This window comes from Paenibacillus sp. TC-CSREp1 (genome assembly GCF_050171015.1).
Taxonomy (GTDB): Bacteria; Bacillota; Bacilli; order Paenibacillales; family Paenibacillaceae; genus Paenibacillus; species Paenibacillus silvae.
This window is the reverse complement of the sequence record NZ_JBNOKM010000015.1, coordinates 173,015-219,484: the sequence shown is the minus strand read 5'-3', so window position 1 is coordinate 219,484 and position 46,470 is coordinate 173,015. Positions and strand designations below refer to the sequence as shown.

Annotated in this window: 38 protein-coding genes and 8 tRNA genes (1 of these 46 running past the window's edge); 35 read left to right on the top strand and 11 right to left on the bottom strand. The window is 49.1% G+C overall.

The window, feature by feature from the left end; genetic code table 11:
• The first annotated feature begins 169 nt into the window (after window positions 1–169).
• From ACQSGY_RS22900 to ACQSGY_RS22860, 9 genes are all read left to right on the top strand, one after another.
• Window positions 170–245 (top strand) — tRNA-His (locus ACQSGY_RS22900).
• Window positions 246–256: 11 nt separating this feature from the next.
• Window positions 257–331, top strand: a tRNA-Gln gene (locus ACQSGY_RS22895).
• Between the two features lie 8 nt (window positions 332–339).
• A tRNA-Lys gene (locus ACQSGY_RS22890) sits at window positions 340–412 on the top strand.
• A 12-nt stretch (window positions 413–424) separates the two neighbouring features.
• Window positions 425–512 (top strand) — tRNA-Leu (locus ACQSGY_RS22885).
• A 7-nt stretch (window positions 513–519) separates the two neighbouring features.
• Window positions 520–594, top strand: a tRNA-Gly gene (locus tag ACQSGY_RS22880).
• 6 nt (window positions 595–600) lie between these two features.
• Window positions 601–677, top strand: a tRNA-Arg gene (locus tag ACQSGY_RS22875).
• Between the two features lie 16 nt (window positions 678–693).
• Window positions 694–767, top strand: a tRNA-Pro gene (locus ACQSGY_RS22870).
• A gap of 13 nt (window positions 768–780) precedes the next feature.
• Window positions 781–851, top strand: a tRNA-Gly gene (locus ACQSGY_RS22865).
• A gap of 150 nt (window positions 852–1,001) precedes the next feature.
• A complete protein-coding gene (locus ACQSGY_RS22860) occupies window positions 1,002–1,436 on the top strand; it encodes a hypothetical protein (protein ID WP_427180950.1) in 435 nt (144 codons plus the stop codon).
• Between the two features lie 136 nt (window positions 1,437–1,572).
• Here ACQSGY_RS22860 and ACQSGY_RS22855 read toward each other — a convergent pair whose 3' ends face one another.
• Window positions 1,573–2,439, bottom strand: coding sequence for a hypothetical protein (locus ACQSGY_RS22855; protein WP_427180948.1), 867 nt, complete (start codon window positions 2,437–2,439; stop codon window positions 1,573–1,575).
• Between the two features lie 132 nt (window positions 2,440–2,571).
• Complete coding sequence (locus ACQSGY_RS22850) at window positions 2,572–3,495, bottom strand: LysR family transcriptional regulator (protein ID WP_427180946.1); 924 nt, start codon at window positions 3,493–3,495, stop codon at window positions 2,572–2,574.
• A gap of 246 nt (window positions 3,496–3,741) precedes the next feature.
• Here ACQSGY_RS22850 and ACQSGY_RS22845 point away from each other — a divergent pair, with 246 nt between their 5' ends.
• The 4 genes from ACQSGY_RS22845 to ACQSGY_RS22830 all read left to right on the top strand — a co-directional run bounded on the left by ACQSGY_RS22845 (window position 3,742) and on the right by ACQSGY_RS22830 (window position 9,325).
• Entirely contained in the window at window positions 3,742–4,803 is a 1,062-nt protein-coding gene (locus tag ACQSGY_RS22845; RefSeq protein WP_427180945.1) for an ABC transporter ATP-binding protein, read from the top strand.
• Window positions 4,804–4,936: 133 nt separating this feature from the next.
• On the top strand, window positions 4,937–6,010 hold the full coding sequence (locus ACQSGY_RS22840) for an ABC transporter substrate-binding protein (RefSeq protein WP_427180944.1): 1,074 nt from the start codon (window positions 4,937–4,939) through the stop codon (window positions 6,008–6,010).
• Window positions 6,011–6,305: 295 nt separating this feature from the next.
• Window positions 6,306–7,976 (top strand): ABC transporter permease, encoded by a 1,671-nt coding sequence (locus ACQSGY_RS22835; protein ID WP_427180974.1) that lies wholly within the window; start codon window positions 6,306–6,308, stop codon window positions 7,974–7,976.
• On the top strand, window positions 7,973–9,325 hold the full coding sequence (locus ACQSGY_RS22830; protein ID WP_427180942.1) for an MBL fold metallo-hydrolase: 1,353 nt from the start codon (window positions 7,973–7,975) through the stop codon (window positions 9,323–9,325). The genes ACQSGY_RS22835 and ACQSGY_RS22830 overlap by 4 nt, the downstream gene beginning before the upstream one ends.
• A gap of 107 nt (window positions 9,326–9,432) precedes the next feature.
• On the opposite strand, the gene ACQSGY_RS22825 is transcribed toward ACQSGY_RS22830, so the two are convergent.
• Entirely contained in the window at window positions 9,433–10,812 is a 1,380-nt protein-coding gene (locus tag ACQSGY_RS22825) for a sugar phosphate nucleotidyltransferase (RefSeq protein WP_427180940.1), read from the bottom strand.
• A 17-nt stretch (window positions 10,813–10,829) separates the two neighbouring features.
• Complete coding sequence (locus ACQSGY_RS22820) at window positions 10,830–11,639, bottom strand: DUF6492 family protein (protein WP_427180938.1); 810 nt, start codon at window positions 11,637–11,639, stop codon at window positions 10,830–10,832.
• Window positions 11,640–11,792: 153 nt separating this feature from the next.
• Between ACQSGY_RS22820 and ACQSGY_RS22815 the strand changes: the two genes are divergently transcribed.
• On the top strand, window positions 11,793–12,611 hold the full coding sequence (locus tag ACQSGY_RS22815) for a YheC/YheD family protein (protein ID WP_427180937.1): 819 nt from the start codon (window positions 11,793–11,795) through the stop codon (window positions 12,609–12,611).
• 130 nt (window positions 12,612–12,741) lie between these two features.
• On the opposite strand, the gene ACQSGY_RS22810 is transcribed toward ACQSGY_RS22815, so the two are convergent.
• Window positions 12,742–13,416, bottom strand: a complete 675-nt coding sequence (locus ACQSGY_RS22810) for a class I SAM-dependent methyltransferase (protein WP_145406368.1) — start codon at window positions 13,414–13,416, stop codon at window positions 12,742–12,744.
• Between the two features lie 333 nt (window positions 13,417–13,749).
• Between ACQSGY_RS22810 and ACQSGY_RS22805 the strand changes: the two genes are divergently transcribed.
• Together ACQSGY_RS22805 and ACQSGY_RS22800 are read left to right on the top strand one after the other, a co-directional pair.
• Window positions 13,750–14,994, top strand: a complete 1,245-nt coding sequence (locus ACQSGY_RS22805; protein ID WP_427180935.1) for an anhydro-N-acetylmuramic acid kinase — start codon at window positions 13,750–13,752, stop codon at window positions 14,992–14,994.
• Between the two features lie 111 nt (window positions 14,995–15,105).
• Window positions 15,106–15,945, top strand: a complete 840-nt coding sequence (locus ACQSGY_RS22800; RefSeq protein WP_427180972.1) for a MurR/RpiR family transcriptional regulator — start codon at window positions 15,106–15,108, stop codon at window positions 15,943–15,945.
• 193 nt (window positions 15,946–16,138) lie between these two features.
• Here ACQSGY_RS22800 and murQ read toward each other — a convergent pair whose 3' ends face one another.
• Both murQ and ACQSGY_RS22790 read right to left on the bottom strand, forming a co-directional pair.
• Window positions 16,139–17,044, bottom strand: coding sequence for an N-acetylmuramic acid 6-phosphate etherase (murQ, locus tag ACQSGY_RS22795; protein WP_427180933.1), 906 nt, complete (start codon window positions 17,042–17,044; stop codon window positions 16,139–16,141).
• Between the two features lie 22 nt (window positions 17,045–17,066).
• The gene (locus ACQSGY_RS22790) at window positions 17,067–18,074 is read right to left on the bottom strand and encodes an N-acetylglucosamine kinase (RefSeq protein ID WP_427180932.1); all 1,008 of its coding nucleotides are present in this window, start codon (window positions 18,072–18,074) and stop codon (window positions 17,067–17,069) included.
• A 308-nt stretch (window positions 18,075–18,382) separates the two neighbouring features.
• Here ACQSGY_RS22790 and ACQSGY_RS22785 point away from each other — a divergent pair, with 308 nt between their 5' ends.
• From ACQSGY_RS22785 to nagZ, 8 genes are all read left to right on the top strand, one after another.
• Window positions 18,383–19,735 (top strand): ABC transporter substrate-binding protein, encoded by a 1,353-nt coding sequence (locus ACQSGY_RS22785; protein ID WP_427180930.1) that lies wholly within the window; start codon window positions 18,383–18,385, stop codon window positions 19,733–19,735.
• 43 nt (window positions 19,736–19,778) lie between these two features.
• Entirely contained in the window at window positions 19,779–20,699 is a 921-nt protein-coding gene (locus tag ACQSGY_RS22780; protein ID WP_427180928.1) for a carbohydrate ABC transporter permease, read from the top strand.
• Between the two features lie 68 nt (window positions 20,700–20,767).
• The gene (locus ACQSGY_RS22775; protein ID WP_427180926.1) at window positions 20,768–21,601 is read left to right on the top strand and encodes a carbohydrate ABC transporter permease; all 834 of its coding nucleotides are present in this window, start codon (window positions 20,768–20,770) and stop codon (window positions 21,599–21,601) included.
• 14 nt (window positions 21,602–21,615) lie between these two features.
• Window positions 21,616–21,831, top strand: coding sequence for a hypothetical protein (locus ACQSGY_RS22770; RefSeq protein ID WP_427180925.1), 216 nt, complete (start codon window positions 21,616–21,618; stop codon window positions 21,829–21,831).
• A gap of 68 nt (window positions 21,832–21,899) precedes the next feature.
• Window positions 21,900–23,033: an ABC transporter ATP-binding protein gene (locus ACQSGY_RS22765; protein ID WP_427180923.1), complete on the top strand. Its 1,134-nt coding sequence runs from the start codon at window positions 21,900–21,902 to the stop codon at window positions 23,031–23,033.
• Window positions 23,017–23,730, top strand: coding sequence for a hypothetical protein (locus tag ACQSGY_RS22760; protein WP_111272988.1), 714 nt, complete (start codon window positions 23,017–23,019; stop codon window positions 23,728–23,730). The genes ACQSGY_RS22765 and ACQSGY_RS22760 overlap by 17 nt, the downstream gene beginning before the upstream one ends.
• Window positions 23,727–24,896 carry an exo-beta-N-acetylmuramidase NamZ family protein gene (locus tag ACQSGY_RS22755; protein WP_427180921.1) on the top strand — a complete coding sequence of 390 codons (1,170 nt, stop codon included), beginning with the start codon at window positions 23,727–23,729 and terminating at the stop codon, window positions 24,894–24,896. The genes ACQSGY_RS22760 and ACQSGY_RS22755 overlap by 4 nt, the downstream gene beginning before the upstream one ends.
• A gap of 159 nt (window positions 24,897–25,055) precedes the next feature.
• Complete coding sequence (nagZ, locus tag ACQSGY_RS22750; RefSeq protein ID WP_427180919.1) at window positions 25,056–26,942, top strand: beta-N-acetylhexosaminidase; 1,887 nt, start codon at window positions 25,056–25,058, stop codon at window positions 26,940–26,942.
• Between the two features lie 797 nt (window positions 26,943–27,739).
• Here nagZ and ACQSGY_RS22745 read toward each other — a convergent pair.
• Entirely contained in the window at window positions 27,740–29,137 is a 1,398-nt protein-coding gene (locus tag ACQSGY_RS22745; protein ID WP_427180917.1) for a serine hydrolase, read from the bottom strand.
• Between the two features lie 252 nt (window positions 29,138–29,389).
• Here ACQSGY_RS22745 and ACQSGY_RS22740 point away from each other — a divergent pair, with 252 nt between their 5' ends.
• Together ACQSGY_RS22740 and ACQSGY_RS22735 are read left to right on the top strand one after the other, a co-directional pair.
• The gene (locus ACQSGY_RS22740) at window positions 29,390–31,393 is read left to right on the top strand and encodes a methyl-accepting chemotaxis protein (RefSeq protein ID WP_427180916.1); all 2,004 of its coding nucleotides are present in this window, start codon (window positions 29,390–29,392) and stop codon (window positions 31,391–31,393) included.
• Window positions 31,394–31,803: 410 nt separating this feature from the next.
• Window positions 31,804–32,265, top strand: coding sequence for a hypothetical protein (locus tag ACQSGY_RS22735; protein ID WP_427180914.1), 462 nt, complete (start codon window positions 31,804–31,806; stop codon window positions 32,263–32,265).
• A gap of 122 nt (window positions 32,266–32,387) precedes the next feature.
• On the opposite strand, the gene ACQSGY_RS22730 is transcribed toward ACQSGY_RS22735, so the two are convergent.
• Window positions 32,388–33,134, bottom strand: a complete 747-nt coding sequence (locus tag ACQSGY_RS22730; protein ID WP_427180911.1) for a phosphodiester glycosidase family protein — start codon at window positions 33,132–33,134, stop codon at window positions 32,388–32,390.
• A gap of 619 nt (window positions 33,135–33,753) precedes the next feature.
• On the opposite strand from ACQSGY_RS22730, the gene ACQSGY_RS22725 reads away from it, so the two are divergent.
• Entirely contained in the window at window positions 33,754–35,010 is a 1,257-nt protein-coding gene (locus ACQSGY_RS22725; RefSeq protein ID WP_427180970.1) for a DUF2087 domain-containing protein, read from the top strand.
• A 196-nt stretch (window positions 35,011–35,206) separates the two neighbouring features.
• Here ACQSGY_RS22725 and ACQSGY_RS22720 read toward each other — a convergent pair whose 3' ends face one another.
• The gene (locus tag ACQSGY_RS22720) at window positions 35,207–37,207 is read right to left on the bottom strand and encodes a methyl-accepting chemotaxis protein (RefSeq protein ID WP_427180910.1); all 2,001 of its coding nucleotides are present in this window, start codon (window positions 37,205–37,207) and stop codon (window positions 35,207–35,209) included.
• 248 nt (window positions 37,208–37,455) lie between these two features.
• On the opposite strand from ACQSGY_RS22720, the gene ACQSGY_RS22715 reads away from it, so the two are divergent.
• The 7 genes from ACQSGY_RS22715 to ACQSGY_RS22685 all read left to right on the top strand — a co-directional run bounded on the left by ACQSGY_RS22715 (window position 37,456) and on the right by ACQSGY_RS22685 (window position 45,485).
• The gene (locus ACQSGY_RS22715) at window positions 37,456–38,130 is read left to right on the top strand and encodes an AzlC family ABC transporter permease (RefSeq protein WP_427180968.1); all 675 of its coding nucleotides are present in this window, start codon (window positions 37,456–37,458) and stop codon (window positions 38,128–38,130) included.
• Window positions 38,121–38,450 (top strand): AzlD domain-containing protein, encoded by a 330-nt coding sequence (locus ACQSGY_RS22710; protein ID WP_184190885.1) that lies wholly within the window; start codon window positions 38,121–38,123, stop codon window positions 38,448–38,450. Before ACQSGY_RS22715 ends, ACQSGY_RS22710 begins: the two co-directional genes overlap by 10 nt.
• A 103-nt stretch (window positions 38,451–38,553) precedes the next feature.
• On the top strand, window positions 38,554–39,210 hold the full coding sequence (locus tag ACQSGY_RS22705) for an SGNH/GDSL hydrolase family protein (protein WP_427180966.1): 657 nt from the start codon (window positions 38,554–38,556) through the stop codon (window positions 39,208–39,210).
• A 62-nt stretch (window positions 39,211–39,272) separates the two neighbouring features.
• A complete protein-coding gene (locus ACQSGY_RS22700; RefSeq protein WP_427180908.1) occupies window positions 39,273–41,636 on the top strand; it encodes a heparinase II/III domain-containing protein in 2,364 nt (787 codons plus the stop codon).
• Complete coding sequence (locus ACQSGY_RS22695; RefSeq protein WP_427180907.1) at window positions 41,629–43,596, top strand: glycosyl hydrolase; 1,968 nt, start codon at window positions 41,629–41,631, stop codon at window positions 43,594–43,596. Before ACQSGY_RS22700 ends, ACQSGY_RS22695 begins: the two co-directional genes overlap by 8 nt.
• 238 nt (window positions 43,597–43,834) lie before the next feature.
• Window positions 43,835–44,971 (top strand): glycoside hydrolase family 88 protein, encoded by a 1,137-nt coding sequence (locus ACQSGY_RS22690; protein ID WP_427180906.1) that lies wholly within the window; start codon window positions 43,835–43,837, stop codon window positions 44,969–44,971.
• Between the two features lie 25 nt (window positions 44,972–44,996).
• Complete coding sequence (locus ACQSGY_RS22685; RefSeq protein ID WP_427180904.1) at window positions 44,997–45,485, top strand: NUDIX hydrolase; 489 nt, start codon at window positions 44,997–44,999, stop codon at window positions 45,483–45,485.
• Window positions 45,486–45,583: 98 nt separating this feature from the next.
• Here ACQSGY_RS22685 and ACQSGY_RS22680 read toward each other — a convergent pair whose 3' ends face one another.
• Window positions 45,584–46,189, bottom strand: coding sequence for a hypothetical protein (locus ACQSGY_RS22680; RefSeq protein ID WP_427180902.1), 606 nt, complete (start codon window positions 46,187–46,189; stop codon window positions 45,584–45,586).
• 259 nt (window positions 46,190–46,448) lie between these two features.
• Here ACQSGY_RS22680 and ACQSGY_RS22675 point away from each other — a divergent pair, with 259 nt between their 5' ends.
• Window positions 46,449–46,470, top strand: the 5' end (the start) of a protein-coding gene (locus tag ACQSGY_RS22675) for an Ig-like domain-containing protein (protein ID WP_427180901.1). Its footprint extends 2,351 nt past the window's final position; only the first 22 of its 2,373 coding nucleotides appear in the window; the start codon lies at window positions 46,449–46,451; its stop codon lies beyond the right edge, outside the window.

Genomic DNA, 46,470 nt, shown 5'->3' with positions numbered 1-46,470 from the left:
CCGGTGTAGCTCAACTGGTAGAGCAACTGACTTGTAATCAGTAGGTTGGGGGTTCAAGTCCTCTCGCCGGCACCATTTTAGTATTTTGCAAATCAAGGCTTGTAGAGTGTATAATATATACTTTGATGGAAATACTGAAATACTCATGCATTATTCGTTTTACTTTATGGCGATCGTGGCGAAGTGGTTAACGCACCGGTTTGTGGATCCGGCATTCGGGGGTTCAATTCCCCTCGATCGCCCCATAGTTTCTTATTGGGGATTAGCCAAGCGGTAAGGCAACGGACTTTGACTCCGTCATGCATAGGTTCAAATCCTATATCCCCAGCCATTTACTATGAGTCATTAGCTCAGCTGGTAGAGCACCTGACTTTTAATCAGGGTGTCGAAGGTTCGAATCCTTCATGACTCACTTTCATATTTTGCGGTCGTGGCGGAATTGGCAGACGCGCACGGTTCAGGTCCGTGTGGGCTAACCCCCCGTGGAGGTTCGAGTCCTCTCGACCGCACCATATATTTGCGGAAGTGGCTCAGCGGTAGAGCATCGCCTTGCCAAGGCGAGGGTCGCGGGTTCGATTCCCGTCTTCCGCTCCAAATTTTGCGCCCTTAGCTCAGCTGGATAGAGCGTTTGACTACGAATCAAAAGGCCGGGAGTTCGAATCTCTCAGGGCGCGCCATTATTTCCTTTCATATCGGGATGTAGCTCAGCTTGGTAGAGCACCTGGTTTGGGACCAGGGGGTCGCATGTTCAAATCGTGTCATCCCGATTTTTTGTTTTATGCGGGTGTAGTTCAATGGTAGAACTTTAGCCTTCCAAGCTAATAGCGTGGGTTCGATTCCCATCACCCGCTTTTAAGAAAAGAGAGTTCTTGCATATTGCAAGAACTCTTTTTTAGTTATTAATGAATATCAAGAGGCTTAAAAGGAGGAAGTGAACTATATGGATGAGATATTATGGTAATATATTCTTAATAATTAAGAAAGATACAGGAGGGTGTTAAATGGGTCCTATTATATTTTTTGTCATTCTAATTATCTCTTTAATTATTTTTGGGAGTGGACAAAAGAGAAGATCGAACAGACTAAAGAAAGAATTTGGTGCAGCATTACACTCAGTCGGAATTCATCAATCAGGTCTACCTCAGGTTCCGGAGGGTAAGAAAGTGGATATACTACTAGGTAACGGAAACTTGTATATCAAAGCAGATGAGCAAATATATGAGCTTTCGCTTCGCAAAGTGAGTGGTGTACATCATCCAGACCAACAAGAAATAATGAAATTTCAAAGCTTCCTGATTATTGGATATAATATGAACGGCAGATATCGAAGAATAAAATTAGGTTTTTTTAAGTCTGCAGTCGCTAAAGCATTTCTATGGGAAATAGAAAGACAGATTTTTACTAATAACTCAAGTGATGGAGTTATCCGATTGTAATTCGTCACCGATTAATTAGTTTAACATGGAAGAAACATACATAGTCGGATAAACGTTTTAAACATTGAAAGCTCCCCCTGTCTGTCTCTGAACGGGCAGGAGGAGCTTTCGTTTTCTAATTAATAGCTTGTTAATTTTAATACCGTTCCAGAATGGTTTGTGTTTTCAAGCCATCGGCTGGGATCAGCCAGTTCTTGTTCTGGAGCAACTGCATCAACTGGCTGCGCAGACCAGATACAGCGGAGGTGTCAGCTGTCTTGAATGAAACCTCAACGACATTCTCGGTGCCTGTACCTGCTGCATTACGGATAGGCCAGATTTCAAGGGTAAGCTCCTGACCATTCCATGTACCTTCGTACCGCTGGAAGGTAATTGGACCGTAGGCGCGAGCCTGTGTCAGCTGTTGTTTGCCCCAGTTGGAGGCAGACCAGTTTTTTAATTTACCGGGGAGCTTGTCCAGCAGCAGGTTCAAAGCATCCTTTTCGGAAGGCAGCTGTATTCCTGATGTTTTGGTATCTACTTTTTTCGTATTGGAGAAGCTCAGGGTTTGTTTGCCATATCCCCAGTCAATCTCGGCCTCATAGTTGTCATCCGATTGATCGAAGCCCTCCTGGTTCGCAAGCGTCAGCGCTGCATTAATATCTCCGTTAACGACAGGGTAACGTTTTTTGTAAGTTAGCTCGTAGTTGTTTTTGTCGTCCTTTTTGCGAAAACGAACATTCCATCCTGCTGCATCCAGTCCGAGAGCATTCGTGTCAAAGTACTCCACATTGATGCTTCGTGCTGTAGCGTTCAGACCAAGGGTCTGGATAACTTCGCTGCGGGGTGTGCCATCGTTGTTTAATACAACCTCCGGCTTCGCCAGGAACTTCACTTCATAAGCCGGAACAGCATTGGCAGCAGCCGAAGCCGGCGGCGCCTCCAGAAATGTCAGTCCACTTCCCAGGGTGACGATGCTCAGCATCAACGAGGCGGTTACTTTTTTCCACTTTTTCAAAACCATTCACTCTCCTAATCTAGATTAACGTACAGACCCCACTTTACCTTCCGATGATCTGAGTGCGATTAACGGGGAGTGCACATTACGTTAACCCTGCATAGATTTCATGAATGGACAGTTACAGTTTATATAGGTTCACCCGATAGGCTCTTGCTGAAAAGGCAGGGCTCTCATACCGGCCACCTCATGCAGCACCTCTTTGAAACGATTCACCTGAACAGAGGGGAGGCGATCCTTGTTGTGTACCATATAGATGTGGCGTGGTGCCTGCTCTCCCGGGAGGGGAAGCACCCGAATCATGCCTTGCCGCTCCTCCCACTGCACTGCCATCCGTGACATAAAGGAGATATGGCCGCCGATTAACACAAGCTGTTTAATAGCTTCGAGAGAATCCACTTCTACTGTACTCCTTAGCCTGACCTCGTGCTGCGCCAGCCAGTGGTTGGTTAGCCTGCGGGTACTGGATTCATCGCCGTGTAATGCAAAAGGAATTAATGCGATATCTTCAGGTTCTACAGAATTTCTATGTGCTAGTCCATGCTGCGGCGAGCAGATGAGCACAAGATCATCTTTGCACAGTGTTTCTGCGTGAAGAACAGGCCCAACAAACGGCTCAGACGAGATGATCCCCAGATCCAGCTGATGCTGAATGACCATCTGTCGGATCACCGGAGCCGGCTTGACAGACAGCACAATTCGAATGCCGGGAAACTCCTGGGAAAACGTATGAAGCATGGCGGGCAGCAGATACGTAGCTGGAACATAACTTGCTCCAATATGAAGCGTGCCCCGGTACAGGCTGTCGTATTCCTTGACGACGCGGCGAGCCTCCTGGGTCAGGGCGTTGATTTTGACACAATAATGAAGCAAGGCTTGTCCGGCTTCGGTCAGGAATGTTTTTCCACTGCGGGATTCGAATAACCGGACCCCCATCTCTTCCTCCAGCGACTTCATATGAAAAGTAACAGTAGGCTGCTTGATGCCCAGGATCTCGGCCACACTTGTCATATGATGATGTTTGTCGATCAGCTCGACAATTTGCAATTTGATCAGGTTCAAGCTCTCCACACTCCTTAGTTCTTCAGCTTCCCGGTACTTGTAATAATCGACTGCTTTCGAAGAAAAATCGTACTGTGTCTATCTATAGATTTAATCTATGAACATCAACAGAATTCATCTAAAAAGTTAATTCCCATTTTACAAACATGACAAACAACTCGCGAAAGCGGACGTTAGACTGAGAACAGTGCAAGAGAGACGCACATGAGATAAGTACAAGAGACTAGAGGACAGGCAGGGATGCTTATGAAGCTGGAGTTAACGGGGATTCAAAAATCATTTCATCAAATGCCTGCACTACTGCCCACCAATCTGACGCTTGAACACGGAAAATTCACCACTTTGCTTGGCCCTTCGGGCTGTGGCAAAACGACACTGCTTCGCATGATTGCCGGGCTGGAACAGCCGGATGCGGGGGAGATTCGTGCGGATGGGGAGTACATCTACTCTGCGGCAAAGCGGATCGATACGCCGACACACAAGCGTAATCTGGGCATGGTGTTTCAGGATTTTGCATTATGGCCGCATATGACGGTATATGAAAATGTAGCCTTCGGCCTGAAGGCTGGTAAACAGAAGTCCGATCTGCGGCAAAAGGTGAATGAAGCGCTCGGCATGGTTCGCCTGCAAGGCATGGAGGAGCGGTATCCACATCAGCTGTCGGGTGGACAGCAGCAGAGGGTTGCTTTTGCCAGAGCAGTCGCTGTGAAGCCGGGTGTTATTCTGTTTGATGAGCCGCTGAGTGCACTGGATGCCGTGCTTCGGGAAGAGATGCGAATTGAGATGATGTCACTGGTGCGCGATATGGGATTGACTGCCTTGTATGTGACACATGATCAGATTGAAGCGATGTCGATGTCGGATGAGATTGTGGTGATGCAGAAGGGACGGATTTTGCAAAAAGGTACCCCGGAAACGATCTACTCCGCGCCGAGTGATGCTTTTGTCGCATCGTTTATCGGAAAGTCCAACTGGCTCACGCCTGATGAATCCATGGTTCGGCCGGAACATGTAACCTGGAACAAAACAGGCCATGGCGATCTGGGCTATTCCGGAGTTGTACTCAGCGTTAGCTATGTAGGCGAACGTTACGAGGTGCGTGTGCAAATAGAAGGATTGGGTATGTGGACGGCATATGCGAACCAAAGAGTACGCGTCGGGGAAAGTGTGCAGCTCTATGTATCGCCAGAACGAATCTGCCGGATGTATGATCAGCAGCAGCCTGGTCGTTCAAAGCCGGATCAACCTCATGATATGAATCAGGGTCCGGGTGCAAAACAGCGAGAAGTGATTGCCGCCGCCAACTAAAACGAAAGGGTGCGATCACAGCTAATTAACGGGTGAATTGGCCTAATGAATATAAAATGAGCTCGACTCACTTGGAGCTTGTTCTAAAATTTTTAAGCGAACTGAATAACAAACTAAAGGAGATGGCATAAACATGTTCGGTATGAAATCACGTAAAAAGAGTGCAACACTTCTATTAACAGCCATAATGAGTCTTAGCCTGTTTGGATGCAGCACAGGGAACAACACGACGGGAAACGCGGCGCAGCCTGCGGGGGAAGGAAATGCAGCAGCGGCAGCGGAATCGAAGGCTAAAGCAGGAGGCAAGCTGGTATTGTATAGTGCAGGCCCTCAGAAGCTGGCGGACAATATCGTGAACGGGTTTACAGCCAAAACTGGTATTGAGGTGGAGATGTTCCAGGGCACGACAGGCAAAATACTGGCTCGTATGGAAGCAGAGAAAGCAAATCCGGTTGCAGACGTTGTTATTCTTGCATCTCTGCCTTCGGCACAGGCGCTCAAAGCAGATGGACTCACCCTTCCCTACCCGGAAGCAGCGAATGCGGACAAGCTGAACAAGGATTGGTCCGATGCAGAAGGTAACTATTTTAGCAGCAGTGCATCGGCACTGGGCATCGTATATAACAGCAAACTGGTCACTACACCACCCAAGAGCTGGGCTGATCTGGCAACATCGGCATGGAAGGATGCCGTGAACATTCCAGATCCGACATTGTCAGGCTCCGCGCTCGACTTCATTACAGGTTACCTGAGTGCCAATGGTGAAAAGGGATGGGATCTGCTGAACGCCTATAAAGCAAACGGTGTAGCCATGGCTGGAGCGAATCAGGAAGCGCTTGACCCGGTGATTACGGGTGCGAAAAGCATCGTAGCAGCAGGTGTAGACTACATGGCCTATTCCGCCAAAGCCAAAGGCGAACCGCTGGATATCGTCTACCCCGAAGAAGGTACAGTGATTAGCCCAAGACCGGCAGCGATTCTGAAATCCAGTTCTAATGTAGAAAATGCCAAAGCGTTTATCGATTACCTGTTGTCGGATGAAGCACAGAAGCTGGTAACAGACGCATATCTGATCCCGGGGCGTGAGGATATTGAGGCCACGAATCGTGCCAATGTGAAGGATATTCCACAATTGAAAGTGGATTGGGCCTGGATGAGCGAGCATGGGGATGAGATCGCAGCACGTTTCTCCGAAACTTTTAAATAAGTGAACGTATGAGTGATAATAAGCTGACTAGTGAGATTTACAAAGAAACGGAGAGGACAGAAAAAACCTGGAGAAGCGAAGCGTTCGCCTTTATCACCGGATTTTCCCTTTAATAAAGGGAATCAAAAAATCTGGGGATAACAGCGATTGGAAGGTTATTCTGTCATCGGAGTGTGAGTGTAAATCATCTTTATTCAGCTTATGGAAGAACAAATACAGAAACGGTAGGCAACAGGTGATTCTGCTGTCTTGAAGTGGAAAGTCATGTGAGGTGAGCGTAGTGAAACCTGTTGTAATGGATAACAACCGGATATATCGGAGATTGGGTGTTATTCTGGCTCTCTTTCTTCTGACGATTAGCATAGGGGTGCCGTTGTTACTCATCTTCTGGCAAAGTGTGTACCCGAACGGGCAATGGGATTGGATGGCTCCAATCCGTACGATTACAGGGCATCATCTGTCCGGTGTGCTGTTGAACTCTGTTTGGCTTGGCATCTGCGTAGTAGCGGTCACAACGCTGCTCGCAATGCCACTCGCCTGGATGATGTCCAAAACCCGGATGGGCGAGCATCGCTGGGTCGATGTTATTCTGATGATTCCGTTCATGACCCCGCCGTATATCGGCTCGATGGGCTGGATTCTGTTTATGCAAAAAGGGGGATACCTCCAGCAATGGGTTCCCTCATCCGCGAACTGGAGTGAGCTGTTCTTTAGCTTCTGGGGTATGGTAATGATCATGAGTCTGCACCTGTTCCCCTTTCTGTATTTGCTGCTGCGGGATGCGTTGATCCGCATCGGCGGCAATCTGGAAGAAGCGGGAGCCGTGCATGGTGCACATGCAGGATATCGGTTCAGACGTATTATTTTACCCCTGCTGCTGTCGTCTTACGGGATGGGCATCATGCTTGTTTTTGTTAAAACGATTGCGGAATTCGGCACACCTGCGACCTTTGGACGCAAAATTGGTTATTATGTCATGACTTCTGAAATTCACAAATATATCTCCAGCTGGCCGATTGATTTCGGGAAGGCTACTTCGCTGGCATCGGTGCTGCTGTCGGTCTGTCTGGTCATGTGGTACATGCAGTCCGCGATCAGCCGCAAGTTCACGTATCGTCTGGTGGGCGGCAAAGGGCAGCGTTCGAAGCGTTATTCCTTGCGCGGCTGGGCAGGCTGGGTATGTGGTGCATATCTCGCTGTTCTGCTGATTCTGTCAATCGGCGTCCCGTATTTCTCCATTATTGCCGCTTCTACGATGAAGCTGCGGGGAGCCGGGCTTGGGCTGGACAATCTGACACTGGAGCATTACCGCGAGCTGTTATCCTGGGATTCAGTGAGCATGAAGGCCATCGGGAACAGTCTGGGACTGTCTCTGGCGGCATCGACAGTAGCGGTGATCATTGGCACGGGTTTTGCGCTGGCGATTGGCAAGTCATCTTCATTCATGCAGCGGGTGATTGACCTGTTTAGTCTGTTGCCCAATACCGTGCCGGGTATTGTTATGGTCGTTGGTCTGATTCTGTTCTGGAACTCGCCATGGATGCCCGTGACGCTGTACAACACGTATGGTATGGTGGTGCTCACTTATGTTGTGCTGTTCCTGCCGTACACTGTGCAGTATGTAAAATCAAGCTTTACCCAGATCGACAGCACGCTGTTTCAGGCGGGTCAGGTGTTTGGCGGTAGGCCGCTGTACATTTTGCGGCGTATCCTTGTTCCGCTGATCCTGCCCGGCATGCTGGCAGGCTGGATGATGACGTTTACGATTGCGACGAGGGAGCTCGTCGGCTCGCTCCTGATTCTTCCGCCGTCGATGCAGACGTCGGCGACGTATATTTTTGCCCAGTTTGAACAGGGTCAGGTGTCGCTTGGGATGGCCATGGCTGTCGTGACCGTAGGTATGACGGTGCTGATGCTGCTGGGGATTGAAGGTTTGAATTCGAAGAGAAAGTGGAATGCATCATGATCAAACTGAACGTATGGGGCGGTGCGGGCGAGCACGGACGTTCCGCCTATTTACTTAGCGGGAGTCGCTATCGGCTGCTGCTGGATTGTGGTGTGAAAAAAGAGGGCAGCGGAGAGTATCCGCTCATTGAACCGGACGTTGTGCCACAGCTGGATGCGGTGCTGCTGTCTCATGCTCATGAGGATCATTCCGTGGCAATTCCGTTGCTCTATAAGCTGGGTTATCAAGGCGAAGTATGGACCACACGCAAGACTCAAGAGCAGTTGACAACGTATTTTCGAGCGTGGAGAAGCCATATGGAACGTGCAGGTCATATACTGCCTTATGATGAGTCCGATGAGCAGTGTATTCGTTATCGATTTCTGGAGGATGAGGCGGAACGTGGATGCTGGTTTGAATTGTTCCCGGGTTTATCTGCAATATGGGGCCGCAGCGGGCATCTGGCTGGCTCGGTCTGGTTCGGACTGCAGATGGAAGGCAAGCGCATACTGTACTCTGGCGACTACACTTCGGAGTCTATGGTGCTGCAGGCGGACGATGTAGCTATAAGTTTCGGACAGGCAGATCGGGAGCCAATTCCTTCCCTGCCCTCAGCACAGCTTGATCTGGCAATCATAGATGCTGCTTATGGCACGGACCGGGACACACAGGCAGACAAGCTGCGGCAGCTGGAGCAGGTCATTTCCAAGACACTTCGCTGCGGCGGCAAGGTGCTTCTGCCTGTGCCAGCAGTAGGCCGAGGACAGGAGATGATTCTTTGGGCGCGGCAGCACTTTTCCGATGTACCGCTGGTTGTGGAGCAGAAGCTTGTAGAAGGCATGAAGCAGCTGCAAAGGGCCTCTGACTGGCTTAAAGAGCAGGGGGAGCGAGTAATAGGAGGCATGCCTGCTGAGAAAATTTCAGAGTTTCTAGGTGGAGAAGGCTGGAATAAGGTGGGCACTGCTGAAGAGCGCTCGAAATGGCTGAAGACATACGGAGCCTCGTTATGGTTTATCCCGGATGGCATGATGCAGTCCTCGCTCGCACGCTGGTATCACGGAGAGTGGACATCTGATGCGAAAAATCTGATTCTGCTTACTGGACATACGGCTGGAGGTACATTTGCCCATCAGCTGCTTGAAAACCCGCAGCAGTATGGTATGTGCAGCGTCAGGAAAGTTCGCTACAAGGTGCATCAGGGATGGCAGGATGTAGAGTATATGTTAAACCGGGTATCTGCAAGGCATAACGTGCTTGTGCATACGGATCTGGCCGAGACAGAACGGCTGAGCCAACGTCTGCTGGGTGGACTTTTTCGGCCAAAAGCAGACATTGATCTGCTGTCTCCTGGCGATGAATTAATCTTTTGAAGAATAGCTTGAAAAGGAAGAGGTCCTTGCCTGAACGCAAGAACCTCTTTTTTATATTCGCGGGTTTCACTTTGTTGCTCCCGAGCCACAGTCAGAATTTTGGATGATTACTGTTTGGTTTCGTGCGAACCTGCACGTTCTACAATTATATTCCAATCTTCATTCTCAAAAAGGATGTTGTTTTCATCCTCGGGTTCGCCGATCCGCACTTCAAGGATGACCATTCGGGTTTCAGCGAGAATAGAATAGACGCTCTCCGAGGTGATCGTGAATTGATTGCCGATTGTCACCTGGGTGACCTGTCCGTTGATAAGCAAGTGACCGCTGCCTGCAAGTACCGTCCACGCTCTACATCCTGCCCGGTGCCAGCGCAGCCCCATATGTTTGCCCGGTAGAACCGTTGTGTTCAATGTGGTTACGGTTGTATTTTCATCTTCTGTCGAGCTCTCTATGACACGATAACTGCCCCAGGTTGCTTCACCATACATCGGTTTTAGTGGCAAGCTGCCTAATCGCGCTTTAATTTCATTTGAATTATTTTTGTTGGCAATGAGAATGCCGTCTGGACTTGCGACAGCGATAATACCTGGCACATCAATGATTTGCATGGGGTAGGGAAGCTCATTAATAATATAGGAATCGAAGGAAGATTCCGAGATTCCACCACGTCCGAATACATGGGAATCTAACTGGGCGCAGAGCGTATCCCAGCTTCCAATATCCTGCCATACTCCCTTATAAGGCAGGACTACGGCCCGCTGGGCCTTTTCTGCAACATGCTTGTCAAAACTTCGTTCAGGCAGCACTTCATACAGGGATGACAATTGATCATAATGAACCGGAAGTCCCATTTTTTCAATTTGGGATATCATAAATTCGACGGTGAACGCGTATACTCCGCAGTTCCATAGTGCCCCACGTTGCAGTAGAGTTTCAGCAATGGCGGCTTCGGGTTTTTCTATAAATTGTGTTACTGGCGCATAAGAATTACGTTCTTCCCCACCCGGCAGGATGTATCCATACTGTTCTGAAGCATGTGTAGGCCTTGTCCCAATTAAAGCGATATCGGCTTGAGACTGTTTCAATATGTCCGGCAGTAATTGAAAGCTGCTGAAAAAATCCTCACCTGCGAACACATCGGCAGGGGCGATACAGATCACATCGTCATTTTTAGCCATTCGGAAGGATTGCAGATATAACGTCGCTAAGGCTGCGGCAGTAAAAGTACCTCGCTTATAAGGTTCCCCGATGACTGGTATTTTGCCTTGAGTATGTCGAGCCGTAATGTTTGCCTGATCCTGGTGTGAAATAATGAGCGTTGAATCCGTCAAGCATGAACTTTCAAGCTGGCGGCATACTCTGCTGATCATGGATTCCCTACCTCCAGCGGGTGATGGAAGTATATCCACGAACAGCTTGGAGCGGAGCTCATTGGATAACGGCCAGAGCCTTTTGCCAGAGCCGCCGCACAGCAGTACGATATGCATGGGCTTCCTCCTTAAGCTCAGGGAGCTTTACTATAGATTTTGCGTTTATGAAAGGAAAGAGAACGATATTTAAGAGCAAGATTACGGATTTGTTGCTCTTTTAGCGAAGATGCATTCATATTCAGACTTTTATTCATCGAACTTCTAAGGACCATGCTGCCGGGGTTTTTCGTATACATAAAGTTGGCATACGTTTCATACTCGGAGAAACCAAACTGCTTCTTCTTATTGATACTGGAGATGATCGCTTTGTACCATGGCAGCTTATGAATCGCCTCAATTTTCTGTTTTAGGGCAGAGAGTTTCGATTTATCAAACAGCATATAATGGGTGACAAAAGAGCGGGGACGCGGAGCTTTCATGCCTAGCAACTTCTGGTAGGTATTGAAATATTCCGGCTGGCTCCAATCACGGCAGTAAAATACCGTTTTGCCTTCTACAATAAATGAATGAGGTTTAATCAGTACGGTGTCCGCATCCATGACTAGAAAGTACTTTGCCTTCACAATGGAATCCCCGTTCATTTTGAGCAGCTGCTGATATAACCAGCCTGATCGATTCCAACGGGAGGACTGGTAGTGTATCTCGTTTTTGGTTATAGGCAGGACGGATCGCTCGTTAACAAAAATGCAGTTTTTACGGGAGCAAAGCTTTTTGATTTTGGTGCTGACCGGAGAAACAATATATATGCTTCCGATGGGATGCTTTACGTAACGGCGAATGTTATCAATGACGAGGGGAAGGGTAGCCAGATCTTTCTCGATCGCTGGTATAAGAACATCAATCTTGGGCGCAGCATTCAACTGCATTCCACGCTGAACGGACATCTTCTCAACTCCTTGCACATATCGTTATGACTTCTTTCATGGTATGTGTGCAAAAGTGTTTTGGTCAGGGCATGTGCTAATATACATTTTTTACGAATAGGGGCTTTTGTAGAGGGTTCCTCTATCGGTATGACATATAATGCATGCAGGATCTTGATCAAACAAACAGCAGGCTTTGATGCGGTTGCTGAAGGGAGAGCTTATGACATGGGTGTTGATAAATTGCAGCCATTAAGAAGCAAGTGGTTAAAAACAAAATTGATTATTAATAATGAATCTATTAAACCGTTTATCCCCGACACACAGAAATATAACAAAACGAATCTGAAATCCATGATCAGCAAGTATGGAATGGTCTATGTTAAACCCGAGAGAGGTACTTTCGGGATGGGTGTCATTAAGGCCGAGATGCAAGATCATCAACATTTTGTCTATCAGCATGATCAAAAACGTCTGACTTTTAACAGCTTTGAATCGTTTTATACCAGTCTGACACGTTTGGTGAATAAAAGAAGCTATCTGATTCAGAGAGGAATCCATCTTCTTAAGCACAATAAAAGACGTTTTGACATCAGAGTCATGATACAGCTAAGCCCGACCAAGCAATGGGAAGCTACCGGAATCATCGGCCGACTGGGTCATCCAAAGAAAATCGTAACCAATTATCATAGTGGTGGTACACCAATGGATGTTCATAAGCTGCTAAACTCTCATGCATCCACAAAACGCAGGAATGAACTGATTCAGGAGATGAATGAACTTAGCCTGCGCATAGCTCGTCATATGAAGAAAAAGTACTCGTATCTTAATCAAATTGGTGTGGATATCGGACTGGATCACAGTCTAAAACCCTGGATTATTGAGGTGAATGTCAAACCTGACCCATTCATATTCAATCAATTAAAGGACAAGACAATGTATCGCAAAGTCATACGATATCATCGCCATGCTGCGAAAAAACTAACCAAATAACAGACGGATTTTTCATGAGAAATTGTCTGGAGATGGTTACCGGCTCAAGAGTCGCCAATGTGGCGACTTTTGCATAAGCGTACAACCTGAAGACCGGATTACGAGCATAGGCTGCGTAATCCGGTCTTTGTTATTTTTGTGCGAAAAACACCGCGAAGTCCAAATATTTATACATACAGTCCGCTACACTGAATCCGGCTTCTTCTAACCAAACCAATTGATCCTCCAGTGTGGCGTTGATATCCACTTTGCGTCTTTCAATGGAAGCGGAGATGGCTTCATCTGACAGACCACTCCCATAAATCGCCTCCAACCAGCGCTGACGGTAATAGGTGTCCGTATCAGGGGTTCTTCCCTGAACCTGGTCTGCGTTGATGAAGTGTCCACCAGGTTCCAACAGCTTATATACAGTGCCAAATACGTGTTTTTTGTCAGCGTGGGTCAGATGGTGAATGGAGAGGGAGGAAATAATCATATCGTAGGAACTGGTGAAATTGTACTTCGAGTAGTCCCCAACCACATACTGCACTTGATTAACTCCATCAAATCTTCGACGTGCCCCTTCAAGCATTTGATCACTAATGTCGATCAGGGTTAATCGCGCGTTTGGATACTTTTGCAGTACCATTCCGGAGAGCAATCCCGTTCCGGCACCCAGATCAAGAATACGTGGAGAATCAAGCGGGCTTTCCATTAGATCCAGAGTCATTCCGTAAAAATCATCAAAACAAGGGATAAGCTGCTTTCGCTGCAAATCATAATCCTGCGCCACTCTATCAAACAGCTGCTTTACTGATAATTCCATTTACGCATCACTCCTTGAGGTTTCTCCATATTTTACAAAATGATCGACATCAAAGGAAATATCAATTATGGATAAGTTCATAGGTTGGAACTATGGGCCCCAAGCGTCTGTCATGGATAATAACGTGTATGCGTATAAGCGGCTGTAATACTTATAAGGCTTCGGGAGGTAGTGGATTAAATGTGACGCATTTTGAGCTAGGATGATGTATATGGGTTTGTAATTAAATTTCACATTTAAATTGACTTGTGAAATTTTATATCATATACTGGGTGAAATATGAGCAGGACGGGGCAGGAAAAGCATCCGGTCCAGGGGAGGCTGGAAAACAACATGGCTGTACGCAGGGAGATTGGCAGTTATCCGATGTGGGAGGCATATCGTTCTAAACGGGAGCATCTGGTGATTGGGCTGATGTCGGGCACATCACTGGACGGAACGGATGCAGCACTGGTACATATACAGACAGATGAGCACGGAGCGATGCAGCGACTGGAACTCGTTGATTTTATCTGTACGCCGTATACGAATGAGTTTAGAGAGGTTCTGATTCGTCTCTGCTCCCCGGATACAGCACGTGTGGATGAACTGACGACAGCTCATTTCGGTGTATCGGAATGGTATGCACATAGTGTGCAGCAGCTGCTGCAATCAGCTGGAATCTCAAGCCGTCAGGTCGATATGATCAGCATGCATGGACAGACAATCTGGCATGCGCCTGTGCCTGTTGCTTTTCCAAGCCCGCCCGGTACAGGAAATTTGAATGTAAGCTCTACATTGCAGATCGGGGAATGTGCTGTAGTGAGAGAGCGCACCGGTCTGCCTGTCATTGGCAACCTGCGTGCCAGAGATATGGCGGCAGGCGGGGAAGGAGCACCACTTACACCTTATGCGGATGCGTTGATGTTCCGCAGTCCTGCCGAGGGACGGCTGGTGCAAAATATCGGTGGGATTGGTAATGTGACTGTACTCCCGGCAGGGTCATCGGCGGTGGAGGTGTCGGCTTTTGACACGGGTCCAGGGAATATGGTGATGGATGCACTGGTTCGGCATGCTACGGAGGGAAGGCAGCATTATGATCCGAATGGAAGCATGGCTGCCAAGGGAACCGTGAACTCCGAGCTGGCTGAATACTGTCTGAATGATGAATACTTTCGGCGGCAGCCTCCCAAGAGTACCGGGCGTGAAGTCTATGGTGTGGAGTATGCCAAGCGGCTTATGGAATATGGAGTAGCGCGTTCCCTGTCGCTGGAAGATATGCTGGCTACAGCAACCTGGCTCACAGCAGAGACCATTGTGCGTGCCGTGGAGGATTTTGTACTGCCCAAGACACACATCTCGGCAATGCTCACCTGCGGTGGCGGTACATCCAATGAAACGCTAATGAAGATGCTCCGGCAAAGACTGCCTGAAGCGATACGTCTGGAGCGAACAGCGGATCATGGTGTTCCTGATGATGCCAGAGAAGCAATGGGGTTTGCGCTGCTGGGGCATGAGGCCCTGATGGGCAGAGTGAATACACTTCCAGGTGTGACAGGGGCAGCACATGGGGTCATATCGGGACATCTGACTCTGTAGTGACAACTGAATTGCCGATGAGCACTTGATTTCAGATTAGACGCAGCCATTAATATAGGATAAAATGCATGTACAAAGATACAGTACGGAAAGGAGGAGCGGATGGAAGGCATGAAAGGTGGACTTGTACGTTTACGCGCATTACTGGATGATCTGACTCCGTCGGAACGAAAGATTGGGGCTTACATCCTTGAACACCCCCAAGAGACGGTGCAGTCCTCTGTTGCACAGCTGTCTGAACGAAGCGGGGGCAGTCCGGCAGCGATCATCCGTCTGTGCAAATCACTCGGTGTAGCGGGTTTTCAGGAGCTGAAGCTCAAGATCGCGGGCGATTTACAGACAACCGAGCAATATCAATATACGGAGATTCGCCCTCAGGACTCCATGGAGAGTATTATCCAGCATGTGTCTTCGAACAATATTCAGTCGGTCAAGGACACGGTTCATATTCTGGATCCAAGGCTTGTGGAGCAGGCAGTAAATCTGCTGCATGACGCCAAAAGAATTTTTTTCTACGGCATTGGGGCGTCCAATCTGATTGCGCTGGATGCACATTACAAGTTCATGCGGATTAACCGTACGAGCTTTTCGTTCGCCGATCCACATATGCAGATCTCATCTGCAACGACGCTGCGGGAGGACGATGCAGTGGTATGTATCTCGTATTCAGGTGAGACCTCCAATGTAATCTCCTGCCTGAAGCATGCTCGTGAAGGCGGCGCAGCAACAATCAGCATTACCAAATGGGGCAATAACACGCTTAGCAGTCTTGCCGATGTTCCTCTGATGATTACGTCCACAGAAAGTGATATTCGCAGCGGAGCTACCTCTTCACGTATTGCCCAGCTGAACGTCATCGACATTCTGTACCTGGCTATCGCGAGCCGGGATTATAATCAGTCGGTGCAATATTTGGAGAAAAGCAGACAGGCTATTCTTGAGCACAAATGAACGATACGCTCGTTATATGAAAATAGTAAACATGAGAATCCCTTGCAGAGATAAGCATCAGGGATTTTTTTGATGGGGAGCGCAGGTTTACGGTGAAAAATAAAATAAGAGAAGCCTTGCCTGTTGGCATGACTTCTCTCATCCTGTAACAGCTTGTCGGCGTAAGGAAAGCACGCCTGTATGCACTAAACCATCAGCCTGAGCCTGTGATGGCATGGCGTACAAAACCATCCGCATGCTCCAGCCGACGTGCGGCCTCAGCTGCATCGACATCAGCCATCAGCATCACGATGGCTGTTTTGACATGCCCGTTTGCGGCAGCGAAGGCCTGTTCAATGTCATTTTCCTTCGCGCCAGTTGCGAGCTGAATCATGCGTTTGGCGCGGTGTACCAGCTTTTCATTGGACGGATTCAGATCAACCATGAAATTGCGATATACCTTGCCCAGACGGATCATCGCTGTTGTTGTCAGCATGTTCAGAATCATTTTCTGGGCGGTCCCGGCTTTCATACGGGTAGAACCCATTACCACTTCCGGCCCCATGACGGCTTCAATGCTTACATCTGCCAGTGTGCTCATGGGAGTATCTGTATTATTGCTTATTCCAATTACCCCCGCACCGATCTGACGGGCGTATCTCATGGCTCCGAGTACATAGGGAGTACGCCCACTCGCAGCAATGCCGACAACAATATCATTTGCGCTCAGTCCGTGTTCCGCCAGATCGGTTCCCCCGGCTTCCTCACTGTCTTCCGCACCTTCGACCGGATCTTTGACCGCCCGAAATCCACCGGCAATAATGCCCTGCACCATGGAAGGCGGAGTGCCATAGGTAGGCGGGCATTCTGAGGCATCCAGTATACCCAGTCTGCCGCTTGTGCCTGCACCTACATAGAACAATCTTCCCCCGTTCTGAAAACGGGCTACAATCTGATCCGCTGCTTGAGCAATGACTGGAATCAGCGGCTGAATCAGCTCGCCAATCTGGCGATCCTCCCGATTGATCAATTCCATAATCTCTACTGAAGGCAGCTGATCAATATGATCTGTCTGCGGGTTAGGCTGTTCCGTCACTAATGAGTTAAGCGTATGATTCATCCGTAAGCCCTCCTTATCTTGTTTAACCTGATTCAGCCAAGCGAAATTTCTGTCTTGCCAATTGTGCTGCACCTACTGCCGGAGCAGGGGCATCTTCCAGGCAGACCACCTGCTGTGAATCGTATATGTCATTAAGCTGTTGTACAAACGTATCTCGAAACAGGGATGAATAGCGGAATATCGATCCGGAGAGTGCCATAGGAGCAGTGTAGAAAGAAACACATTGCCGGATGAGCGCTAGGGCTGTATTGGCCAGCTGGCGAGCCTCATCCATAAGAAGAGTACGAGCAGCCTCGTCCCCCGCAGAGGCGGCTTCTATCGCTAGACGAGCCATAGATGCTGTGCTGGATTTGGTCCATCCAGGTTGATAGACGAGCTGTTTCAGGTCGGTCACATGCTTCACATGCAGTTCCTGCTGTATTAGTGAGGTCAGCGCCGTTGGAGGAAGAATCCCATCATGGCTCTGCATGACAGCTTGCAGTGTCCGCTGCCCGATTCGATAGCCGCTCCCTTCGTCTCCGAGCAGATGTCCCCACCCGCCTGCTCTGTGCACCATACCTTCCGGCGTAATGCCGTATACGATGGAGCCCGTGCCAGATATGGCGAGTAGACCATGCGGTTGACCAAGAGCAGCCATCAGTGCAATCTCTCCCTCTGTAACCACCCAGACTACACAAGCAGTGGTGCTGCCAGCCGCCTTTTTCTTCTTCATCATATAGTCATGAACGTGAGCAGTGATCCATTGTCGCTCCTGATCCTCGGCGATACCTGACATCCCAAGACATATAGATTCACAATGCGACAAAAGCTCCATACGGGATGAAAATAGAAGATCCAGGATACGAAGCAGCTCGGCCATGGCTTCCTGAGGCGGCACACTGTGCGGGTTCGTTGCCCTGCCGCTGGCCGATGCCAGAAGGTCCCCATGTTCAGAAATGATTGCTGCATCAGTTTTGGTACCGCCTCCATCAATTCCTGCGTATACTCGCAACGTGCTCACCTCGTTAGGACTTTTTTTGTTTTTTTTCATAGTATAGAGGTTGAATGTGAAAAAGTAAAATTAAATTTTATTATAAAAATTATTATTGAATTTTTATTTCACAGCTCATATAATGAATTCAATCAACAAATTTGGAAGGATTCAATACGATTGATGTCATTTAAATTGACGTCAACGTTGCATTTAACAAGATTAGACTTTGACGAGCGAACAGGTCGATCTTCGAGGGGGTGCAGGTCACGGGTTTCGTGCTTAACTGAATCATTAGAGAGAGTTATTTTTGAGGAATCGTTATGAGCGGCATGGAAAGAAGACGACACGCAAAGGAGATGAAGGGTATGAAGAGGAAGGGTCTTGTTTTGGCAATGGTGTTAATGATGGTTTGGATCACAGCTTGCGGTAACAAAGGCGGGGCGGCAACGAATGATCCTGATGCCAATGACACAGTAACGGTGTGGACATACCCGGTTCATGGAACATACGAGGATGATCTGAAGGACTTGATCGCCGACTTCAACAAGGAACACCCCAATATTACTGTGAAAACGGAAATGCTCTCCTGGGCTGAAGGCCCCAAAAAATTCGATGTCGCTTTGAACGCGGGTAATCCACCCGATCTCTACTTCCATAGTGTGGACGGTACCTACGTGAATACAGGGCTGGCACTGGAGCTGGACAGTTATCTGACCCCTGAGATCAAGGATGACTACATGCCTGGCACGCTGGAGCTTGGACAGATTCAAGGCAAACAGTACGGTCTGCCTCTCTATCAGTTCCAATGGGCCTGGGGCGGTAATAAACGCATTCTGGAGGAAGCGGGCATCGACTGGCAGGCGATTCAGAAAAACGGCTGGACCTGGTCAGAGTTTAACGAAGCGGCTGCCAAGCTGACCAAAACACTGGATAACGGAAGTAAACAGTATGCGCTGGTGACAGACGGTACGTCCCTGGATTTTATCGAAATGTTATCCCGTAACAATGGCATGATTGATGTTCTGGATGATAGCGGAAAGTTTCAGTGGAATGATGGACGCATTCTGGACACGCTCGCTTTTATCAAAAACCTGATGGATCAGGGTTACATGCCGAAGGAAACGGCGGCTCTTGCACCAGCCAAACGTACAGACATGTTCTACGCAGGTGAAACGGCAATCATTTCGAAGGCCATTCCTTATTACGATGTCATGATTCAGAACCGCAACAAAGATATTGATGCAGGCAAGGTGCAGGGAGAAAAGATTGATTTTGTACTGCTGCCTGTGCCGCACAATGACAATCAGCCTGCGGCAACCACGATGGGCGGCGAAGGTTATGTAGCCTTCAAGCAGAAGAAGGATAAGGGCGAGCAGCATGCCAAAAATACGTTTCTCGTCATGGAGGCGCTGAGCGGAGCCAAAGCGGGTAACTCGGCTAACGAGCTGGCACTTCCTTTTGTAAGACAATCTCAAGCTGATCTGTTCAAAGGCAAGGAGCTGGGGCAGCAGTTCAATCTGGATGCAGCCAAAGAGATGGCAAAGCACATTGCCATGCCGGTGGTGCTCAAGCTGGACATCGACAAGGCTTCACAGCAGAAGCAGTTCAAGGAGCAAGTGGTGAAACCTAACATTCAGGCACTGTTCTCAGGTGAGAAGACACCGGAGCAGATTGCGGAGGACTTCAAAAGCAAAGGTCAGCAAATGTTTGGGCAATAATTAACTTCGCAGTGACACATTGATTCGGAGAGGAGGATTCGCCATGCAGACCGCCCTTGCGCCGGAGCCTGCACCCCGGCATTCCCGGGTTGTCCGGTTCTGGCGAGATTACGGGTGGGCGTATTTGTTTATTTTGGCGCCTGTCCTGCTGTTTCTCATTTTTACACTGTATCCCGTATTGACGGCACTGGTCATGAGCTTTCAGAAATACAACATTATGAATTCCACCTGGGTGGGACTCGATAATTACGAACGTCTGGTGAAGGACGAAACCTTCTGGAAGTCGATCAAAAATACAGTCATTTTCACCGTTGGAACGGTACCCGTCAACATCCTGATTACATTTGTGCTTTCGTATTTCATCTTCCAGATGAAAAGCAAATGGCAAACGTTCTTTAAAGCCACCTTGTATCTGCCCGCGGTAGCGTCGGGTGTAACCATCTCGATCGTGTGGCTTGCGATCTTTGATCCTACGGATTCGGGTTTGCTTAACCGTTTCCTCGGTTTCTTCGGACTTGATCCGGTGATCTGGCTTGGTCAGTCGGGTACAGCCCTCTTTTCACTCATTCTGATGAACTGGCTTGGATCGCACGGTGCGGGCATTATTCTGTATCTGGCTGCGATGGGAGGCATACCGAAGTCGCTGTATGAGGCCGCGGATATCGACCATGCGAGCGGATGGACACAGTTCAGTAAAATTACGTGGCCCCTCCTGAAGCCAACTACACTCTATTTGCTTGTAACTGGGGTGATTACGTCCTTCCAGGTATTTATCTCCGTATATCTGATGACCCAGGGCGGACCAAACTTTGCAACGACAACCATTGCGTATCTGATCTATGAAACGGCCTTCAAGTTCTATGAATTCGGACTGGCTTCGGCGCAATCCTTTGTGCTGGCGGTCATTATTATTGTCATCTCCGTCATTCAATTCAAGTATTTCTCCAGTGATATCGAGTATTAAAGATGAAGTGAAAAAGTATTACCTGTTAAATATGGCTTTCATTAGGCATCCGGGGGTGAATTCAACGTATGAAATCAACACGAAAAACGATGCTGCTCGTGATCGCATCCGTTCTGCTGGCCATTTGGGCACTGATCACCATTATTCCGATGTACTGGATGCTGGTCGGGTCCGTGCAGGATACAACGATGTCGGCTTCGTTTAAACCACAGATGATTCCAGAGCAGCTCTCCATGTCGCCATATGAACGTTTTTTTGCCAAAACAGATGCATGGCGCTGGCTCTATAACTCGCTGCTGGTCTCGGTTATTTTGACAGTGACCAATGTATTCTTTGCTTCGCTGGCAGGATATGCATTCGCCAAATTGAAATTTCCGGGCAGTCAGGCCGTATTCTGGGTGCTGCTGGGTACGATGATGATTCCTGCACAGGTCACGCTGATTCCGTTATACATTCTGATGGTCAACGTATTTGACCTTGGCGACACGTATATTGCGATTATTTTGCCGGCAGCGGTCAGTGTAGGCAATATCTTTCTGATGAAGCAGTTCATGTCCACCTTGCCGACTTCGCTCATTCACGCGGCCCGAATCGATGCGTGCAGTGAGTTCGGTATCTTCTGGAAGGTGATTCTGCCGATGGCTAAGCCAGGCATTGCGGTGCTGGCGATTTTCACTTTTGTCGCCTCGTGGAACGAATTTTTCTGGCCTTTCCTGATTACTAATTCGAATGAGATGCGTACGGTGCAGGTTGGTCTGGCCTCGTTTGTCTTTGCCGAATCCACCGACTTCGGTGCGATGATGGCAGGAGCAACGATTGGCGCGTTGCCAATGATTATTCTGTTTTTCTCACTTCAGCGTTACTTCCTGCAAGGAATTACGATTGGTGCGGTAAAGGGGTAATTGGATATGCGAATGTGGAACGTGGAAAAATGCCTGCCGATCGTACATTAGACGTACAGCTATATCCGTTGAACTATTCATTTACACGTGAACGGAGAGGACAGAAAAAACCTGAAAAAGCGGAGCGGTCGCCTTTATCACCGGATTTTTCCCTTTGGAAAGGGGAATCCAAAAAATCTGGGGATAACAGCGATTGGAAGGTTGTTCTGTCATCGGAGTGGATGGTGTAAAATCTTTAGTTTAACTTTATAGCGCAGGCTGTTCAGGGACATTGACAATGTAAAAGGGGGATCAACCTATGGCACGCGTGGAGTTTCGCCAAGTGCGCAAAGAGTTCAAAGACGACCATAAAGGAACGTTCACGGCAGTCGCCGGTTCGGACTTCGTTATAGAGGACAAGGAATTTGTTGTGTTTGTCGGTCCTTCGGGCTGCGGTAAAACGACCTCACTGCGCATGATCGCAGGGCTTGAAAAGCAAACCAGTGGTGATATCGTCATCGGGGATCGCATTGTGAATGATCTGCATCCCAAGGATCGGGATATCGCCATGGTCTTTCAGGATTATGCGTTGTATCCGCATATGACCATTCGGGAAAATCTGTCCTTTGGACTGAAAAATCTGAAGAAACCGAAGTCGTATATTGATGAGCAGGTAAGAAATGCGGCATCGATTCTGGGGCTGGAGGCTATGCTGGAACGCAAGCCGCGTGAATTGTCCGGGGGGCAGCGCCAGCGTGTCGCTGTAGGCCGGGCCATTGTTCGTGATCCGCAGGTATTTCTGTTCGATGAGCCGCTCTCGAACCTGGATGCCAAGCTGCGTGTACAGATGCGGGTAGAGCTGGGCGAGCTGCATAAGAGGCTGGGCGCAACGATTGTGTATGTTACACATGACCAGGTCGAAGCGATGACGCTTGGGGAGCGGATTGTGGTGATGAATCATGGAGACATCCAGCAGGTTGCATCACCAAAGGAGCTGTATGCCAGCCCGCGTAATATGTTTGTAGCCGGATTCATCGGCTCGCCCGCCATGAACTTTATTGATGCACATATTGAAGGCACACAAGTCAAGGTGGAGGGTGCATCCTTCACGCTGTCAGAGGAAGTCTTGCAGCGGTTAAGCGCATATCAGGGCAAACGGGTTATTCTCGGACTGCGTCCTGAACATATTTTTGGCGATGATGTAGCACCCAATATTCCGCAGGACCATATGCTTCAGGCACGAGTGCAGGTCGTGGAGCATCTTGGGTCAGAGAACCTGATTTACTTCCATCTGGGAAGCCGGACGGTAACAGCGAAGGTTCATCCGGAGACCCACGCTTACGTGGGCATGGACAAAACGTTTGTGCTGGATATGCGCAAAGCCCACTTTTTTGACCCGGAGACCGAGATGGCGATTGGACGAGAGGAGGATACCCATGCGCAAACTGAGTGAAGTGCTGGTCAAATCAGGGGTGGAGATCTATCGCGATATTATTCCGGTGGCATTGTACAGCGTGGGCAGCTCCGTGCTGCTTGTTCCCATTCTTATGTTTGCTCCAATCCCGGTGGCTGTGCTGCTGCTGGCTGTCATCTACATGCCGCTCCTGTTTGGTGTCTGTTATGCGGTGCATCATCGGCTGGAGCGGAAAGAGCGCCGGAACGGACTGCGCGATATGTGGGAAGGCACGCTCAAGGGGCTGCTGCCTGGTGGTGTGACGGGTCTTCTGTTTGCACTGCTTGGTTTCATCCTCTGGTCAACCTGGTGGTACTATGGCGGGCAAGGCAGCATGGCGGGCATAGCCGTAGGCATGTTCCAGACGTTCTTTGTCATTCTGGCGTTGATCTCACAGTTCTATACCTGGCAGCTTGTTCTGCAAAAAGGGATGGGCACGCTTCAGGCTATGGGAGAAAGTGTGAAGCTGTTCTTCCGTTATCCGGGGTATACAATTGCAGCCTGTTTCCAGGCAGCTTGCCTTACGGCACTGCTTATGCTGACGGTTGTGGGGTTCGGAGCATTATTTGCCGGCATGTTTGCCATCTATCAGCATAAGGTAACCCTCAATCTGATTGAGCCGGAGGAGGAGCCCGTTTCCTCCAGAGGTAACGATCATCAGCAAGCAGGCTGGTTAAATGAAGGTCATGTTTCATGAGGGTAAAAACAGGTGTAGATGTGCTGGCTGGGGGAGGTGCGCATCCCTGGTTATCCGGTGGTGCCCGAATCGGCCTGGTGACCAATCCGACAGGCATCACGGCAGATTTTATCTCTACGGTGGATGTATGCGCAGGACTTGCGGATGCCAGACTGACGGCCTTGTATGCATGTGAGCATGGGCTGACCGGAGAGCTGCAGGCAGGTATACCTTTTGCAGATTCAGAGCACCCGCGTTATGGTATTCCGGTCTATAGCCTGTACGGTACACACAAAAAGCCGCTGCCCTTTATGCTCGCAGATGTAGATACGGTTTTATTTGATATCCAGGATGTGGGTGTGCGGTATTACACGTATGCCTCAACGTTATTTCGGATGATGGAGGCGTGTGGCGAGGCGGGGAAACAGTTGCTCGTACTGGATCGCCCCAATCCGCTCGGTGGAGTAGAAGTGGAAGGCGGTGTACTGAAGCCGGGATACGAATCCTTCGTAGGTGCATGGACAACTTCCATACGTACCGGCATGACGATTGGTGAACTGGCTTTGCTTGTCAATGCCGAGCATCCTGAGCCATGCTCGTTACAGGTTCTGGCTATGGAGGGGTGGCGGCGCAGGATGACTTTTGCCGAAACGGGTCTGCCCTGGATGATGCCTTCGCCTAATATGCCCACGGTAGATACTGTGCGTGCGTATGCCGGAACATGTCTGTTCGAAGGCACCAACGTATCGGAAGGCCGGGGTACGACAAGGCCCTTTGAATGGATTGGTGCTCCGTGGATCAACGGTGAGCAGCTGGCAGAAGCGATGCAGTCCCATGGATTGCAGGGCGTTCATTTTCACCCGATGTATATGACTCCGGCTTTCTCCAAGCATGAAGGAGAGCTGTGCGGGGGTGTGCGGATATTTGTTACGGATGAGAAGCAATTCCGTTCAGTCGAGACGGGTCTGCTGCTTTTACACGAGATAGCAGCGGGTTATGCTGAGCAATTTGAATGGCTTGAACCCCCGCGTAAGGGCTCCAGATATTTTATTGATTTGCTTACCGGGAGTGCGGAGGTTCGGGAGGTCATTGGTGACCCTGACCGCTTATTCCGTTTGATGCAAGTATGGTGCGAGCAGGAGCAGATATGGCGGGAACGCCGGAGGCCTTTTTTGATATACGATTAGAGGGGCAGGGGTAGGTATGGATCAGTAAAGAAGGGGATAGGGAAGCACAGGAGAGTATATACAGGTGGAGCAGATCGTGTAGATGGACAGATAGATAGGAAAGGTATAACCCGCTTGGGGTGAAGGATTGATGTTGATGTTCATGGGAGGAGGGCATGTATGCGCAGCTTGAAAGATACGGTGAAGCAGAGACTTGGGCAGATGAGCCTGCGTGACAAGATTGGACAGATGCTGTTATGCGGATTTCACGGAACAGAGCCGGAGGGAGAGGTAGCAAAGCTGCTTCGGGGTTATCCGATCGGGGGCGTTGTTTATTTTGCAAGGAATGTCGTTTCACCTGAGCAGGTCGAGCGGCTATCAAGCGGGCTTCAAGATATTGCACAGGCCAGTGGCAATGTGCCGCTGTGGGTAGCCATTGATCAGGAGGGCGGCATGGTGGCCAGGATTACACAGGGCATCGCATTGATGCCTGGACAAATGGCGATTGCTGCTGCCGGATCAATGCAGGATGCCTATGAGGCGGCGCGTATCAGTGGAATGGAACTGAAATCCATGGGCATCAACATGAATTTTGCACCTGTGCTTGATGTGAATAATAACGCGAACAACCCGGTCATCGGTGTGCGTTCCTTCGGAGAGTCGCCGGAAGCTGTTGCGGAATTCGGTGCAGCGACAATTGCGGGCTTTCAGAATGCGGGCATAGCTGCTACAGCGAAGCATTTTCCGGGACATGGTGATACGGATACAGACTCCCATCTTGATCTTCCCGTCATTACTCATGACAAGGCGCGGGTTAATCGGGTGGAGCTTGAACCGTTTCGTGCAGCAATCGTCGAAGGTGTAGATGCAATGATGTCTGCTCATATTTATTTTCCGGCACTGGAGCCAGAGCGTTTGCCCGTTACGTTGTCCCATTCGGTACTAACCGGGCTGCTGCGGAAGGAGCTTGGTTATGAAGGTATGATTGTGACCGATTGTATGGAGATGAACGCGATTGCGGTTCACTATGGCACAGTCGATGCCGCGGTGCTGGCGGTTGAAGCGGGCGCAGATATGGTGCTGATCAGTCATACGGCACAGCTGCAGATGGAGGCCTTTGCCGCTTTGGAGAATGCAGTGAGCAGCGGGCGGATCAGTGAGCGCAGAATCAATGAGTCGGTGAAACGACTGCTGACATATAAAGCGAAGCGCGGGCTTCTGGAAATGGAAAGTAGCACAGCGATAGAGGCATCCATTGCTAAGATTAACAATGTGAGCGGGAAGCAGGAACCGGAAGAGCAGTATCGGATGGACGCGGAGTACGATATGACGTCAACGACTGCTCCGGGCGAAAAGCCTTTTATTCAGTCGATGAATGCAATGGACGCAAAGATCGATGACGAGCCATTATCTGATATGGAGCAATTAACCGATATGGAGCAAGTGAAGCAAGTGACCGATATGGAGCTAACATCCGCTATGAAGCCTCAGAGTGCTGTAGCATCATCTCATGCATCGTTACGGCGTAATGACCCACTGCATCATGAGGTAGCCCGGCGAATTAGTGAAAAGAGTATCACGCGTGTCAGGGACACACAGCATATGCTGCCGCTGCAAAAAGAGCGTACACTGGTGATCACTGTAGCGGCAGAGGTGACAAGTATTGCCGACGAACAGCTGGATGAAGCGGCAACCCTTGGAGCGGCGCTGTCTGCTCAAGGTCTGGATGTGGTGGACCTGATAGTGGCAGCGGATGAAATTGCGATCTCCTCGGCTCGGCTGCTTCAGGCCGCAGAAGCGGAGGATATCAAGCAGATTGTGGTTGGCACGTATAATGCAGGCAGTCCTTCCGGGGACCCGCAATGTCGATTGATCGGTTGGATTGGCCAGCTTGGCAAACCACTGGCTGTGGTAGCGCTCCGCAGTCCGTACGATCTGCAGAAGCTCCCTGATGTGCAGACGTATATCGCAGCGTACGAAAGCCGCCCGCTTGCCATGAGCAGTGCAGCCAAAGCGATGATGGGGCAGATTCCTTTTGAGGGGAAACTTCCCGTGTCGCTTATATAGTATAAAAGCTTCTTGTACCATCTGGGCTAATGGGTGAAGCTCCACTCGCATGATTTTTGTGGTAACGATGGTAACGATGGTAACGATGCATCAGGAATGACAACGAACCAGCAAGTATACTCTCCATGATCTCGATTGTGCCTCATGTATACATCTGGAAAAAAAAGTAACAAAGGGACGAGGCTCATTATGCCTCGTCCCTTTGCGTTGATGTATACTTGCAACGGTTACACATGCATACTTCAATTCTAACGATTCCTAGGAACGCTATTCGGGCCAAATCACACACTTTTATTTTCTAACGATTCGAGGAAAGCTTATTTCGGGTGATCGAAGTGAAAATGGGCGTTAATCTTGTGTTTTTAGCGAAATAAGGTTGCTGGGAATCGTTACAGTTTCTGAAGGGGCAATATTGCTCAAATAAGCTCACCTGGATTCGTTAGAGCAAAAAAGTGTGAGTTGTAGGCGTTAAAGTGACTGACCTTTCTCCCAATTTCGCACTGCGTGCCAGCTCCCAGCACGCAGTGCCCTGCTTCATGACAAGGATGATCAGCTACAATCAACATGGGGAGCATAATTAAGCTCCAGTCCAATCCGTATTGAGAAGATGAGCCAAATCCTTCATGTAACGCAGATTTTTCATGACAAGGATGATCAGCCACATGTGCTATCGAGTATTCGGCAAGTCACGAGCAATACAAGTCACGAGCACCACAAGCCCTGAACACCACAAGCCCCGGGTACTACAAGCTAAGCGGGCATGGACACCATCAATCGGAACGTCCGATATTAGATCATTACAAATTCAAAGCTTTGGCGGTACGCACCTCTACTTCGTCCAGAAGGGAGGTCATATCCATGCCCGCATGATTGCCAAGCAGAATGATGGTGATATCGTCAGACAGGTTCCGTGAAAATGCTGTGGAGAAACCGCCGCCGCTTCCATTGTGGAAGACGGTGCGTTTGGGGCCGTTTTCCTTCAGAATCCAGGCGTAGCCGTAATTTTTATCGGAATAGGGCTGGTACATCGTTTCGATTGTATCCTGACTCAGGATCTCGTTAGTATACAGTGCGCGATCCCATTGGAGCAGATCATCTACAGTGGAATAAATGGTTCCCGATCCCGACTGGGATACATAATAGGGCGCGGTAACCCAGACATTATCCTGCTGAACAAAACCGCTGTTCGTATGCACCTTGCGGGAAGCTTCACCCGAATTGTTCATGCCAAGCGGGTTGAAAATAGTCTGCTGCACATAATCGGCATAGCTCATGCCAGATACCTGTTCCACAACGTACGCTAGTAAAACGTATCCACTGTTGCTGTATAAATACGCGCTGCCAGGTTCGAACTTCAACGTTTTGTGACGAATTTCCTCCACGGTCTCCTCAAGCGTAACATCCTCACCACGGCCAAATGCAGACGGCAGCCCTGAAGTCTGCGATAGCAACATATGCAATGTGATCTGATCTCCCTTAGGTATGCCTGAAATATAGGTGGAGATTGGATCCTGTACATCCAGTTTTCCTGCTTCAGCCAAGCTCAGGATGGAAGCCGCAGTGAATGATTTACTCAAAGAGGCAATACGGGTTTTCTGATCCGGTCGATTCAGCGTTTGTGCGTCAGCAAGCCCGTAGCCCTGTTTGAGCAGTATTTCCCCGTTTCGTGCAATCAGAGCCATCCCTGGATAGTTGATCTCGCGCAGATACGTGTCCACGCTGACAATGTCTGGCTCGAGCCGGCTTACTTGATCCGTCACGATATTAACGTTCATCTGACCGGATGCAGTCCGCTGGACCTTGATATCCGCCTTGAGCGCGTTTGCCATAGCACGTACCGGGACCATCAACGTACCGTTAACGTTACGCGAACTGACTGGAGCCGTAAGGGAAACCTGATTTACGTGAATGGAAGTGCTGCCGGTCTGAAGCACAAGCTTGTCCCTTCCGACCATTATTGTCGCTGTTTGAGTATGTGAATCCCACTTCAGAGTGCCATTGACCGATTGAACGACATCCCGTAAAGGAACGAACGTTGTACCCTGAATGATAAGAGGTGCATTTCTCCAAAATTGCTGTTCGCCATTCACTTCAATGTGCACGGCTTGTGTACTCTGTTCTGCGGATGCCGTACCTCCAGTCTGTCCGAGCACCGGAGCAGTGCATAGAATAAGTGCGAATAATACACGAATCATAGATGAATAAATGCCGGATACCGATTGCTGTGTGTGTAACTTGCGTAAAATGTAAATCCTCCCCTTCCAAGTGTTTCATGTAAAACCAGCATATGTGCATTGTAAACGATCTCTACAAGGGGGTCAAAACGAGGTGTTTTTATAAAGAAGAGCAAATGATTAAAAATGTGAATATTTATTTTTGATACATAATGTTTCGAGATGTACTTTCCGATAAAGAGAGTTGAACATAAACATGGAGGATTAGTAGAAATGAAGAATAGGTTTAAAACACAATTCGCGAAGAAGAAAAAGCTTCGAACATGGTTCACATTAACAGTAAAGAAACGACTGATCGCCGTATTGCTGTTGTTCCTAATTGTGCCCAGTCTAAGCGTGGGCTGGCTGGCATATATGAAGGCTGCAGATCAGGTCAAGATGGAGATTGTTCGATCTGCACAGGCCAAGACAGAAATGCTGAGTCTTCAAATCGATCAGATGTTAAGTATGCAGAAGGATAATGCGATGCAGATCGCATCAGGCATTACTTCGGAGGACGTTATTAATAAATCACCTGCACTTCAAGCGCAGATGGACCGAATGTCGGAGAACCATAAAGAACTCGGTGTGCTTACAGCCGGAGCAGAGGATGGGAGCTGGATGAAATCTCCCGATCCCGGAAGTCAAATTTATGATCCTCGTGAACGCACATGGTACAAAATGGCGATGTCACAATCTGAACCAGTTATTTCTGATACCTTCCAGTCTGTAACGACAGGGGAATGGGTAGTGACGGCGGCAGCCAAGCTGGCAGATGGAAAAGGTGTATTTGGCGCTAATGTAAGTCTGAATTATCTGAAGGAGACGGTTGACAAGATTCATATCGGCAAAGCCGGGAAGCTGTATATGCTCGATAATGGCGGAAAATTTTTGTTCCATTACAACATTGAATCTGGCACGCAGTCTGATCAAAGCTACATTAACGAGATGTATACCAAGGATCGGGGAACCGTTAAATATACATATGACGGTCAAGCGATGGAGGCTGTATTTTACACCAATCCTGAAACGGGGTGGAAAATTGTTGGCGAGATGATTCCCTCTGAAGCAGCAGAGGCAGTGCAGCCCATCTTGATCCGTACAATTACCTTGGTGGGATCGGCGGTTATTGTGGGCCTCATACTGCTTATCTTCATTATCCGCAGCATTCACCGTCCGTTACAGCAGATAACACATGCTGCAGCTCAGGTCAGTGCGGGTGATTTGACAGTGCGGATAGGTTTGCGGCGCAAGGATGAATTTGGGCAGCTTGGCGAGAGTTTTGATAAAATGACAACCTCCCTGCGCAATGTGCTTGGCGAGGTGCATGATACCTCAAGTCAGCTGGCGGCATCCTCGGAAGAGCTGATGGCAAGCTCGGAGCAGACCTCCAAAGCTACCGAGCAGGTAGCCGAGTTGATGCAGGATGCAGCCGCAGGAACGACAATGCAGAATGAAAGTCTCGCTGCCACCGAGCAGCTGGTTGGCGAGATGTCCCTGGGAGTTAAGGAGATCGCAGCAAAATCAGAACAAACCGAGCGCATAGCGGCAGAGACCTCCACAAAATCGGAAACGGGCATGGTAACTGTACAGGAGGCCATCTCTCATATGGAGCAGGTTAACGGTGAGAGCAAAGCGATGGAGGCTGTCATCCGCGATCTGCGGGCGAAAAATGATGAAATACTTGAGATTGTGGCCGAGATTACGGCAATTGCGAAACAGACAAACATTCTGGCGCTGAACGCCTCTATTGAAGCTTCGAGAGCCGGGGAGCATGGACGCGGCTTCGCCGTGGTGGCAAACGAGGTGAAATTGCTGGCGAACAGTTCGGGTGCTTCCGCAGAGCGGATTAATGAGCTTATGCGGGAGATGTATGAGAAAACAGATGCTGTTCAAGCCGCTTTTGAGCGTACAGGAGAAGGCATGGTGAAGAGCTCGCAGATGATTGAGGATGCAGGAGAGGCTTTCCGAACAATTCGTGACGCGGTGCAGATGGTAGCGGTACAGGCCGAAGCGGCGGCAGCGGCTTCTCGTCAGATCGATCAAGGCATGGGGCATGTGAACAAAGCTGTACACGATACGATGGTTCTGTCGAACCGGATCGCTGGGGGAACCGAGGATGGCTCGGCAGCAGCTCAGGAGCAGCTTGCTACGATGGAAGAGGTTGCGGCATCGTCAGCGGCTTTGTCACGTATGGCAGAGGATCTGCAAAGCGTAATCGATCGGTTCAAGCTGTAGCAGCTGTTCCCTTGAGACAGAATGGCATCGTAGTTGTGTAAAATAATAAAAAGGACTGTCCCAAAAGTCATAGCAATGACTAGAGACAGTCCTTTCACTCTTTATAATGCCATGAAAAACTATCCATAAGGGCTATTAATTCCAGGAGGAATAATTTTTTCGAATTTTACTGATGGGTTCGTAACTAGTAGAAGGAGTTAATTTATAATGAATAGTACCTCCTCGAAATGAGTTTGAGAAACTTACTTAATTTGTTGAAAATCAGGGTGTGTATTTGTAATATTAACAAACATTTAAAATGCAATTGGAACGTACGATCTTGATTTGGGAAACTTAAGAAAATAAATGTAACTTATTGGTTTTAAATGCGTCTATTGTAATGAAGTTAACTTCAGATAGGGGGGGGAGTGATGAGAATTAAAAATATGTTACTCGTTAGCAGCATGGTGCTAAGCATACTTTTGATGTCAGGGTGTGGATCTGAAAAAACACCAGCAAAATCAGAACCTGCTCAATCAACGAGTGAGGGAACTACAGAAACGGGAGAAAAGGATCAAGTTAAAGATGTTTATATTGATGAAGCAGGACATAAGGGTGACGAGTTGGAGATGATAAAAGTAGTGAATTTAGCAACGAAGTATAGGAACGAAGGTAACGAAGAAGAGTACTTAAAACTATTCAATCAGAACAACGTTAAAACACTAAACTCTAAGAAAATTAAGAGTCTAGAACTTGAAGACATTAGTTTTATGTCTGATGATGTAGGGACAGTAAGGACTACAATCCAATACGATAATGGAGAAGAACCATCAATAGCGTTATTTATATTCGAAAAATCGGGAGACAAATGGATTATATCTGGTACGGATTGAAATGAAAACAACGTAGTTTCCCTTAAGAAGGAGGCTACGTTGTTGTTTTTATTTATATATTTTAGGCTGTGTTGAATATTAGGTAGGGGAGAGGATAGGGATTGAAGCCCCATTCCAATCGTTTAAACCCAATCAGTTGCTTCTACTGCAACCATAGTGAATACACCACGTTGTTCATTACTTGGATCATACGACATTGGAGAAGGGTTGCCATTACGTACAACGGCATATTTCATTTGGGAAGAGTCTCCGCCGTCAAGCATAATTGCAACATTACAACCTCGATTAATCATAAATTGCCGCACTTGATAAGCATTTTCTGATTGGAACACAGCCAACCAGATTTTAGAGCCATCCCAACCAATCGCAGTACGTGGGCGATTGATACTTGGATCAAATCTATAAGCATTCTGTGAGTTTGCTTTCGCAGCATCACATGTACTTGCATTACCTATACCGTTAATTGCAGTGTAGAACGCTGATTGAGTATAAGTTACATTAGGAAAAAGACTATATCCGCCAATAGCCCATTTGATATTGCTGAGGCTAGTATCTGAATAATTTGTAACTACGCCAGTGGTAACTGCATTCCCTCCGTTGTAACAGTACATTGTACCTCTCTTAGTTGCAATCCCACATGGGCCTTGGTTTACACTTCCGTTTGTATGAACAGCGAGGCCACCCTGCATGGCAATACCTGTCAATTGACCATTTTGAAGATTGAAAAATGTTCCGTTTACTCCGAACTTAGGTTGATTTACAACTGCCGTATTTCCAATATTACGAAGAACAATTGCACCCAGGTCAGCTTTGATAGCATGAACTACTTTTCCATTGTGTGAATATTGAATATGTTGAGCTACTGTCATAGAAAAAACCTCCATTTATTTTTTTAGATCAAAATTAGCGGCCGCTTCTTTCTCTCTCATATGTATAGGTAATTTTCGAAATGGTTTAACAACCATATGGCTAGTTTTTTTAAAATTTGTGAGATGAAAATACAAGTGATTGTGAATACATACCAATTCCATGAAGGGTCAATTTGGCAAATGCTTGACACTGCGAAATTGAGTCATAAATACTGCAGGGCTAGCCCAAACCTCCAAAATTGTTCAATAAAAAGAAATCGTTCCTTATAGAACCCAAAATGCCTAGAGGTCCGATGGCTTGCCCACAATCTGTTCAAAAAAGCGTAAATGGTGGAAAAAATCAAACGGGACAAAGCAGGGTGAAGCTCTGCTTTGTCCCGTTTGGGTGTATCGGTGTTCACTTTTTTATAGATGTTCGTTTTAAGGATTTTTGAGACAGCCCCATGCATCTAAAGGCTGCCGGGATTCGTACCTCGAACCTGCAGTCTTTTTCTTTGTCGAGAGATATGCGTGCTTGTTCTAGCCACTAAGCCAATTTAAGTTTGACAATAGATAAACAAAATATTAATATGTCTATAAATAAACAAACAAAAATGTGTTGGAGAATGAGGAGCGAATGATGAAAGCATCCGATTCCAGATTGCAGACAGCTTCGTTAGAAGAAATCAAACGTGGATATGTGGAGAAAGCTGAGGTCTATACATGTGTTTGTTGCGGGTACGAGACGGAGGCTGGAATTATTTATCCCGAAGAGGGTGTGCTGTATGAAGCAGAGCGGTATATGCGTGTTCATATTGAAAAGGCTCACGGGTCGGTATTCGAATATTTGCTGGCGCTGGATAAGAGCGTAACAGGACTGTCCGATGTACAGCGGGGCCTGCTGGCTCAGTTTTATGAAGGGAAAAAAGATGCAGAGGTGCAGCAGGCACTGGGCATCGGGAGTGCATCTACGATTCGGAATCATCGGTTTGTTCTGAAGGAGAAGGAGAGACAGGCCAAGATTTTGCTGGCGTTGATGGAGCTGCTCAAAAATAAGGATCTTCATGCACCGGCAGCATGGGTATCCCCTGTCATGAAACAAGGGCATATGATCGATCAGCAGACATTTGATATATCAGAAGCAGAACGGGAAAAGGTGCTGCAGAGTTATTTCCCGGAGGGCACAAAAGGTCCTTTAACGACGTTTCAGATGAAGCAGAAGCATAAGTATATCGTGCTCATGGAAATAGCCAAGCGATTCGAACCACGGCGCACCTATACGGAAAAGCAGGTCAATGCACTTTTGCAGCAAGTTCATGATGATGTTGTAGAGATTCGAAGGTATATGGTGGATTACGGACTGCTGGAGCGGGAGCCGGATGGCAGTCAGTATTGGCTGGGCAGTGCTGCGGAGCAGCAAGGCGAAGGCCAGAGACCAGCGACACGAGCGGAAGAAGCAGAGGCCAGGAATACCGAGCAGCAGGCGAAACGGCATGACTCGGAAATGAAAGCAGGTAAAGGAGAGAAGGATATGAATCGGCGCAAGGAGCTACAGGAGCAGGCCAAAGAGGTCAAAACAGAAGCAGGAGTGTATCAGATCCGAAATGAACGAAATGGTAAGGTGTATATCGACAGCACCCTTAATCTGAAAACGGTGAATGGGCAGCGGTTTATGCTTCAGATGGGAAGCCATCTGAACCGTCGTTTGCAGGCAGAATGGAATGAATATGGCGAGAGTGCTTTCGTTATTGAGGTGCTGGAGGTGTTGAAAAAAGATGATAACCCCTTCGCCGATCCGAAGGATGCGCTCGCTAAATGTCTGAATAGCTGGTTGGAGAAGCTTGAACCCTATGGAGAACGCGGCTATCATGGTGATCCCAAACCCTCCGCTGAATAGAGCATAAAGGAAGGGTTGGCATTCAGGCTGAAGAAACGTTTGATGAAGAATGTTACCTGGAGAAACGTTTATACGAAGATACGAAACTTCCCTAACGGAGCTCCCCCAATATAAAAGCCCCTTTGCCGACGCTACGGCAAAGGGGCTTTGTATTGATATGCCCTGCAGGGGTGTGTCCATATGTGTTGGACGTTAGCTAGAGCTTGAACTGTTCAACCAGCTTCTGAAGCTTGTGAGCCAGATGGGCAAGTGAATCGGCAGAGGAGGATATTTCCTGCATGGAGGCTACTTGCTCCTCCGTGGCGGCCGAAATATTTTCCGTCCCGTCTGCATTGGTTTCCGATATGTTATGAATCTGATCAATGGAATGTACTACTTCTGCTGTGCTGGCAGACATCTGTTCTGAAGCTGCCGCGATGTTCTCCAGCTGCTGGTTAACCGTTCCAACTGCTTCACTGATGCGAACAAAAGCTTCATCGGCAAATTGCACTGCCTGTATGCCGCTATCAACATCCTTTAACCCCAGCTGTACATTTTCGTTGGCTCTGGAAATTTCCTGCTGGATGGACGCGACCATGCCGACAATTTTCTGACCGGATAGACTGGATTGCTCCGCCAGCTTGCGGACCTCGCTAGCAACAACGGCGAAGCCGCGTCCATGCTCGCCTGCACGGGCTGCTTCAATTGAAGCATTAAGTGCGAGCAGGTTGGTCTGGGCTGCGATATCGGTAATAACCGATACCATCTCACCGATTGAACTGGAGTGCTGATCCAGTCGTGTTGCTGTTTCGGCGACGCCCTGAACAAAATGCTGGATGGAGTCCATCTCGGACACAACCGTTTTGATCGTTGCATTACCTTGCTGTGCGAGTTCGCTGGCCTGCAAAGCGGCCTCGGATACTTGCTGTGTACTGTTCGTAACTTGGCCAACCCCTCCGGCAAGCTCGTTCATCTGCTGGGCGGTATGCTTCAGGCTGCTGGCTTGTTTCTCAATTCCAGCTGCGGACTGCTCTGTGATCAGGGCCACCTGCTCTGTAGCTTTGGTTGTCTCGGATGAATTGATGGCGAGCTGTGCGGAAGAGGTGCTCAGTTCGTCTGCGGTGTGGCGCACATCCTGAATAACTGCCCGTAGAGATTGACTCATTTTGTTAAAGCTGTTGCTGAGTTTACCGAACTCATCCTGTCCTTGGACGGCTACTTCGATGGTCAGATTACCGTCACTGATTTCATTCGAGGCATTCACAAGCCGGCTGAGCGGACGGGTAATGGACTGTACAATCCAGAAAATAATGATGGAGCTGATCACAATAGCCACAGCGATAACGACAAGTGTAGTGTACAGAATAGGACGAACGGTTTCTGTCACTTCGTCATTATCAATAACGCCGACAACGGTCCAGCCTGTTGTTTCATTCGTGGCAAAGAAGGCATGCTCGTTTTTGCCGTTCTGTGTGTATTGAAGCTCGCCGTTTTTCTGTTCAAAAATTTGTTTGTACGGCTCCATCGTGCCCTCTGTACCCGGCTTTTCAGTCGGATGTACGATGATTTTATTCGCATTATCAATAATGTAGATGTATCCTCTTTTCCCGATCTTCGTTGAATTAACCGTCTTGGAAAGAGCTTCAAGGGATAGACTGACCGAAACGACACCGTGACCATCTTTGGTCGTCTGGGCAACCGACGCGACAACGTTACCCGTATTGCTAGAGATGTAAGGTGTGATTACAGTGGGGTTATCTTTGTTCTGTGTAGCAGCCTGATACCAGGGACGTTCGCGCGGATCATATCCTGGTTTGTTCACAGCAGTCACCGGGGAATTGATGTACACGCCTTTATCCGTGCCGACAGAGGCAAGCTCCACATCAGAGTGGGTATCTTTGTATGCATCAAGTAAAGTACGTATCGTCTTGGTTTCATCCCCCTGAACAGGGCCGATATTGCCCGCATCAAGCTGACTTGCCAGAAAATCGACATTTTTACGAGTGGCACCAATAATCTGGTCAATAGTCTGGTTGAGTACACTAACGCTACTGCTCGCATTTTCAAACATTTTTTCCTCAACCTTGGCATCCGCTGTCTGGAATGAAATAATACCCAAACTGATGGTCGGGATCAGCAGCACGATGGCAAAAGACAGCATCAGCTTCTCTCTCATCTGCATCGTTCGCTTTCCTTTTGACTGCTTCATTTTCTTCATACCCATTCTCCCCTGTCTCTCCCAAACTTACATAATATGTGGTATATTTCTAAGTTAATGCGATACGATTCTGAATCCTAAGATTCTGTATTCCTAATCAGGAATCTTTGAATTTGAACGGTATGTATCGTTATATATCGGCTGGTCTTGATTGAAATTAGAGAGGAGTTGCCCCGAAATTGAATCAAAATGCGTTAACTTCATCTGGACATAAACCTCATGTCGAAACCCAGGATGATGCAACATTTATGCAGGGAGTAAGGGACTGTGTCCCTACACTGCTCGGATATTTAAGTATTGGCTTCGCAGCTGGAGTTATCGAGATGACGGCCGGTTTGAGTTTTGCGGAAACGGCACTGTTAAGTCTTGTGTTATATGCAGGGTCGGCCCAGTTTATTGCAGCAGGCATGCTTGCTTCGAATGGGTCTGCGATAGCGATCATCTTCACGATCTTTTTTGTAAATCTTCGTCATCTGCTGCTCAGTGCAGCTGTGTCTCCTTATTTCAGGCATCTGACACCGCTTAAAAATATGTGGATCGGCTCGCTGCTTACAGATGAGTCTTTCGGCGTAGCCATGACCCGTGCAATTGGCAGAAAGACGCTTAGTGAACGCTGGATGCATGGATTGAACATTACGGCATACTTGAACTGGTTTGCTGCCAATATGGCAGGTGCTTATTTTGGACGCTGGATAACGGACCCGGACAGGCTTGGTCTGGATTATGCGCTGCCAGCTATGTTTATAGGTTTGATTGTGCTTCAACTGGTTCACCGCAAAAGTAAAAAAATACATATCAATGTAGCGATCATTGCGGTGGTTTCTGTCATCCTGGCAAGCATGGCCTCACTTGGCAGCATGAGTATTATACTGGCAGCAGTTGTTGCAGCAACGATGGGAGTGTTCATGGAACGATGGAAGTAAGATGGGATGTATTCTGGATTATTATGGGCTCGGCCTTGTTGACGTTTATTCCGCGGGTATTGCCGCTTATGCTGTTTAGCAAAATACAGATTCCGGTGTGGCTGCTGCGCTGGCTCGAATATGTGCCCGTAGCGGTTATGGCATCACTCATTGGTCAGGAGCTGTTTATGAACGGGAACGAATGGGTTCCCATTACTGAAAATGCTGCTTTGTGGGCAGCACTGCCCACCGTCGCCGTTGCCATCTGGACTCGAAGCTTGCTAGGAACAGTTCTGGTTGGCATTGTTTCCATGATGATTCTGCGTTACTGGATGGGCTAGGTATTTTATATGAAAACGCTATTTTCTAATGTGACTGAAAGGGATAAGATGGAGACAGCAGTGTGGAAAGTTCATTTTACATACGAAGGGAACGATGGCCAAGATGCAGTCAAGTCCATCTACGATTTTGTTTCAAGGCGATTCCATTACAGACGGAGGAAGGTCACGCAATGAGGATCTGAATCATGTTCTGGGCCACGGGTATGCGTATCTCATCTCAAGCAGGCTGGGAATGGATCTGGCAAACAGAAACAAAACGTTCTACAACAGAGGCATCAGCGGAGATCGGGCTTCCGATCTGTATGCACGCTGGAATGAGGATGCGATTAGTCTCAAGCCGGACCTGATCAGCATTCTGATCGGGGTTAACGATGCCTGGCGTTCAATGAATGGTGAAGCTAAAGGGTATACGGATCGTTTCGCCCGGGCGTACCGTCATTTGCTGGAGGAAACACGGGAAGTGATGCCGGATACCGGGCTTGTGCTGATGGAACCTTTTATTCTGAAGACGGGAGCAACCGTTGATCAATGGCTGGCTTGGCAGGAGCGGATCAGCGAATACCAGGAGCAGGTCCAACAGCTGGCTGCACAATACGGGGCCGTCTATGTTCCCCTGCAGCAATCGTTTAATGAAGCTTTGCAGCAGGCGGATGCGTCTTACTGGTTATGGGACGGTGTTCACCCGACCGCAGCTGGACACGAGTTAATTGCTCGCCAGTGGTTGTCTGTGGTTCAGGATTCTCCATTAGCCGTTGTGTAACGGGGAGGAAGCTAGTTCCAGCACATGTTGTCAGAGTTCTGTATTACATTCCATAAGTAAGCGTGGTGAATGCTGTGCAAGGCTCCAATCACGAAATCAAAAATGAACAGGAATACAGGCATGTCGATACAAGCTGTGCCGGGAATGAAGCCGAAGTGAACGGCTGGCCCGATGAAGAGAGGCTTCAGCAGATAATACATCCGAAGCGAAATTACCGTCAGAAGAATCGTATTTTGATGGCCGATCGTATCGGAGAAAGGCTGCAGCATCCTGAGCTGGCTAAAGTGTTCACAGACCTGAAGACCTATGGAGAGCTGGCGCTAAACGAACCGCTGCCACCTCTGACGTTTGCACTGTTTCGGCAGTTCAGTCAGACAGGAGAGCGCAAAGCTTACGAGAACGCATATTTTGATCGGCGCGGCAGACTGGCTGCTGTGGCGATGCTTGCTCTCGTTTCGGATGAACCTCGTGTGCTGCATACCCTTGAAGAGATGTTGTGGGCGGTATGTGATGAGTATACATGGTGTCTTACGGCACATCTCGGAAACGGTGAAGCAAGGCAGGTTGAAGGCAACATCGACCTTTTTGCCGCAGAGACCGTTCATATGCTCGCCGAGATTGCGGTTATTCACGGCAGGCATCTGGACCCTCTGGTGCTTGAGCGAATCCGTGTCGAGGCTGAACGTAGAATTTTCACCCCGCTGTACAGAGAAAAACGCGAGTATCACTGGCAGACGGCAGAGCACAACTGGTCAGCAGTCTGTGGAGGGTGCTGCGGGATGGCCGCTATGCTGCTGCTTGAGGATGAGGTGATGGTGCGAGAGTCCATCCGGCAGACGCTCGGCTGCATGAAGGCATTCCTGAGCGGCTATGGCGAGGATGGCGGCTGTGCGGAAGGAATCGGATATTGGGTCTACGGCTTCGGTTATTTTGTCTATTATGCCGAGATGTTACAGGACTACAGCGATGGAGCGTTGAATCTGCTGACAGGCTCGAAGATCGCTGCAATTGCGGCTTTTCCACTACGCATTCATTTGTCGGCAGGTATATTTGTCAACTATTCGGATAGTGCGGAGCGCGAAGAGATTCCAGCCGGGCTCCTGTCAGTGCTGGCCGCCAAATTTGAGCTGCCAGCGAATCTGCCCCTGTTCATCCCGCGGCTGACAGATGATCCTTGCCGCCGCTGGGCTCATCTGCTGCGGAACGTGATGTGGAGTGATCCGGCAGTGTATGCAGGTGTACAAGAAGGAGCCGGTGCGCATGCTCAGGCGAACGAAGGGTTTATTTTACATCAGCTGGGGTGGATGGTTGCCAAGAGTGTACTTCCTGTACCAAAGGTATCCCATGAAGCTGACAAGCTGCACGCAAAAGAAAAGCAGGTTCAAGCGGCATGTTCCTTCAAAGGCGGGCATAATGATGAGCCGCACAATCATAATGATCTGGGGCAATTCATTATTCATTGTGGCGGCGAAAATATAATATGTGACCCGGGAGCAGGATTGTATACTCAGGCATACTTTGCCCCCGGACGTGAGCAGATGTTTCATATCTCTTCCTCCGGGCATAATGTGCCGCTTATTGATGGATGCGAGCAAAGCTCTGGAAGGCAGGCTGAAGCTCATATGCTGAGGTTCAGGCTTGAGCCGGATGGAAGTAAACTTGAGGCAGCGCTGGACCTGACACTCGCTTATCCAGAGGCAGCGTCGCTCCGGCGATATACACGGGAACTGTGCTGGAGGATTGAGAAGCACGACGACTGGATTGGCGATTTTACCCGAAATGCCAGCAGAAGCAGCCGGGATGGGAACATGGACGAGCACAATCAGGTAGCGGTTTTACGGCTAACAGACACATTTCAATGGAAGGCGAGCACAGTGTCGGATGCTGTACAATATTCGGTTGATGAGTGCTCCCCCCGTCCTTCCCGTGTAGCTGAGCGCTGGATCAGCCGCATAAATCCTGTTCTAGAAAAAGAGGGCCGGCTTCTATGGCACGCAGCGCAAGCTAATGTATATATGGTCTATGATGCAGCCCGGTGGCATGTTGATACCGAACCTATACACACCTTGGATCATGATCACAACCCGGTTACATTTTATCGTACGTCTCTGGTATGGAAAGGGACAGCAGAAGCAGCAGGGGGAACCGGGAGAGTTACGGATCAGAGAAACAAGATGCATGTTATGGTTACTATGGAGAACAGAGAACCGACAGAACCTATGAAATCTTTCGGTTTCTTTGAAGCTGTAGAAACTCCAGCCAAAGAGGAAAGCAAAGAAACAGGTGAAGGAGCTGGAGAAGCTGCCAATATAATAGATACAGGTACAGGTGATATAGCTGGAGTAGTTTCACTGGAGATTGTTTGTCAGGTGAATTTTGTCATTGAGCCGCATAAGGCAGAAACCGAGGTGAGTGAAGGTGAGTAATTATACAGCTGCATCAGCTTATCCGTGGAAAAAAGCATTGGAGCAGTATCGTATGTTGGCAGCTGAAGCGGGCCCTGCACCTGCTGATGGCTGGAATCGGGAACGCAAGCTCGCCCTTGTACAACAAATTGTGTACGCTTACAAGAAAGCTCAGAATCATGATGGAGCTATTATTGATCCGTACTCGGGAGCAGAGAGGTACTATTCTACGCCTGCCTATGCCATGGCAGCAGCAGTTCTGGTGGATGCGGGGCAGCTCGAACTACTCGATTCCGCAGCGGCAGCTCTGTCACATAGCATCGATGCGGTGGTGAAAGGCAGTGCGCCCGACCATCACCCGGATTTCTATCCCGTGCTGATGATGCGGGCGTATATGCTGCTCAAGTCCCATCGGCCTGAGCAGGCGGCCATCTGGGCTGAGGCTCTGAGGACGATTGATCCCGAAGAAGATTATGTATTTACGATGAGCAAGATGAACAATGCCAATCGCATGATTAACTGGAATGCGATTATGATCTCGGGAGAATATTTAAGGTGGCGCGAACAGCTTGCGAGTGTCAATACAGCCTGGATGGATCGTTATCTGGAAGCCTATCACCTGCCGCGGTTTACTGCGCTCGGTTTGTATCAGGACGGACCACTGGATCGACCCAATAGTCCTTTTTCCTATGATATCGCTACCCGTTATCACCTTGGAGTAATGCTTGATGCCGGATATGAAGGGGCTGTTGCAGATGCGTTGCGAGGACGGCTGCGTGACGGTGCGTTCAGCTCCCTGCTCATGCTGTCTCCGCTCGGAGAGATTCCGCCGCGGGGACGCAGCTCGCAGCATCAATGGAATGAAGCGGCGGCAGCCTATGTCTGCTCGCTGCATGCTGCCCTGGCGAGTGAAGCTGGCGATTCAGTTATGGCAGGAGCGTTTACCCGGGCGGCCAATCGCTGTTTTGAAGCGGTGGAGCGCTGGCTCATGCCGGACGGGCGCCTGAAAATCGTACGTAATGAATATGCGCCAGAGCAGCGACACGGATACGAGATTTATACGAATCATACCTGCTACAACCTGTGGACGGCGGCGGCACTGGCTCATGCTTGTCTGCGTGATCCGGGTGAGAGCATCATTCCCGCGAATCTTCCTTCCGAGATCGGGAGCAGGGTGCTGCAGACGGATGGCTGGTTTGAAACGGTGCTGGCTTCCGTGCCAGGGCAGCAGATCGTATTGCACACCGCTCTGAATGATCCGTATACCATTCCTGGACTGGTACGAATACAACAGGCAGGTTTGCCCGGGTTAATCGGTCCGTCAGCAGCCGGTCATGCACAGGCAGGGTTTACGGAGTTTGCCGAGGGCGTTGTTCAGCCTTTGAGTTACTGCCCTGCATGGATGACACCCGATGGGGTCTGGCACAGCCTGGCCCAAGGCATACCGTCCGGCAGCGACTATGACCGCGATGCAGGAATAGACCCTGCCAGCGGCGGCGGTTCAGTAGTGTATGAGACAGAGGCTCCGATCGCGACAGCGGAGAATGAATCCGGGAACAAGCTGAATAAAGCAATGGCGGGAAACGGTGTGAAGGCAGTGGAGAGTACCGGGGAGAACGCTTTTCAGATCACCTGGAAGGGACCTTTCTGTGGAATAAGCGCTGTACGTGGCCGCTATGTCCAGCGAGCGGATGAACTTATCGTGACGTATGAGTTTGAAGGCAGGATTGAAGCGGCCGGAGCACTCATTCCGCTAATGTACAGCGATGGGCAGGAGCAGGCTGTCGTTACGCACACCGAGCGAAGCGTACGTACTGCGTATCGCGGCGCATACGTCGAATCTGAAGCGTGTAATCCGGGAGCGAACGTGATACTCGATCCGCAACCCGTTGCTTCACGCAACGGGCTGTTGAAACAGGCGCGGATGGAGGCTCACGGTGCACAGCAGCTGACCTTTACTGTTCGATTAGGACGCGTGTAACACGTAAAGAGTCTACTGAGATACAGAGTGCGGGGAAAGTGACAAAAAGGCGACATGTCGCCGATAGCGCTTGTTATGAAGCGGAGCACTGCGTGCTGGAGGTTGTTCTATGTAAACTTTAAAGGAGCAGGCAGAAGAAAACAGGGAAAATGGGGTCGAAAGCTTTCTGGAAGAAGACTGGGGACACAGCAACTGGAAGTGTGAAGTGGGCATACTCAGAAGCGGGAGGGGCAGTAATATGGACACATCAACATCGGTATCATGGGTAGAAGCAGCATGGAGACGGGCAGCTGACAAAACGGTTCGAAACGCCAAGCGAATTCAGGATACTTTCCCCCATACTTCACTGCAGGGGATGTACGATCAGAATGATCCCGATTGGTGGACAGCCGGTTTCTGGCCCGGCTTGTTATGGCTGGTGTACAGGGATGCTCCGCAGCATGAGTCGGCTGCGGAGCTGCGGCGCATTACCGAGAGCTGTGAGCAGCAGCTCGAAGGCTGTCTGCGTGATCCCGACCTGGTGGATCACGATCTGGGTTTTATCTGGCTGCTTAGCGGCGTAGCCAGCTATCGCGAGACAGGCAGTGCGGAGGGGCGACGCCGCGGCTTGCTTGCCGCGAATCTGCTCGCCGCCCGTTTTCATGTGCGCGGTGAGTTCATCCGCGCCTGGAACTTCAGCTCGTCAACGATGGATACGCGCGGCGTAGCCATCATTGACAGCATGATGAACCTGCCGCTGCTCTACTGGGCCTCCGAGCAGAGCGGCGATCCTCGCTTCCGATGGCTGGCGGAAGCGCATGCGGACACCGTCGCGCGTGAATTCGTGCGCGCCGACGGGTCCATCTGCCACGTGGTGGAGTTTGATCCACACACGGGGCAGAAGCTGCGGGAGCATGGCGGCCAAGGCCATGCTCCCGGGTCCGCCTGGGCGCGGGGCACCGCCTGGGCGCTGCACGGGTTTGCGCTGTCTTTCCGGTATACGGGCGAAGCCCGATATCTGGAGACAGCGGAGCGAGCGGCCGATTTCTTCCTCGCCATGCTTGGCGAAGACATCGTGCCGGTGTGGGATTTCCGCGCGCCAGCGGAGCACCGGGCGGCGTGGGATTCGTCCGCAGCGGCTATTGCCGCGAGCGGACTGCTTGAGCTCGCGAAGCTGTCGCCGCGCGGGCAAACTTACGCTGCCGCGGGAGAACGCATCGTCCGCGGCTTGTATGAGCACCACAGCTCCACCGAATTGTCGGCGGAGGAGGGGCTGATCCTTCGGGGTACGGTGCATTACCCCGAAGGACGGGGCATCAATGTGCCGATTATTTACGGCGATTATTTCTATATGGAAGCGCTGGCGAAGCTACGTGGAGCGACGGGTTTATTTTAACAGAGGTAAACAAAGGAGGACCTGAATGTCATTTCCGACACATATCGTTTCAGCAGGCGGAATTGTAGAAGACGGGCAGGGGAATATCCTGCTAGTCAAAGCCCATGATGATGGTTGGGTGTACCCTGGCGGGATCACTGAAGCTGGAGAGAACCTGATTGACGGTGTAATTCGTGAAATCAAGGAAGAGAGTGGAATTATTGCAACGGTTAGCCATTTAATCAGTGTTGTGTCGAATACAGGCATTCATAAGTGGTATGACGGTGTAACGGATGTCCCGACCAAAGTGATGTTTGATTTTGTGTGCAGAGCTGAAGGTGGAGAGTTGGCAACTTCGGATGAAACGAGCGAGTGCAGATGGGTCCCGAAGGGAGAGGTGCTGGATCTGATCATGTTACCTGCCATTCGTAAGCGTTACGAGGCTTATCTGAGCTTTAATGGCTACGTAAACTATATCGAATACACCACTGTGACCTCGACAGAGCTGGATGTGAAGCTCCAGAGACATGTATAGATATAAGGGGAATGATATGGTTAGTTGTTCATCCTGAATGTGTGTTAACCGCCCTTGGCAGGGCGGTTATATTTTGTTTTGCTAATTTTTGGCTGAAGTTACTTCGCACATGCCCGTTTTAGAATGACAAAGTCTGCCGAGGACTGCTCGGGATAGCGCTGACGGATAATCTCATGCACCTTGAACTCGGGATAATCAAACAGATAATGGAACAGGTTGCGGTCCTGAATCGTTCGTACTCCTGAATCACCCTGCTCCCTCAGTCTCGTATAGAGCACAACCCAGCGGGTAGAGGCATGGAGCACATCATGTAGCGTTTGGCGAAAATCTGTTTCATCCGTAATGTGATAGAGTACATCCAGACAAATGGTCAGATCCGCTTGCAGAAAACCGCGGTTGACCCATAGACCTGGTCTGTATACCATGAAGCTTTTGGAAGGATCATCAGCGTACATAGAGGCACAGTGCTCTACCGAGGATGAAGCCACATCCATACCGAGATATTCGACATAGTCCATATATTTCAATTGGTTTCCATCACCGCAGCCAAACTCAATAACGCGACGAATGCCCTCACACTGGATTAATGCATTAACAACCTCGGCTTTGAATTCAGCCAGCACTCCGTATGACCCCCTGCCGGATGTTTCACCTTTACGATAAGTCCGCTCCCAATAGTCGATGTAATCAAAGGATTGATTCAATCGGTATCCTCCCTTTTTATAGAAACGTACTCCAGTGTCCCTAAATCCAGATTATGCCCTGAGGATACGGTGGTGAATGAACCATGGTGCAATGCTGCATATATCCGCTCTGTTTGCAGCTTCCCCTATGCATAGTTAGATGATCGGTAACATGAATTCCCATATAATTACCTGAAAATTTCCTGAAAGTCTAAACATCTGGAAAGCCTTTGCCGACATTATATAGTAGAAATAAAATGATGAATATCGGAGGGAAATGATGTTAAAGCCAAGATTGACCA

Bases quoted from the DNA above. Each gene is read 5' to 3' on its own strand.
- ACQSGY_RS22785 (WP_427180930.1), top strand. From the start codon at position 18,383: ATGAAGAGGAAGGGTCTTGTTTTGGCAATGGTGTTAATGATGGTTTGG.
- ACQSGY_RS22800 (WP_427180972.1), top strand. From the start codon at position 15,106: ATGAAAGGTGGACTTGTACGTTTACGCGCATTACTGGATGATCTGACT.
- ACQSGY_RS22740 (WP_427180916.1), top strand. From the start codon at position 29,390: ATGAAGAATAGGTTTAAAACACAATTCGCGAAGAAGAAAAAGCTTCGA.
- ACQSGY_RS22765 (WP_427180923.1), top strand. From the start codon at position 21,900: ATGGCACGCGTGGAGTTTCGCCAAGTGCGCAAAGAGTTCAAAGACGAC.
- ACQSGY_RS22780 (WP_427180928.1), top strand. From the start codon at position 19,779: ATGCAGACCGCCCTTGCGCCGGAGCCTGCACCCCGGCATTCCCGGGTT.
- ACQSGY_RS22810 (WP_145406368.1), bottom strand. From the start codon at position 13,416: ATGGAATTATCAGTAAAGCAGCTGTTTGATAGAGTGGCGCAGGATTAT.
- ACQSGY_RS22690 (WP_427180906.1), top strand. From the start codon at position 43,835: ATGGACACATCAACATCGGTATCATGGGTAGAAGCAGCATGGAGACGG.
- ACQSGY_RS22820 (WP_427180938.1), bottom strand. From the start codon at position 11,639: ATGTCCGTTCAGCGTGGAATGCAGTTGAATGCTGCGCCCAAGATTGAT.
- ACQSGY_RS22835 (WP_427180974.1), top strand. From the start codon at position 6,306: ATGGATAACAACCGGATATATCGGAGATTGGGTGTTATTCTGGCTCTC.
- nagZ (WP_427180919.1), top strand. From the start codon at position 25,056: ATGCGCAGCTTGAAAGATACGGTGAAGCAGAGACTTGGGCAGATGAGC.
- ACQSGY_RS22805 (WP_427180935.1), top strand. From the start codon at position 13,750: ATGGCTGTACGCAGGGAGATTGGCAGTTATCCGATGTGGGAGGCATAT.
- ACQSGY_RS22710 (WP_184190885.1), top strand. From the start codon at position 38,121: ATGGAAGTAAGATGGGATGTATTCTGGATTATTATGGGCTCGGCCTTG.
- ACQSGY_RS22715 (WP_427180968.1), top strand. From the start codon at position 37,456: ATGCAGGGAGTAAGGGACTGTGTCCCTACACTGCTCGGATATTTAAGT.
- ACQSGY_RS22860 (WP_427180950.1), top strand. From the start codon at position 1,002: ATGGGTCCTATTATATTTTTTGTCATTCTAATTATCTCTTTAATTATT.
- ACQSGY_RS22705 (WP_427180966.1), top strand. From the start codon at position 38,554: ATGCAGTCAAGTCCATCTACGATTTTGTTTCAAGGCGATTCCATTACA.
- ACQSGY_RS22725 (WP_427180970.1), top strand. From the start codon at position 33,754: ATGAAAGCATCCGATTCCAGATTGCAGACAGCTTCGTTAGAAGAAATC.
- ACQSGY_RS22755 (WP_427180921.1), top strand. From the start codon at position 23,727: ATGAGGGTAAAAACAGGTGTAGATGTGCTGGCTGGGGGAGGTGCGCAT.
- ACQSGY_RS22760 (WP_111272988.1), top strand. From the start codon at position 23,017: ATGCGCAAACTGAGTGAAGTGCTGGTCAAATCAGGGGTGGAGATCTAT.
- ACQSGY_RS22825 (WP_427180940.1), bottom strand. From the start codon at position 10,812: ATGCATATCGTACTGCTGTGCGGCGGCTCTGGCAAAAGGCTCTGGCCG.
- ACQSGY_RS22735 (WP_427180914.1), top strand. From the start codon at position 31,804: ATGAGAATTAAAAATATGTTACTCGTTAGCAGCATGGTGCTAAGCATA.
- ACQSGY_RS22855 (WP_427180948.1), bottom strand. From the start codon at position 2,439: ATGGTTTTGAAAAAGTGGAAAAAAGTAACCGCCTCGTTGATGCTGAGC.
- ACQSGY_RS22730 (WP_427180911.1), bottom strand. From the start codon at position 33,134: ATGACAGTAGCTCAACATATTCAATATTCACACAATGGAAAAGTAGTT.
- ACQSGY_RS22830 (WP_427180942.1), top strand. From the start codon at position 7,973: ATGATCAAACTGAACGTATGGGGCGGTGCGGGCGAGCACGGACGTTCC.
- ACQSGY_RS22840 (WP_427180944.1), top strand. From the start codon at position 4,937: ATGTTCGGTATGAAATCACGTAAAAAGAGTGCAACACTTCTATTAACA.
- ACQSGY_RS22845 (WP_427180945.1), top strand. From the start codon at position 3,742: ATGAAGCTGGAGTTAACGGGGATTCAAAAATCATTTCATCAAATGCCT.
- ACQSGY_RS22745 (WP_427180917.1), bottom strand. From the start codon at position 29,137: ATGATTCGTGTATTATTCGCACTTATTCTATGCACTGCTCCGGTGCTC.
- murQ (WP_427180933.1), bottom strand. From the start codon at position 17,044: ATGAATCATACGCTTAACTCATTAGTGACGGAACAGCCTAACCCGCAG.
- ACQSGY_RS22790 (WP_427180932.1), bottom strand. From the start codon at position 18,074: ATGAAAAAAAACAAAAAAAGTCCTAACGAGGTGAGCACGTTGCGAGTA.
- ACQSGY_RS22775 (WP_427180926.1), top strand. From the start codon at position 20,768: ATGAAATCAACACGAAAAACGATGCTGCTCGTGATCGCATCCGTTCTG.
- ACQSGY_RS22685 (WP_427180904.1), top strand. From the start codon at position 44,997: ATGTCATTTCCGACACATATCGTTTCAGCAGGCGGAATTGTAGAAGAC.
- ACQSGY_RS22720 (WP_427180910.1), bottom strand. From the start codon at position 37,207: ATGAAGAAAATGAAGCAGTCAAAAGGAAAGCGAACGATGCAGATGAGA.